The sequence below is a fragment of the Paenibacillus sp. MER TA 81-3 genome (genome assembly GCF_023713585.1).
GTDB lineage: Bacteria > Bacillota > Bacilli > Paenibacillales > Paenibacillaceae > Paenibacillus_B > Paenibacillus_B profundus.
Map to the genome: position 1 here is coordinate 230,686 of NZ_JAMAWB010000008.1, position 57,671 is coordinate 288,356.

The window sequence follows — 57,671 nt, forward strand, 5'->3', positions numbered from 1 at the left end:
GGCTGTTTTTTTCATTGTGCTCGGTCTGGGCGGATTGGTGGAGCAGAAGCTGGAATCCTCCCCGCTGTCGTCCATGAAGGGTGTCGCGGCACAGCTTTCCACTCGTTTTTTTGTAGATATGATGGCAATGGAAATGCCTAAGCTGCCCAAAGGCGAAGGGGAAGCATCGCTTTCTCGCAATCAGGTTGCTCAATTTCTGGTCCAACTGGCGACGAATGTCAATCCGTTCGACCCGAAAAGTTTACTGGCGGGCGAGGTTCCCGGGCTCGACCGGGATGCGGCGATTCCACTTCGGCTTGGTGTAGGCAATCAAGCGGTGAAGGGACCGGAAGATTATCCGTTGCCCGCTAACCTGGGGGATAAGCATCCAGATGAACACGGAGGGGAGCCGACGAACGGACCGGACCAAGGCGATCAAGTACCGGGAGGCAAGGGAAATGGACAAGGTGCAGAAACGGTGCGGCCGCCGACGAAGCCGGAGCCAAATAAAGGTCAGGACAATTCAGGGAAATCCAAGACCAATTTAAACAATTATGTATTCATCTATCATTCCCACAATCGGGAATCGTGGAATCCTGAGCTAGAAAAACAAAGCAGCAACCCGAACGATGCGAAGACAAACATTACGCTAGTGGGCAAGCGGCTGCAGGAGCAACTGGAGAAGCAGGGCATCGGAGCTGTCCATTCCAACGAAGATTACTCTTCATCGATAAAAGGGTATAACTGGAATATGTCTTACAAATACTCTAAACAAACAGTAAAAGAAGCGATGGCTCAAAATAAAGAGCTGCAATTTTTCTTTGATATTCATCGCGATGCGCTGCGCCGGAAAGATTCGACGGTTGAAATCAAAGGAAAATCATACGCCCAGGTGTACTTTATTATCGGTCACCGCAATCCGAATTGGAAAGAGAACGAAAGCTTCGCAAGTGAAATCCATGAGAAGCTGGAAGATCGATATCCCGGAATTTCCCGCGGAATATGGGGCAAGTCAGCGGCTCAGGGCAATGGGGAATACAATCAATCATTGTCGCCTAATAGCGTAGTTATTGAAGTCGGCGGCATCGATAATACGTTGGAAGAGTCTTATCGCACAGCGGATGTGCTCGCCGTTTTAATCGCGGAAATCGTTCGGGAGCTCACAGAAGCGAAGCCAGTGAACAAGCCAGTGCCGAAGCCGGCAGAGAACAAAGCTGTCGACCGCAAGACCGTCCTCAAGAAACAGCAGCAAACGTCCGCTGGGGCGAATGGATAACGGGGAGGCCGCTGCCAATGTCGCGTTACATGAAACAGCTTATCGGCATGATCGTGCTGCTAGCGCTTGGAGTCTTCATTGGGATGGAAGTCGCTTCGGTGGGGATGGATCGGGTGTATGGACCGATGGATGCGGGACGTGAGGCGGTGAATGCGTCTACGTCCTGGCGTGTGGACGAGAGCGGCTACGAAGGCGTAAGTCCGTGGTCTGAGCCGAAATCGCAGCGCAACCAGGTGGAACAGCCAATCAGCGGCGAGCGCACGAAGCAACACGATAGGACTGGCACGAACCGGGACGCGGTGACACATGATGGTTATGATATGTCTGACTCTTCATGGCTTCCCCCGGTGGAGGATGCACCGGTCAACAAGCTGGCGGACGAAACGGCAGGGCTGCTGCAGCATTTGTCTCAGGCAGGCATTCGCGCGGTTGTGGGGCTGTTTAGCGGACTATTTTGAAAAATAATCGAGCTTTTTGTTACGTTATTTTGTGGCGGAAGTTGAGGATCATGTCGTTCCCATTGCTGAGGCCTCTTCATTTCGGTATAATATATAAATTGAAACTTGGCTCAGTGGTGGGGGTATGGAAATCGAATGACGGAACTGCTGTCACGACAAAAGAAAATTCGCAATTTTTGCATTATTGCGCACATTGATCACGGGAAGTCTACACTTGCCGATCGAATTTTGGAATACACCGGGGCGTTGACGTCCCGTGAAATGCAAGCCCAAGTGCTCGACAAAATGGACTTGGAGCGCGAACGGGGCATTACGATTAAGTTGCAGGCGGTCCGCTTGAACTATAAGGCGGACGACGGTGAGGAATATATTTTGAACTTGATCGACACGCCGGGACACGTCGACTTCACGTATGAAGTATCCCGTAGCTTGGCCGCGTGCGAAGGCGCTTTGCTTGTCGTTGACGCTGCACAGGGCATCGAAGCGCAGACATTGGCTAACGTCTATCTTGCGCTCGACAACGATCTCGAAATAATACCGGTCATCAATAAGATTGACCTGCCAAGTGCAGAGCCGGATCGCGTCAAGCAGGAGATCGAAGAAGTGATCGGTCTCGATTGCTCGGAAGCGGTGCATGCTTCTGCCAAAGCGGGCATCGGCATTAAGGAAATATTGGAACAGGTCGTCCAGAAGGTGCCATCGCCGACGGGTAATCCAGAAGAGCCGCTGAAGGCGCTCATATTCGACTCGCACTACGATCCGTACAAAGGCGTTATTGTCTACGTGCGCGTCGTGGATGGAGCCATCCGCTCCGGCAGCAAGATCAAGATGATGGCGACGGGCAAGACGTTCGAGGTGATTGAGGTCGGCGCCTTTAAGCCGAGCATGACGATCGTGGACGAACTGAACGTCGGGGATGTCGGCTTTATCGTGGCAGGCATCAAGAACGTCGGCGACACTCGTGTCGGGGACACGGTGACGGACGCGAAGAAGGCGACACTGGAACCGCTGCCTGGCTATCGCCGTATTAACCCGATGGTATTCTGCGGTCTGTATCCGATTGAGACATCGGATTACAATGACTTGCGGGAAGCGCTCGAGAAGCTGCAATTGAACGACGCTTCGCTCACGTTCGAGCCGGAAACGTCTTCCGCGCTCGGCTTTGGTTTCCGCTGTGGATTTCTAGGCTTGCTGCATATGGAAATTATCCAAGAGCGCATCGAGCGTGAATTCAACATTCCGCTTATTACGACGGCACCAAGCGTAATTTACCGCGTTACACTGACGAATGGCACTACGTTCGACATCGATAATCCGTCTAATTATCCGGAACAGGGCAAGCTTGAGTACGTCGAAGAGCCATATGTCAAAGCTGCCATTATCGTGCCGAACGATTTTGTCGGAGCTGTTATGGAGCTGTGCCAAGGAAAACGCGGCGAGTTTGTGGATATGCAATATTTGGATACGACGCGTGTCACGATCACATATCAGATTCCGTTGGCAGAAATCGTCTATGATTTCTTTGACCAGTTGAAATCAAACACGAAAGGCTATGCATCCTTCGATTATGAGCTGTCAGGATACCGCCAGTCGAACTTGGTTAAGATGGATATTTTGTTGAATGGAGAGCAGGTTGACGCTTTGTCCGTCATCGTGCATCGTGACCGTTCACATCATCGCGGCAAGTTGATTTGCGAGAAGCTGCGTGAACTGATTCCGCGCCAAATGTTCGAGGTGCCAATACAAGCAGCTGTCGGAACGAAGATCATGGCTCGGGAAACGGTTAAAGCAATGCGCAAGAACGTGCTTGCGAAATGTTACGGTGGTGATATTTCGCGTAAGCGCAAGCTGCTGGAGAAGCAGAAAGAAGGGAAGAAGCGCATGAAGCAGGTCGGCAGCGTTGAGGTGCCGCAGGAAGCGTTCATGGCTGTATTGAAAATTGATGACAAATAAGTAAAGGGGAGGAGGCGGTCGCCTCCTCTTTTTAATAGATGCGGATCTAAAAGTGTTTTTAGATCGTGCATGATATAGCGATGCGAAAGGAGGGTTCTCGCCATGTCGGCGATTCAACCTTCATTACAACAACAACCTTATCCGGCTCATGCTCCACGTGCGCTGTATATTCATATTCCATTTTGCACGAACAAATGCTTTTACTGTGATTTCAACTCCTATGTGCTGAAAGGTCAGCCAGTGATGGACTACTTGCGGGCGATGGAGCAGGAAATGAAGCATACGGTAGAGCAATGTCCTCCAGATGAGATCGACACGATCTTCGTCGGTGGCGGAACGCCTACCGTTTTGAAGCCAGATCAAATGGCCTATTTTCTCGATTCAGTGCGGAACGCGTTCCCGAATTGGAGTAAACAGATTGAATTCAGCATGGAGGCCAATCCCGGCACGACGGATATCGAGAAGCTGCGCGTCATGCATGCAGGCGGTGTGAATCGGATAAGCTTCGGCGTGCAGTCATTCAACAATAATCTGCTGCATGAAATTGGAAGGATTCATAACACGGACGATGTGTACCGCAGTATTGAGAATGCGCAGAAAGCGGGCTTTGACAACATGTCCATTGATCTGATGTTCGGGCTGCCGAATCAGACGGTGGAGATGCTGGAGCATAGCGTTGAGAAAGCGTTGGAGCTCGATTTGCCGCATTTGTCCATTTACAGCTTGAAGGTGGAAGAAAATACGCTGTTCCATGCGATGTACCACCGCAATGAGCTGCCGCTTCCTAGCGAAGAAGATGAGCTTGACATGTACATGGTCATTATGGAACGCATGAAAGCGGCTGGGTACGACCAGTACGAAATCAGCAACTTTGCGAAGCCCGGATATGAGAGCCGACATAACACGACTTATTGGCGCAATGAAGATTATTATGGTATCGGGGCGGGTGCGCACGGTTATACGAAGAGAGAGCGGCATCTGAACATTAAAGGGGTTACGCCTTATGTGGAGGCATGCCACAACGGGTTGCCGCGCCTTGATACTTTTTGCATAGATGAGGCCGAGGCGATGGAGGATTTCATGATGGTCGGCTTGCGCTTGCTGGAAGGGGTAAGCAGTGACCGCTTTGCGGAGCAGTTCGGAGGCGCGCTGCTTGACAAGGTGTTTGCTGCTCCGCTCAAACGGCTGCTGAAGCAAGGATTAATTGAAGTGACATCGGAAGGGTATCGTTTGACAGAGCAAGGGCTGCTGTTCGGCAACGATGTATTCGGCTCCTTTGTGGGGTTGTTGAGCGGCGAGAAGTGAGCGGTTGAGAGCAACTGTTAGTATCATAGCTTAATACGGAGGTGGTCGGTTGTACCTGCGTTCGGAATAACGTCAACAACAAAAATGTCGCTGTTACGATATAGAAGTGCTGCTTCAAGAGCAGACAATATCGTGCAGCGGCATTTTTTATTTACTATGTTGCTGCTTATGAAAATAAGCAGTTAAGCGATTAATTATTTATTTTGGTGAAATAGTAGTGGTTTGTGGGGAGAGAGCACGAAAGATGAGTTATTGATTGATTTAGCGCTTTAATACCATCCGCAGCAATAGCGAGATCATAAAAGCCATACAGAACGACCCGAATAAGAGGCCGATGAAGGTGACGATAACCATACTTGCAGTAGGATGATATAACTGTGGAATGACCATCATCGTGCTAATCACTGTAAAAAAAAGAGTTAATAGCGATATCCGTTTTTTCATAAGTGAAATCACCTGACCTTATTAATGTAAATCGCTACGCTTAGTATATCCAGATTGAAGATAGACATGTATCGGAACGAACGGAGCGGGGGAGTGCCTCCCAGGTAAAATAATCCTTGATAAACTATGCATCATGATGTATATTCATTCATGAATATTATGTGAGTTACATCACACGCGGAGGGAAAGTACGATGACAGCCATGGTGAGAAAGGCGACACCAGACGATATTGATACGTTGTTTGAACTTATACAGCATTATGCAGAGCAAGGAATTATGCTTCCACGTTCCCGAGACATACTTAAGAAGCAGCTGGAGCATTTCGTCGTCGCTGAGCTGGGCGGACAAATGGTAGGCTGCGGCTCACTGTGCCAACTGGGCAGCGACCTTGTCGAAATTCGCTCGCTTGGCATTACACCGGGGCATAAAGGAAAGGGAATCGGTTCATTGCTTGTTGACGAGCTTGTCGCCGAAGCTAAAGAACGAGCGATACCCAAGGTAATGGCTTTAACGTACGAGGCAAATTTTTTTCAGAAGAATGGTTTCGACATTGTGCAAAAAGAAATATTCCCGGAGAAAGTATGGACCGATTGCGTTCATTGCAAAAAACGGGATTGCTGCGATGAAATAGCTGTCCTCAAAGTACTGAACTGACTTGACAATCGTCTTGTCCGTTTGGTATTTTTGTTATATCGGTTAGCACTCGACTGTGATGAGTGCTAACGACCGGAGACAACAAGAGACTGAGGAGGGATGCGCATGTTGACGGAACGCCAACGCATGATATTGAACGCTATCGTAGATGATTATATTCGTTCCGCGGAACCTGTCGGTTCACGCAGCATTTCGAAACGGGGCGATGTTGGGTATAGCCCAGCTACAATTCGAAATGAAATGGCCGATTTGGAAGAACTCGGGTTTCTTGAGCAGCCGCATACGTCTGCAGGGCGCATTCCATCCCATAAAGGCTATCGCTATTATGTCGACCACCTTGTCCGTCTGGATAATTTATCGGTCGATGAGGTTGGGCGGTTGAAGTCGGTCTTCGCGGAAAAAATAACAGCTATGGAAGAAATCGTGCAGCATACGGCTTCCATTCTGTCACAGCTTACGAATTACACGTCAATCGCGTTAGGGCCCGAGGTGTTCAACGCATCGCTTCGCCATTTTCAATTATTGCCGCTCAATGAAGAGACGGCGGTGGCCATCGTCGTAACGAACACCGGTCACGTAGAGAACAAGACAGTGCCTATTCCGCCGGGCATTTCCGCATCCGAGCTGGAGAAGGTCGTCAACGTGCTGAATACGAAGCTTGTCGGAGTGCCGCTCTTTAAGCTGCGCGCTCAGCTCTATAATGAAATCGGGCAAGAATTGAGCAAGTATGTGTCTCACGTACAAGAAATGATGACGATGGTCGAGAGCATTCTTGCTGACGACAGCTCGCATCGGGAAGTATACTTGAGCGGGACGACCAATATACTTGCTCAGCCAGAGTTCCAAGACGTTGACAAGATTAAGACAATATGGGAGCTGCTTGAAGAGACACCAGCTTTGATCAAGGTCGTCGGCTCGGCCCCAACTGGGATTCAAGTTCGCATTGGGCAAGAGAATTTGCATGAAGCGATATCGAATTGCAGCATGATTACGGCAACGTACACGATTGACGGGCAGACGCTCGGAACGATTGGAGTATTGGGGCCGACGCGGATGGAGTACGGGAAAGTCATTAATATGATGAATCATTTGTCTGGACAATTAGCGCTGTTCATGCGGCGTTGGTATAAATAACGTGGATGCATGATGGTGAGGAAGGGGCGTCGATCATGACTCAAGGAAACGGGCAAGTGCAAGAGACCGATGAGCGCTACGCGACGCTCCTGAACAATGCCGGTGCCGTGCGGGCGCTGTGCGCGGCTGTAGAAGGCACATTAGGTCCGAAAGGCTTGGATGTGATGCTTGTCGGCGGGGATGGGGACGTCATTATTACGAATGATGGGGTAACCATCTTGGACAAGATGGACGTGTCCCACCCAGCCGCGAAGCTGCTCATTCAAGTCGCGCGCGCGCAACAGAACGAAGTCGGTGACGGCACGACGACGGCGACGGTGTTGGCCGGCGCACTCGTGCAGGAGGGCGTAGCCCAAGTGACGAAGGGCGTTCCGGCCGCAAAAGTGGTCACAGGCTTAATGCAGGGCATTGGCGCTGCCACTGAAGCGCTTCGGCAGCGTGCGGTCCGTCTGGAAGGCTGGGATGACGTGCGGCTGCGCCGTGCCGTACATATTGCAGGACGAGAGCAGGAGGACGTTGTCCGTCTGGTGCTTGAGGCTGGACAGGCGGTAGGCTGGGAACAGCTGCAGGATCCGTATTACCGTTTCGCCGAGACGATCGTAGCGCACGAGAAGGCGAAGAACGAATGGTTCCACGGCGTCATGCTGAAGCAGAAGCCGCTGCAGCGAGATTGGCTCCCCGTGCGTAATTGCTGCCGTGTGCTAGTGCTGCAGGACAGCTTGGAGCCAGATGCGCTCGATGAGCAACTGCTGACGACAGAGGCTGGCTTCCAGCAGTATATGACGCATCGCGGTGTATTTATGCAGCGTCTTGCGCAGCTTCACGAGCTGGGCGTCGGCTTCATCGTACTGGAGCGCGGTATCCATCCGGAAGCGGAACAATTCTGCTTGGACCACGATATGATGGTCGTGCAGCGTGTTAGCCGCGAAGATATTGCGCGCGTCTGCCGCCTGACGGGCGGCAAGCCGCTTAAGCGCGCGGCGCTCGCGAAGGATGCCGCTGTGCTTGAGCCGTTGCTCGGCCGCACCGCCTGCGTGCGCTACGATGAGCGCCTGGAGCGCGTGCGCCTGTATGCCCCGGACTCGCCGGGACATACAGGCGATGCCGGTGGAGTCGTCTCCGGCATGGACCCGACTCCGCCGCGACGCGCGCAGGTGACGCTCATCGTGGGCGCCAGCACGCGCGAGGTCGTGGGCGAGCGGGCTCGCATCGCCCAGGACGCGGCCGCGGCGCTGCAGGCAGCCGTGCAAGGCGGCGTGCTGCCAGGCGGCGGCACGACGGAGCTGGCGCTCTCGTACCGGCTCGAGCGCTACCGCGAAACGGTGCGCGGCATGGAAGCCTTCGGCATTGCCGCAGTCGCGCAAGCGCTGCGCAAGCCAATGGCGCAAATTGTGCTGAACGCTGGCTTCAATCCGCTGGAGAAGCTGGAAGAAGCCCGTGCTGCGCAGACGACGGAAGGCAACGAGGCCATCGGCATCGATTGCGACAGCGGAGCGCTGCTGGACTACGCCCGAGCAGGGATATTCGACCCGGCGACGGTGAAGCTGCACGCCTTGCATGCGGCAGGAGAAGTGGCGGCAGCCGTTCTCCGCATTCATACTGTGATTAAGATGAAGCCCGATGCATCGACATCGGCTTGACATGTTGAAATGAAGATGGTTAGAATTCAATCGGATTTAATTATAAAGGGGAGGTGAAGGGGTTGAACCCAGAACAAGAAGAGATGAAAGTTACCGAAGAAGACATGCAGGCCACAGCTGCCCATGATGAACATAGCAATGAAGCAGATACTGACGCCTCAGCTTCTGACGCTTGCTCCGGCACACAAGCAGCAGATGAGAGCAATCCGCTCCACACGGAGCTGGAACAAGCAAAAGAACAGGCGGATGAGCATTACCAGCGCTATCTGCGTACTCAGGCGGACTTTGATAACTTCCGCCGCCGCACGATGAAGGAGAAAGAAGACCTTGCGAAGTACGCTTCCGCGAAGGTCATCACCGAGCTGCTGCCAGTACTTGACAACTTCGAGCGCGCACTCTCCACAGGTCAAGAGGCTAGCGAGACGGAATCGTTCGTCAAAGGCGTAGACATGATCTTCCGCCAAATCCAGCAAGTGATGGAGCAGGAAGGCGTCCAGCCGATGAATGCGGTAGGAGAGCCATTCAATCCGGAATACCATCAAGCGATTATGCAGGTGGAATCGGATGAGTATGAAGAAGGCTTCGTAGTGGAAGAAGTACAGAAGGGCTATATGCTGAAAGATAAAGTACTGCGCCCGGCAATGGTAAAAGTTAGCGGCTAGCTGCATAGATGAAGCTTGGCTTCGATAATGCCGTAACCGTTAAGTTTAATATATTTTTTGATAAGTGAGCTAGCTAGTTGAGGAGGTTATTTATTTTATGAGCAAAGTAATTGGTATTGACTTAGGAACAACTAACTCTTGCGTGGCAGTAATGGAGGGCGGCGAAGCCGTCGTCATCCCGAATCCAGAAGGCGCGCGTACAACTCCATCCGTCGTGGGCTTCAAGAAAGACGGCGAGCGCGTCGTCGGTGAAACGGCGAAGCGCCAAGCGATTACGAACCCAGATCGCACCGTAATGTCGATTAAGCGTCACATGGGTACGAGTCATAAGACGACGATTGATGACAAGGACTATACGCCGCAAGAGATTTCCGCAATGATTTTGCAGAAGCTGAAATCAGACGCAGAAGCTTACTTAGGCCAAACAGTAACGCAAGCGGTTATTACCGTTCCTGCTTACTTCAATGACTCTCAGCGCCAAGCAACGAAAGATGCGGGTAAAGTTGCAGGCTTGGACGTGCTTCGTATCGTGAACGAGCCGACAGCTGCGGCTCTGGCATATGGTGCAGACAAAGAAGGCGACCATACGATTCTCGTCTATGACTTGGGCGGCGGTACGTTTGACGTATCGATCCTCGAGCTTGGCGACGGCTTCTTCGAAGTAAAAGCGACAAGCGGCGACAACAAATTGGGCGGTGACGACTTCGACCAAGTCATCATCGATTATCTCGCAGCTGAGTTCAACAAAGAACATGGCATCGACTTGAGAAAAGACAAAGCAGCGGTTCAACGTCTGAAAGATGCTGCGGAAAAAGCGAAAAAAGAATTGTCCGGCGTATTGACGACGACGATCAGCTTGCCGTTTATCACTGTCGTTGATGGCGTGCCTCAGCACTTGGAAGTGAACATGACACGTGCCAAATTCGAAGAATTGTCTGCGCAGCTGGTAGAGCGTACGCTCGGACCGACTCGCCAAGCGATGCAGGATGCGGGCATGACACCTGCGGACATCGATAAGATCGTTCTCGTTGGTGGTTCCACACGTATTCCTGCCGTTCAAGAAGCGATTAAGAAGCTGACGGGCAAAGATCCTCATAAAGGCGTCAACCCGGATGAAGTTGTAGCTTTGGGTGCAGCTGTACAAGCGGGCGTATTGACCGGGGACGTGAAGGATGTCGTATTGCTCGACGTCACTCCGCTCTCCCTCGGCATCGAAACAGCTGGCGGCGTATTTACGAAGATGATCGAACGCAACACGACGATCCCGACAAGCAAGTCGCAAATCTTCTCGACGTATGCTGACAGCCAAACGAGCGTAGAAATTCACGTACTGCAAGGCGAGCGCTCTATGGCGGCGGACAATAAGACGCTGGGACGCTTTATGTTGGCGGACATTCCTCCGGCACCACGCGGCGTACCGCAAATCGAAGTTACGTTCGATATCGATGCGAACGGTATCGTAAAAGTGTCTGCGCTTGATAAAGGCACAGGCAAGAGTCAAAATATTACAATCACGTCTTCTAGCGGCTTGAACGACGAGGAAATCGATCGTATGATGAAAGAAGCAGAATTGCATGCTGAAGAAGACAAAAAACGCAAAGAAATGGTCGAAGTGAAGAACACGGCAGACCAATTGGTATATACGACCGAGAAGACGCTGAAAGATTTGGGCGACAAAGTGGAACAAGCTGAAATCGATAAAGCGAACGAAGCGAAAGAAAAAGTGAAAACAGCACTCGAAAGCAACGATGTAGACCAAATCAAGGCGGCTACAGAAGAGCTGACGGAAATTGTACAGCAATTGTCTGTTAAGCTGTATGAGCAAGCAGCTCAGGCGCAGCAGGCAGAGCAAGGCGCACAAGACGGCGCAGCGAAGAAAGACAACGTCGTTGATGCAGATTACGAAGTCGTGGACGAAGACAAGAAATAAGCATTCGACGGTCAGGTCAAAGCCGGGGTGACTCGGCTTTGACTTTCCTTTTGTAATTCGTGCTACAAGTGTATGGGGGTGGAATAGTGGCGAAACGAGATTATTATGAGGTGCTCGGCGTAGGCAAAGGGGCGAGCGACGACGAAGTGAAGAAGGCGTATCGCAAGCTTGCGCGTCAATATCACCCGGACGTTAACAAGGAAGCGGACGCGGAGGATAAGTTCAAAGAAGTAAAAGAAGCGTACGATGTGCTAAGTGACGACCAAAAGCGGGCGGTGTATGATCAATACGGGCACGTCGATCCGAACCAAGGTATGGGCGGCGGCGGATTTTCCGGCGACTTCGGCGGGTTCGGTGATATCTTTGATATGTTCTTTGGCGGCGGCGGCCGCAAAGATCCGAATGCGCCGCAGCGTGGCAGCGACCTGCAGTACACGATGCAAATCGAGTTCAAGGAAGCGGTGTTCGGCAAAGAAACGGACATTACGATTCCGCGCACAGAGCAATGCGATACCTGCTTCGGTACAGGAGCAAAGCCCGGCACGAAGCCGGATAATTGTACTGCCTGCCACGGTACGGGGCAGCAAGAAGTGGTGCAGAACACACCGTTCGGCCGCATGGTGAATCGTCGTGCATGTTCGGTCTGCCAAGGTAAAGGGAAAATTATCCGCGAAAAATGCGGAAAGTGTCACGGTGCGGGTTCGTTGAAAAATCAGCGCAAAATTCACGTGCGCATCCCCGGTGGTGTGGATGATGGAGCGCAGCTTCGCATGAGCGGTGAAGGGGAAAGCGGACTGCGCGGCGGTCCGAATGGCGACTTATATATTGTCATTCGTGTCAAATCTCATGAGTTCTTCGAACGCGACGGTGATGACATTTACTGCGAAGTACCGCTCACCTTTGCTCAAGCGGCATTGGGCGATGAAATTGAAATTCCGACGTTAACGGAAAAAGTAAAGCTGAAAATTCCTGCCGGCACGCAAACGGGCACATTCTTCCGCCTGCGCGGCAAGGGTGTTCCGCGTCTCCGCGGTCACGGACAAGGGGATCAGCATGTCAAAGTCATCATCGTGACGCCAACGAAAATGTCTGACGAGCAGAAGGATATGTTGCGTCAGTTCGCCGAAATTGGCGGCGAGCAGCCGAATGGCGGCCATGAAGAATCGTTTTTTGATCGCATGAAGAGGGCTTTCCGCGGCGATTAGTCTAGTAGTAGACTCTAACCACGTGACTCTATCGTAAAAGATAGAGACGTGGTTTTTTTAATATGCAAACCCAGAGGCACGCATCCGCTAACCGGTGCAAGTCCGGTCACGGGGCCCGTCCCGTGTTTATCGCTCAAAATGCTCCCCTTGGTTCAGCCTGGCAACCAGCTACTCTTTAAAATGAATACAGGTTGTCGGGCATGCATGTATATCACGGCTCTTAGCTCCATTCTCCCAATCAGTCAGGATGGTTCACATCGAGGAACGAACAGGTACACAGATGCCGTTTCATTTAGATATCATGCCATGAAGGGGGTGATCATGACTACAGGTTCCCCGTAATCATTCTAGGACGAGCCGCCTTCTGTATGGCAATGAACCAGAGTCATGGATGTGCATGCTGCCTTCTGATAGAAGGGGAGAACGAAGCAAAGGGGCGGATAAAGCAATGACCGTCTGAACGCGGCACTGCACGAAAACGGCACATTTCGTTCATGGAGAAGAGCCCATACCATACGATTCGACAGGTGGCACGTCTTGAGGCGATTTTTTGATGCCATCTTCAATCGGTAATTCCGTATAATCACCTATTGATATCATTGTCAATATCATTTATCATACAAGTATAAGTTCATTAATTTGGTCGGAGATATGGACAGGACCACAACCACGCATTGAGTGCCAATGCGATCGTTGTGGTCCTTTTCTTTTTTCTCCGTACAGGAAAGGACATTCGCCATGACTCAATCATCATTTTCCAGCTTGAACAGACGTCAGATTCGTGAACAGCTTCAATCCGATGGCTATGACCTGCTTATCATCGGAGGGGGCATTACAGGAGCCGGCATCGCGCTGGATGCAGCGGTCAGAGGCTTGAATACAGCAATTATCGAGATGCAGGATTATGCCGCTGGCACGAGCAGCCGTTCCACGAAGCTTGTGCATGGGGGCTTGCGCTATTTGAAGCAAGGGGAAATCAATCTTGTGCGCGAAGTTGGACGCGAGCGGGCGATCGTATACGACAATGCTCCTCATGTCGTCGTCCCTGAACGGATGTTGATGCCGATAATTCAGGGAGGCACTTACGGGAGATGGGCTACTTCGATTGGCTTATATGTGTACGATTGGCTTGCAGGGGTAAAGCGAGCAGAACGCAGAACAATGCTGAGCAAGGAGCAAACGCTTGAGAAGGAACCGCTCCTGCGCAGCGATAAGCTGAGAGCCGGCGGCTACTATTTCGAGTACCGGACTGATGATGCGCGCTTGACGATAGAAATTATGAAGAGCGCGGCAGCGCAGGGGGTTACGGCGCTTAACTATATTAAGGCCGAGTCGTTCGTCTACGATGACAACGGACGTGTAATCGGCGTAACGGCCCGGGATATGAATGACAACACGACCATTACGATTTCCGCCGCCAAAGTAGTGAATGCGGCTGGCCCTTGGGTAGACACGCTGCGCGAGCTTGATCGCTCCAAGACGGGCAAACGCCTTCACTTGACGAAAGGCGTTCATATCGTTATCGATCAGTCCCGCTTCCCGCTGCGGCAGGCAATCTACTTCGATACACCAGACGGCCGCATGGTATTTGCCATTCCGCGAGACGGCAAGACGTATATCGGCACGACGGACACGAATTACGAGGGCGATCTGGATCATCCCCGCATGACACGTGACGATTTGCTCTATTTGCTTCAGGCGGCCAATTACATGTTCCCGGCGATATCCCTAACTGAGGCCGATGTTGAATCTTCGTGGGCAGGGCTTCGTCCGCTTATACACGAGGATGGGAAATCACCTTCCGAGCTGTCGCGCAAGGATGAAATCTTCCTCTCTCCGTCCGGGTTGATTACGATTGCCGGCGGCAAGCTCACAGGATACCGCAAGATGGCGGAGCGCGTCGTTGATCTTGTAACGAATCAACTGGGAACTAGCGAAGGGAAAAACTATCCGAGCTGCACGACAGACCGCGTTGTATTGTCGGGAGGTGATGTGACGGGGCCGTTTGCCGCCTTTTGTGCGGAATGGACGCGCCGCGGCGTAGCGATCGGCTTGAATGAAGCGCGCGCTAAGGAGTTGGTCACGTTATACGGAACGAACGTTCAGCATGTGCTTTCTCGTATGGAGCATTATCAACAAGCAGGCAATCCGTACGGATTACCAGCGGACGTCATGGCTGCGCTCGTCTATGGACTGGAGGCGGAAATGGTAACGCGACCGGTTGACTTTATCGCTCGACGAACAGGTGCTGTGAACTTTCGGATCTCGATAGCGAAGGAGTGGCTGAAGCCGGTTACCCGCTGCATGGCGGAATTATTAGGATGGGATGCCTCGACGGAGGAACGCTATGTGCGGCAAGCTGAGAATGAAATTCATTATGCGACGACACCCGTGCAATGAAGCGGCAGGCTTGACTCGGATCGCTCCGACACGCTGCACATGACAAAGCCGAAGCTTGCGCAGTGCAGGCTTCGGCTGGTCTGCGGGAGAGCCGTTGCTGCTCTTGCAGCCCGCCTCAAATACCCACTTTAACGTAATTCGGCACGTTCGAGAAGATGCCGTCGATGCCTGCGGAGCGCAGAGCTACGGCCCATTCTGGCCTATCAACCGTATAGGCATATACTTTGCTGCCGATGTCATGGCACGCTGAAATGAATGCTTCGTTCGCGAAGGAGAAGTGCGGATGCACGCTATATACTGGGAATGGCAGCGAGCGAATGTAGTTTGCGGGCTCAAACAGCCGATCGCCGAACAGCACGCCAAGCTTAATTCTAGGCTCCAGCTCGGCGATGGTGGCCAACGCATAATGATCAAAGGAAGAGACGATGACGCGATCTAGCATGCCGCGTGAGGATAACGCTTGAATGAGCTTTTGCTCGATTCCTTTGTAGAAAAAAGGCACATTTTTGATTTCGATGTTCGTCATCAACCCGGTATCGGCTATGGCGTCCAAATAGTCATCCAGCAAAGGCAGCCGTTCCTTCGCGAAGTCGGAATGGAACCAACTGCCCGCATCCAGCTTGCACAGCTCTTCATATGTACAATCTGCGACATATCCGCTGCCGTTCGTAGTTCGCTTCACGTTCTCATCGTGAATAATGACGAGTCGCCCGTCTTTCGTTTGCTGAATGTCCAGCTCGATGCCATCACAACCCATGTCGACCGCCTTGCGAAATGCGGCCATCGTATTCTCGGGCGCATACCCCGATGCGCCACGGTGTGCAAATACGAACATCATCATCATCGACCTTTCATGATTTATTTTAAAGGGGGGGCATGACAGGCGGAGAGCCGCTCCCGCTCAAGGGTGCCCGCCCTGCCTTGCCCGCATTGTGCACTGCTCTATTTTGGAGCGTTAATTTTGTTGTCCTCTTCGATTAGCTTGTTGACCTTAGCCGTTAATTCATCGACGACCTTCTTCGGTTCGTCGCCTTGGTACAGCTTCTCGATGGAAGTCGCTACTTCATTGCGCGTTTCCGGGAAGACGGAGATGAGGGCGCCGCGCGTGGCCGTACCGGGCTTCGTAAGCTGCAATTGTTTTACCGTTGTCAAAAATGGAGGGGCTTCAGCATATTTGTCTCTGAGCAGCTTTTCTTCATGTGCTGCTTTCGTAATGGGGAAATATCCGGTTCCAGCAGCCCATTCCGCCTGCACGGCAGGTTCGGTGACGTATTTCGTGAAATCCCAAGCACCTTCCTTCTCTTCCTCTGCCACGCTGTTCATGAGCCATAGCGATGCCCCGCCGACAATGACTCCGTTCGGCTCCTTGCCGTCAGGCGTCGGGAGGAAGCCTGTGCCGACCTCGAATGGGGAAGCTTTCATGACCCCTGCGATACCTGCGGTTGAATCCAAGTACATGGCAACTTTACCCGCACTGAACGCTGCGCGGATGTCATCCCATTTACGGCCGTAATTGCCAAGAGTCCCTTCTTTATTCATATCATTCAGCCACTCAAAAATGCCAAGGCTTTCGGGAGAATCGAGCAGAGATTTCGTCGCAAGCCCGTCACGTCCGTTGCCGTTGTCGACGAAGTCGGCGCCTTGGTTAGCAATCAACTGCTCGATGAACCAGCCGTACACAAGCAGGGCAAAGCCTTTTTCATTGTTGGCGTCGTTCGTTAACTTGTTCGCTGCCGCGCGAATTTCGCCAAACGTGTTGGGAGGGTTCTCTGGGTCGAGTCCGGCTTCCTTGAACTTATCTTTATTGTAAATCAAAATCGCATTAGAAGTGTTAAATGGAAAGGAGTACAGCTTGCCGTCGATTTGATAATAGCTTAAGATATTCTCCTCCCATTGAGAGAGATCGAATTTGTCTTTATCGATGAAATCCTGCACAGGTTGAACATAGCCGCTGTTCACCATATATTTCGTGCCGATCTCCTGCACCTGCATCAATGTCGGCGCTTCTGACGTGCCGCCTACGGTCTTCAGCTTTGTTAACGATTCTTCATAGGAGCCTTGGAAGATCGCATCTACCTCATATTTGTCCTGCTTCTTATTGTAATCGTCTGCCATCTTGCTGATGAGCTCTCCACTCGCGCCGCTCATGGCGTGCCAGAATGTCACTTTGATGCGCCCGTCGTCTGATTTCCTCGCTTCCGAATTTGACGAATTGCTGCAGCCTACCGCAGTCATTACGAGTGCCGCAGACAACAGCAGCACCAACCTTATTTTTTTCATTGCAATGAATCCCCCTCATAATCATTTATCCTTTCAATGCTCCTGACATCAAGCCGCGTCTAAGCTGCTTAAGGCTAAGGAACAAGAATAGCAGTGTTGGGACAAGCACGATAACGACTCCGGCCATAACGACCGGCCAATTCGTATTCGTTTCTTGCGCCTGCATCATTTTGAGTCCGATCTGTATGGTGCGGACATTGTTGTTCGTCGTCGTCAGCAGCGGCCATAAATACATGTTCCAGGTCGTCAAAAATCCATATACGCCCAGTGCGCTCAGCATTGGCATGGAGAGCGGGATGACGAACGACACGAGATACCGCAAACGACCGCATCCCTCGAGCTGAGCGGATTCATGCAGTTCGTGCGGCAAGGTCAGGAAATGCTGACGCAGCAGAAAGACACCGAACGCAAGGGCGAAGAAAGGCAAGGACAGCCCTTGGTATGTATTCACCCAATTCAGTCCGACAATCGTCAAGTAGTTCGGAATCATCGTTGCTTCCCATGGAATCATCATCGTAGAGATGAGCAGGAAAAAGATGAAGTTGCGCCCTTTGAAAGGGATGAATACGATCGCATAGGCGGCCAGACAGCAGACGATGATCTGCCCCAGCATAACGGTAAGCGAAATGATTAGGCTGTTCAGCATAAACTTCATCAGCGGAACGCTCTTTAACGCAAGCGTGAAATTGTCGAACATGAAGCTGGCGGGAAACAGCTTCCCCGTCATAATTTCCTCTGGCGTCATCAAGCTTGCAAGCACGGCATACACAATCGGAAAGAACATGAGGACAGATGCCGCGATAAGCAGAAAGTAGAATAAACCTTTCTGATAAAGGGATATTCTCATTGATAGTGCACCTTCTTTTCCCCGACTTTAAATTGAATGATAGTAGCAATCAGCACGATAAGGAACAGGATGATGGCCTGAGCGCTCGCAATGCCGAATTTGTAGTGGATGAATGCATTCTGATAGATGGAATAGACGATGAGATTCGTTGATTCTGCGGGTCCGCCCTTGGTGAGAATATCGATCTGGCCGAATGATTGGAACGAATGTATGACGGTGACGATGATGACGAAGAAGAGGGTCGGTGATACCATTGGCAGCGTGATGCGGAACAAGCGGACCCAATAGCCGGCACCGTCGATTTTGGCGCTTTCATACATGTCTTCCGGTATTCCTTGAATTCCGCCGAGCAGTATGATGTAGTTAAAGCCTATACCCATCCAGACACTTGTAGCGGCAACGGAAATGAGTGCCCATTTCGGATTGGTGAGCCAGTGAATCGGGGCGAGACCGATCCAATCGAGCACATGATTCAGAAATCCGATGCTCGGATGGAACAGGAACAAGAAGATCATTGACCCCGCGGCAACCGACACTCCGATGGTAGATGAGAAAATAACGCGAAAGAACTGGATGCCGCGCAGCCGCTCGCTCGATATGATGGCAAGAAAGAAGGCGATGGCCACGCCGAGAGGCACAGTGTACAGCACATAGAGAAAGGTGCCGCGCAAGCTAGTGAGAAAGCTGTCGGATTGAAACAATTGAATGTAATTGTCCAGACCGACAAACAGTACCGGTATGCCGTGCGCATTCGTCGTGTAGAAGCTATAATAAAGCGTTTTCAACATGGGGTAGAACGTGAATACAAGCATAATGATAAGCATGGGACTGAGATACAGCAGACCGACTGTCAGCAGTCGCAGTCCCGAGTCTTTGTTTCTAGGAAGGTCCTTGCCGATAGGACTCATATGTGGTTGTATCCCCCTTAGGATAAGTTATAGTAACGTCTAGTTCAGAAAAAAAGAAGACCATAAGACTGCCAAATAGCTGTCAACGCTATCTGAATCACTAATGGTCTTCTCCGCTTCACGAAACCGGATATTAACTTGCACCAAGTATAATTCACAAAATATTAAAAATCAACACCATTTTAACATTGAAAACGAAAGAATAACGATTGACAAAATAGAAATTGACTCATTCAATGGCTGGAAGTACGATATTCGTAGATTTACATATAGAAAATGTGCAATGTTAGTCTAAGCATTATAAATAGTGCGTGTTCAAAAGAGGGCTTATTGAACAACCTCTAATACGGGAGGGCCAAACGATGTATTTTGCCAATCAGCAAATCCTGCCAGCCGTCCGGCAGATGAAGGATTTTGAGAAACTACTCACTAGTCCGTTTGAATACTTGGTCTTGCTTGATGTTCATATTGCGCAATTAAAGCCTATATTTCAGATGTCCCATCCGTACCAAAAAAAATTGCTGCTGCACGTCGATCTGATACAAGGACTGCAAAGCGATAGCTACGCGGCAGAATTTCTATGTCAGGAATTCAATCCTTATGGTCTGCTGTCCACGAAAGCGAACGTCATTATACGGGCCAAGCAGAAAGGCGTTATTGCGATACAACGCATTTTCCTCATCGACAACAGCTCCTTCGAGAAGAGCTGTTCGTTGCTGGAAAAGACTAATCCCGATTTTATCGAAGTGCTGCCGAGCCCGATGCTGCATGTCATGAACAAGAGCAAGCAGGGGCCTGACATCCCGCTTCTTGCCGGCGGATTCATCAGGACGACCGCGGATGTGGATGAAGCGCTTGGCGCAGGGGCCGTAGCGGTGACCACCTCCAGCAAAGAGCTGTGGAAGCATTATGCGGACCATGGCGCTGACCGTGTCAAGAAGAGGAATTAGCAGATTGATGTCGAAAATGATGTCGAAACAACTGTTCATATAGCGGATACGAATCTATCAAACATCATTGAAGTGAAAGCGGAAGGTGACTGTGAATGAATGCGCTAGAACTACGAAAGCACACGCTGCTGCACACGACTGCTGACAGCTATGCGCCATCTGATTTCACCGACTTCTGGCAGGAAACGCTGCATCAAGCCGAACAGAGACCTATGCGGAGCGTACGGAAGCTCGTAAATACACCCTATCCATATATGAAAGTATATGATGTCACTTATGAAGGCTTCGACGAGACGCCGATACACGGCTGGTTCATCGTCCCTGCTGTAGAGCGATACGATGGGAAGCCAGTGCCATGTGTATTGCAGGTGCACGGGTATACAGGCAGCAGAGGAATGCCGGAAGATTACGCCATGTTCGTGCTGATGGGCTACGCCGTGTTCGCGATTGATATCCGTGGGCAAGGCGGGGATACAGGCAACGAATTGCCGCTCACATCCGGTATGGTGCGCGGATGGATAACCCAGGGGATTACGGATCCGAAGCAGTGCTATTACCGCGCAGTTGCTGTCGATGCGTGGCGAGCGTTCAAATGGCTGTGCGAGCAGCCGGAAGTCGATGCGGCACGCATCGCTGCGGCCGGTTCCAGTCAAGGCGGCGGGCTGGCGCTGCTGCTTGCCTCACTGGAGAAGAACATCGCGGCCGTCGTCGCTGGCGTTCCGAACCTGTGCCATATGGATTATGCCCTTATGCACTCCGCAGGCTCTATATCGGAAGCTTCCGATTATGTGGCGCGTCATCCCGAGCGGCTCGAGCAGGTGATCCGCACGTTGAGTTATTTTGACTTGCTGCATCACGCTCATCTGATCACGCAGCCTGTGCTCATGTCAGTTAGCTGGAAGGATCCGATTTGCTTGCCGGAGACAATATACGCCGTATATAATCGTATGACTTCGCCCAAGCGAATCCTTGATTATCCGTTCTCAGGCCATGAGAATGGCGGCGGGTATGTAAGGAACGTGGCGGTGTTTCTTAAGGAGCATCTCGGAACAGCGAATGGTTTTGCTTGAATTGTGAAATGCTACTCCTGTTATGCCAAGCTTGACTTGACAGCATAAGGAGGATGTAATGATGAGCACGTACCGGGATAATCACAGACGCAATGCGAGCAATTACACAGAACAGGCCGACGCGGTCGTCAGCCGATCCAACGCCTCCCTTGGCAAAAATGAGGATGTCGAGTTCTCGATGGATCAAGCCGATGCGGAAGACATGAAGGCATTGGAGCGCGCGAATCAGGCAGATGAACGGGCTGAGCAGTCGTGACATATGTCGAGGCACGGTTTGCCGCCGGAGCGGCAGCCGATATGTGTGAACGAAAGCTGAGCGTATTGCGGGCCCATGACATTCGAGTTACCCAAGCCAATGAAGGGTATATCGTAAGCGCTGACGTTACCGAATCAACATTGGACCAAGTATATGCCGTCCTGCGCGAACATGACGGCACTCCGCTGAACGAATAGAATGTGCGGTCGTGTCGATAACTACCGGAATGAAACTCCTGCATTCGAATGACTCATGATGAGCGCTCGTTGTATGGAGTTTTATTTTTGTGTACAATAAATAGAATGTGTAGACATCATAAAAATAGAATGAGGCATAGGGGGATGTGCGATCGTGCATTGGCATGAATTAACGATACATACGACAGAAGAAGCCATTGAAATGATATCGAATTTCCTGCATGAAGCGGGAGCAGGCGGTGTGACGATTGAAGAATCGGGTACGCTGAACAAGGAACGGGATACTTCGTTCGGTCAATTGTATGATCTGCCGCTGAACGATATTCCGGAAGGACAAGCTATCGTGCAAGGTTATTTTGCCGATGGCTCCAATCTGCGCGCCATTGAAGCCGAGGTGAAAGCACGTATCGAAGAGCTTCGCACGTACGACATCGATCCAGGAGAGGCAGTCATGTCGTGGCGCACTGTTCATGAAGACGACTGGGCTAATGCGTGGAAGAAATATTTCAAGCCGATCCGAGTAACGGAACGGTTGACGATCAAGCCGACTTGGGAACCATATAGTCCGGGTGAAGGGGAACAGATTATTGAGCTTGACCCCGGAATGGCCTTTGGCACAGGTACGCATCCGACCACTTCCTTGTGTCTCCGCACGCTGGAGAGTGTCATTCAAGGTGGAGAAGACGTAATCGACGTCGGAACAGGCTCCGGCATTCTGGCGATCGGCGCATGTAAATTAGGAGCCAAGCACGTGCTCGCAATTGATTTGGATCCTGTAGCCGTATTAAGCGCAAACGAAAACAGCTGCCTTAATGGCTTGGAGTCCGATATTACGGTTCGCGAGGGCGATTTGCTGCACATCATCAAGACGAGCGGGCAGGAGGAAGGAACCGATCTCGGCGTTACGCTTCCGGTCCAAGTCGTGGTGGCGAATATATTGGCTGAAATTATTCTGCTCTTTATCGAGGATGTGCTTGCGGCGCTTCAGCCTGGAGGTATCTATATCACTTCCGGTATTTACAAAAATAAGGAAGAGGTAGTGGAAGAGGCGCTGAAAGCTAACGGATTTATAATCGAAGCGAAGCATCGGGAAGCGGATTGGGTCGCGATCGTTGCGCGCAAACCTTCCTAGAAGGGCGGAAAAAACGATATGGATTTTTTTAATAAAATATTTTTTGTCGAGCTTGAGCTGCTCCCTTTTCTCGTGCTCGTCCTCTTGGTTGCCTTTACCGTGCACGAATTCGCCCATGCCTTCTTCGCGTGGAAGTTCGGGGATCCGACAGCGAAGATGCTCGGAAGGGTCAGCCTGAACCCGACGAAGCACATTGATTTTCTTGGCCTGCTGTTCTTTGTAATCGCAGGCTTCGGATGGGCGAAGCCGGTACCGGTCAACCGGGATAATTTCAAGCATCCGCGTCTCATGGGCATTGTCGTCTCCGCGGCGGGGCCGGTAAGCAATTTGCTGTTAGCGTTTCTCGGTACGCTTCTATTTCATCTGGGCTTGAAATACGGCTTCGTGAATTTGGAATCATCTGAGCGCTGGCATGCTGCAATCTATTATTTCTTGAATTATTTCATTACTTTCAATGTGCTGCTGTTCTTGTTCAATCTCATTCCGCTGCCGCCGCTTGATGGTTATCGCATTATTGAGGATTTGGCGCCGCGTCAAGTACGGATTCGTCTGCAGCAGTTTGAGCAATGGTCTATATTTATTTTCTTGCTTATCGTGTTTATTCCGGGCCTGCGCAAAGTAACGATCCAGCCGTTGTTTAGTCTTATTGAGCCGATTGTATTCGAGTTCTCGAAAGCTGCGCTGTTCATCGTCGGCAGATAATGCGGAGGATAGCTTACGGGATTGGTTGCGTTTGAAAAATGTTGTCAACGGTAGCGCATCAAGCGCAAAACATGTATGATGGGGAATGTTGATTACGATGCAAAAATACTTTATTGCCCCGGAACAGTTCGGGGAACAACACATACAAATTACAGGCAGTGACGCGCACCATATTGTGAATGTAATGCGAGCGAAGCCCGGCGCCACTGTCATCGTGAGCGACGGTGCCAGCCGTGAAGCGAAGGCGATGATCGAACGCTGCGAGAACGGCGCCGTGGAAGCGCGTATCGTGGAGCTGTTGGCGGCGGACCGGGAGCCGGCCGTGCTTGTTTCTGTTGCTCAGAGCTTGCCGAAAGGCGACAAGATGGAGCTTATCATTCAGAAGTGCACCGAGATCGGCGCGGCGCGCTTCATCCCTTTCGTATCGGAGCGAACTATCGTTCAATACGATCAGAAGAAGGAAGCAAAGCGTCTAGAACGGTGGGGCAAGATTGCGAAAGAAGCAGCAGAGCAGTCACACCGCAATCGCGTGCCCGCGATCGATTCGACTGTGTCCTGGAAGGCGCTAACGGAGCACTACAGTGAATACGATCTCGTGCTGCTATGCTATGAGGATGAAGTCGGAACGCTGCTGCGTGATGTGCTCGAACCGTTTCATAAGACGTTCCACAGTAAGGCACAGCAGTCGCAACAGGAAGCTCGCATTCTGGTCATTATCGGTCCGGAAGGCGGGTTTTCATTGCGTGAGGTCGAAGCTGCGGTGGAGGCTGGTGCTCGCTGCGTCAGCTTGGGGCGGCGCATACTGCGAGCGGAAACAGCAGGGATGGCGGCATGCACCTGCATCATGTATCAATTCGGAGAGCTGGGAGGAGTGTGAACGATGCCATCAGTTGCATTTTATACACTGGGCTGTAAAGTGAACTTCTATGATACGGAAGCGATCTGGCAGCTGTTTAAAAATGAAGGCTATGAACAAGTTGATTTTGAACAAACGGCAGACGTTTACTTGATCAATACGTGTACGGTTACGAATACGGGAGATAAGAAGAGCCGCCAAATTATTCGGCGAGCCGTGCGCCGCAATCCCGACGCCATCATTGCCGTAACAGGCTGCTACGCGCAGACTTCGCCGGCGGAAATACTCGACATACCTGGCGTCGATCTCGTTATCGGTACCCAGGATCGCGATAAATTGATGGATTATGTTCGTGAGCTGCATGCGGAACGCAAGCCGATTAATGCGGTCCGCAACATTATGAAGACCCGTGCGTTCGAGGAACTGGACGTGCCGGACTTCGCAGAGCGGACGCGCGCCTTCTTGAAGATTCAGGAAGGCTGCAACAATTTCTGTACCTTCTGCATTATTCCGTGGTCACGCGGTCTGTCACGCAGCCGTGAATCAGACAGCGTTCTGAAGCAGGCACGCCAGCTTGTCGCAGCGGGCTACAAGGAGATTGTACTCACCGGTATCCATACGGGCGGTTATGGCGATGATATGGACAATTATGACCTGACCAATCTGTTATGGGATTTGGACAAAATCGACGGGTTGGAGCGGGTGCGCATCAGTTCTATTGAGGCAAGTCAAATCGACGATCGCATGATAGAGGTGCTCAACAAATCGGAAAAAATGTGCCGCCATCTTCATATTCCGCTGCAAGCAGGCAATGATGAAGTGCTTAAGCGCATGCGCCGCAAATATACGGTAGAAGAATTCTCCACTAAAATTGCGCGTATTCGAGAAGCGATGCCGAATGTGGCCATTACGACGGATGTCATCGTTGGTTTTCCCGGAGAGACGGATGAGCATTTCCGCCAAGGCTATGAATTTATGAAGCAAGTAGGCTTCTCTGAAATGCATGTATTCCCATACTCGAAGCGTACTGGTACACCGGCTGCGCGCATGGAAGACCAAGTGGATGAAGAAGTGAAGCATGCCCGGGTGCATGAACTGATCGATCTGTCCGAGCAGATGCAGCTTGCATATGCGGAGCAGTTCGTTGGTGATGTCGTGGACATTATTCCGGAACGCTATACTAATGGTGCTCCGGGCGCAGGCAACCTGATGGGGTATTCGGATAATTACATTCAAGTGATCTTTGAAGGCGATGAATCCCTCATCGGACAAATATGCCGCGTCAAGATTACGGAAGCGGGTGTCAACGAATGCCAAGGCGTGTTGACCCGCGTCATGGGACAAGGTGCAAACATCACTTCGCAAGCGGCTAACATGTAATATGAACAAGGAGGATTTCAGCTTCCGCTTTATGAGGGAGAAGGTGAAATCCTCCTTCTTTTCAGTTAGGATATACATAATAGAGGTTGCTAAGAGTGGCCGCTTTTGAACACACACTAATATTTAAGTTTTCATGTTGGAGGAATGCCTTATGAAAGAGATATCAGCCGGCGGTGTAGTGTATCGCAGACGTGGAGAAAAGCTGGAATTCCAATTGATTCAAGATCGTTACGGCAAAATTTCGTTAGCCAAAGGGAAAATGGAGCCGGGGGAAACGATCGAGGAAACGGCGTTGCGCGAAATTTGGGAAGAGACTGGGATTCGGGGCCGCATCGTTTCCAAGCTCGACACGATCTATTATCAATATGCTCTCCCGCAAGTGGGTACCGTCGATAAGGAAGTGCACTATTACCTCGTAGAGGCGGAAACAGGTGATTTACAGGCTCAAATTGAGGAAATTCGCAGTGTGGACTGGTTTGCTCCGCAGGAAGCGTGGGTGAAACAAAAGGGGTCCGGCTATGATAATAATGATCACATCCTTCTTAAAGCGTGTGAGGAGCTGGAAATTCAGTTAATTCAGTAATAGCCGCTGCAACGAAGCGAGTGAGCAATCTGAATCGATTCCAATTCATAAGCAAATCCGATAATTAGGGGGACTGCAACATGATGGAGCCTACGCAATTGGCGGGTCTGATCGACCATACGCTGCTTAAGCCGGAGGCAAGCCGCGGCGATATCGAGAAGCTGTGTACAGAAGCGAAGCAGCACCGGTTTTTCAGTGTGTGTGTGAACGGAATCTGGGTGCCTGCATGCCGGGAACTGCTATCGGGATCCGATGTGCGGATTGCGGCTGTATGCGGGTTCCCGCTTGGAGCGAACGCTTCGCAGGCGAAGGCGTTCGAAGCGGCGCGCGCGGTGGAGGACGGAGCAGCGGAAATCGATATGGTGCTGCAAATCGGGCATCTGCTTGCGGGAGACTATAAGACGGTTGAGCAGGATATCGCGCAAGTAGTCCGCATGGTGGATGGCAAAGCGATCGTCAAGGTCATCTTCGAGACAGGCATGTTGAATAAGGAGCAGAAGATTGCCGCTTGCAGGGCATCGGAAGCGGCGGGCGCCCATTTTGTCAAAACGTCAACCGGATTCGGTAAAGGCGGCGCTACAGCGGAGGACATTCGCCTTATGCGCGCGAATGTATCCCCGCATATCGGCGTGAAGGCGTCCGGGGCGGTGCGAGATACAGCGACCGCGCTTGCCATGATTCAAGCCGGGGCGAACCGCATCGGCACGAGCTCCGGCATTGCGATTATTACCGGAGCCGGTTCCACAGCGGCAAATAACAGAGCGGCAGCGCCAGGAGAGAGCTCCCAATATTAAAGATCGTCTGCGCGCGGGCGATCTGTCCCGCCGCATCGCCGGTAAGCCATGTGGACAGTACGTGCAGCTGACCGATGAACGGATAGAAGAGCAGTGCGCCGCCGACGTTCAGGGCAACGTGGCTCCAGGCGACGAATTGTCCGCTGCGGCTGCCGCCGAGGGAGGCGATGAGCGCTGTAAAGCAAGTGCCGACGTTCGAGCCAATCACGATGGCGATGCCGACCTCGACCGGCAGTGCGCCTGTGGCGGATAAGCCCATCGCCATGGCGATGATGGCCGCACTGCTGTGCACGAGCGCGGTGATAACTATGCCGGCGGCTACTGCCCAGAGCAGGCTGTCGCCGGAGCGTTCGAGAAACCACGCGAACAAGCCCCGCTGCTGCAGCGGCTCGCCGATCTGCTTCATCCATTCGATGCCGAGCAGGATGAGCGCGAAGCCTGCAGCCGCAATCGAGCCGTACTGCAGCGGCCTGCACCAAGCTTGCAGGCTGCTGAGCAAGGCTGGGCGGTATTCGTCGCCCAGAACGGCGGCTATCCAGCAGCCAGCGGCTGCGAGCAGCAGCGGGAACGCATATCGGTTGATGTTGAGCCCAATGAGCTCGGTCGTCAAGCAGGTACCGATGTTCGTTCCCAATATAATGCCGAGCGTCCGCGAGAAACTTACCAGTCCCGCGTTGACGAGCCCGATCGCAATGACAGTAATGGCGGTGCTGCTCTGCAGCAGTGCGGTCATTCCGGTGCTGAACAGCATGCCTCTCAAAGGTGTACGGGTCGATGTATGAAGAAACTGATTCAAATAAGGTCCCGCCCACGCGTGCAGGGCCAGCTCCATTGTCTTCATGCCGAACAGAAATACGGCAAGGCCTCCGAAGAGCGGGTACCAAATTTCTTTAAACATAGAATGCTCCTTTGTCATTTAGAGGTTGTTTGACAAGTCGGGTTCTTGCAACCTTCTCGGTACTGAAAAGGGTCCTTTTTAAACCAGCCGATTATGTTGTCCTTGGTTCAACTTATGCCGCCGATGGGACAACGATGACAAGCTATGAGCCGAAAGGGGAAAAGCAATTGTTAAGACCAAGCATCATATTAAACCGTTCTCGAAAAAAACGGATTGAACGTTCCCACCCATGGGTGTTCCAGTCAGAAGTGGAGCGAGTGGAAGGAATGCCCGTGTCAGGGGCACTCGTTGATGTGCTGAATGCGCAAGGGAAATATATGGCGACAGGCTATTATAATCCAGCTTCTCAAATCGTCGTCCGTGTCGTTGCTTATGAGCCCATTGAAAAGATGGACCGTGAATGGTTTCGTTCGCGCATAGAGCAGTGTCTGTCACACCGTGACCGTTTCCTGCCGAACGCATCCGCTTATCGTCTCGTATATGGGGAAGCGGATTTCCTTCCGGGACTTGTCGTAGACCGATTTGATGACGTACTGGTCGTTCAGATTTTGACGCTCGGCATGGATGTGCATCGGCAAGACATCGTAGGTGCTTTGGTTGACGTGATGCAGCCGCGCGGCATTTACGAACGAAGCGATGTGCCAATTAGAGAACGGGAAGGATTGGAACAGACGACAGGCGTGCTGTATGGCGAATGTCCGCGCCATGTCACCGTCAAGGAGAATGAGCTTATCATTGAAGTCGACATTGCGGAAGGGCAGAAGACCGGGTATTTCTTCGATCAGCGGGAGAACCGCGCATCCATTGCGCCGCTCATGACCGGTTGGGGCCGACGCAGCGGCATCGTAAGACGAAAAATGGAAAGTGAGAACGGGATCGAGCTTCTTCCGGTCAACGCCAACGGCAAAGTGGTAACATACCCTTGGTGGGATGGAGCGACAGTTCTGGAGTGCTTTGCCCACACGGGAAGCTTTACGCTGAATGCTTGTAAATATGGTGCCAAGAAGGTGACTTGTCTCGATATTTCTGAGCATGCGATGGAAAGCGCGCGACGGAATGTCGAATTGAACGGGTTCATGGACCGGGTGGAATTCGTCGTGGCCGATGCGTTTGATTACTTGCGTGAACAGGTGCGCGGTGTCGAAGAGCGAGTGGAACGAGCGGATGGTGAGAAGAAGGCGGATACGTCGAAGCCGATGACGGCAGGAGGCGGCCGGACATGGGATGTCGTTATCCTCGACCCGCCGGCCTTCGCCAAGACGCGCGGGGCCGTCGAAGGGGCTTACCGCGGATACAAAGACATCAATCTCCACGGGATGAAGCTGATCAACGAAGGTGGTTATCTCGTGACAGCCAGTTGCTCCTACCATATGCGTCCCGATAAGTTCATGCAGGCCATTCTCGATGCGGCGCAGGATGCGGGCAAAGTGCTGCGGCTTATCGAGTGGCGGCCAGCAGGTAAAGATCACCCGCAAATCGCAGGAGTAGACGAAGGACACTATTTAAAATTCGCTATATTTGAAGTGCGTTCCAAGTAATAATTATTAATCGAGCACCTTGCCTGCACCGTTATGATAGCAGTGTGGACAGGGTGCTCTTTGTTGTTATTGTTATGCTTATTCAAGCGGCTTCGTAATGAAAGCACCGCCGAGCCAGCGGCCGTATCCGCCTGCAAGAGCCCAGTTCACTTCTCCTGCCAACGTCTGCCGTCCCCACGAAGTGAGCTCAAGCCGGCCAGCATCGGCAAGTGGCGGCTGCAGCGGTTCGGGAAGAGGAGCGGAATCAGGGGCGAGGCAGAGCAGCGGATGTGTTCCGTCCGTCATTCGCCTCAAGTAGCCCCAATATTGCAAATCTCCCAATCCGTATTCAGGCAAGCGATCCCCAACATAGCGATAGCATTCAATAAATGAGGATTGTCCTTGAGATACCGCTTCCAAGGTAAGGCGTTCAGCGACACCGAGCCCATCGAGCGTGCTTGGGTATCGCGATAGGTGAAAGCGGAGTCCCTCCGTGATCGCGCAATACGGAGCGGGAATGTCTTGCGACTCGTACACCCATTGCACCAGCTTAAGCGGATTCGGGCTTGTATAGGCGAGCCAAGCGCCTTGCAGCCAGTCCTTCACTTCTGCTGTCAACAGTATGGCCTGATCGCGATAGGGAAGCAGTTGCTCCGCATGCAACACACCGAACCCTTGATACCGATCGTGTTCCGGAGCTGAGGCAATATCGATCCAGTACAGCTCGGCGTTCGGGTTCTCTCTGGTCAGCCGATCGACCAGACGAAGCAGCATCGTGATGTCAAATAAATCATGCTCGAACCACAGAGCAATATGGGTGGCGGATTGTATGTCCGACTTCCATGTCCGTTCTTGTTCGTTGCTCTTCTGCAAGTAGATGGCTGCCGGCAGTGCGCACATTCGTTCCAATTGCAGTGCGCGGTATGCTAAATAACGTTCGAATTTAGAATATACCGGTCCTTCGGTCAGCAATTCCGAGTACACCCATACGTCTTCGTTCCAATGCTTTTTGGCGAGCGGACGGAGACGATCTGCCGTACAATCTCCGTTTACGATGTGGATCATGAGTATGTGCCTCCTTTACCTAAGCTCTAAAATGGAAACTAAACTAATCCCCCAGCCTATAAGCAAATAACTGGAATCGCTTCCAAACATGCGTTCTATTGCGAGATTACAATATGCTATAATGGATCTAATTGAGAGTTAAAGTGCGTGATCAAAAAGAAGCTTTTTAAACAACCTTTTAAAGGGCGCAGCTGCCGAAGAGAGGCTGTTAATGAAGTAACAATTTATCGTTAGCGACAGTGTAACACAGACTTTACCTGATCAACAGATACGTTTGGTCGTTACGATTCGAAACGGGGGATAAACATTGCCGTTACATTTTGTCATTGGACGCTCTGGCAGCGGGAAGACGACGTACGTATTGAACCGTATCCGGCATGAGTTGAGCAAGAGGCCGTACGGTCCGCCCGTCATATTGCTTGTGCCAGAGCAGGGGACGTTTCAAGCGGAGCATGCGTTAATCTCGGCTGGGGACATCCCGGGCATGCTGCGCGCGCAGGTGCTAAGCTTCCGCCGACTCGCCTACCGCGTCATGCAGGAAACCGGCGGAACGGCTTTGACGCCGATAAGCGAAGAGGGGAAGAAGATGCTGCTGTACAAAATATTGCAGCGGCACAAAGCTGATTTGCCATTGTTTGCAGGTGCGGCGGAGCAATTCGGATTCATCGAGAAGCTTAATGAGCTGTTCGATGAAATGAAGCGGTATCGCATTCAGGCTGCAGAGGTAGATGAGCACCTGACATTCGTAGAGAACCATGTGAACGGTCAGCCGCTATTGTCCGCGAAGCTGCGTGATATTGCAGGCGTGATGCATGAGTTCGAAGCGGAGCTCGCCGAGCATTATTTGGATGGAGAGGATGTGCTTGCCCGGCTGTCTGAGGGGATACCTCATTCCAGCTATGTGCGCGAGGCATCAATATGGATAGATGGTTTTAACGGATTTACACCGCAAGAATATGCCGTTCTGGCATCCTTGATGCTGCATGCGCCGAACGTGACCTTAACGCTATGCTTGGATCGGGTCTACGATCTGGGGGATACGCCGCATGAATTGAACTTGTTCCACCCGACGGCCACGACGTTTCTGAAAATGAGAGACATCGCGGATACGATCGGGGTGGAGATCGGCAGCATAACGAAGCTCGACGAAATGGAAGGGACACGGCTGCCGCGCTTTGCAGCCTCGGGGATGCTTTCCCATTTGGAACGGCACTTTGAACGGAGAGTGCCGTATAAGGAAGCGGCGAGCGCCGCGAACCAAGGGAGGAAAGCACCGTCTTCAAATAGCTCTGTGACTGTACATGCAGCCGTGAACCGCCGCGTGGAAGTCGAAGCGGTCGCCCGCGATATGTTGCGCCGCGCTCAGTTCGAAGGCGTTCGTTGGCGCGAAATGTCCGTCACGGTGCGCAACATAGCAGATTACGGGGAACTGATTGATACCATTTTCGCTGATGCGAACATCCCGTTTTTTACGGATCAGAAGCGGGCGGTGCTGCATCACCCGTTCGTGGAGATGACTCGTGCGGCACTCGATATTTTGATTGGGCATTGGCGCTATGATGCCGTGTTCCGGTTTGTGAAGACGGATTTTTTGCTGCCTGAAGACGGGAGCATGACACGGGAGCATTTCGATAGACTGGAAAATTACGTGCTCGCATGCGGCATTGCAGGATCCAGATGGACGAACGGTCGACCGTGGCCCGCTGAACCTAGCCTGTCGTTGGACCCCGATGCGCCGGATGTTCCGGTTGAAGCGGATGAGGAACGTCAGCAGCGGCCGAGTGGCGAAGCGCCTGAATGGGTTGAACGGTGCCGCCAGGCTATCGTGGAGCCTGTGTCGGCCTTTGCCCGCGCTCTGACCCGCAGCAAAAACGTTCGCGGCATGTGTGAAGCAATGTACGTCTTTTGGATGAATTTGAACGTGCCGCAGAAGCTGGAGCGCATGAGCCAAGAGGCTTTGCTTGACGGTGAAGTGCAGCGTGCGCGTGAACATCGCCAACTATGGGGGGCGATGCTGAACATATTGGATCAGATGGTGGAGATGGTTGGGGAAGAAGCGATGTCTGTCGAGCTGTTCGCCGGAATGCTTGAGACCGGATTTGAAAGCGTGAAGATGGCCTTGGTCCCCCCGGCGCTGGATCAGGTGCTCATCGGCTCGATGGATCGGACGCGCTCAGGCCAGATTCGGCATGTATATGTGCTAGGCGTGAACGACGGCATCATTCCTGCCCGCCCGATCGAAGACGGGGTATTGACAGAGCACGAACGCGACGTGCTGTTGCAAATCGGGATGGAGCTCGCTCCCGGCATTCGCCGCAAGCTGTTGGATGAGCGCTTTACCATCTATCGAGCGCTAACTTCGCCTAGCGAGAGCTTATGGATGAGCTATGCGCTTGCTGATGAAGAGGGCAAATCGCTGCTGCCGTCCGAAATTGTACGCCATGTCCGCAGCTTGTTCCCACAAGTGCAGGAGCAGCTCATCCTCGCGGAGCCGAACGAGTTCATGAACGAAGAAGAACAAGCCTTTTTCGTGTCGTATCCGGAAGCAGCCTTGAAGCATCTGGTCGCCCAATTGAGAGAATGGCGGCAAGGCCGGCCTATCGCTGCAATGTGGTGGGAGGTGTACCGCTGGTTTGCCTTACAGCCGGCATGGCATGACCGGCTGAGCTCCTTGATGAGCTCGCTCGTCTACCGCAATCAAGTCGAAGCGCTTGCTTCCAACACTAGCCGGAAGCTGTATGGGAGGGAGCTGCGCACGAGTGTATCCCGGATGGAGCGCTTCGTTGCCTGCCCGTTTTCTCATTTCGCATCACATGGCTTGAAATTGAAAGAACGCCGCTTGTATCGCTTAGATGCGCCTGATATCGGTCAGCTGTTCCATGCTGCGTTAAGCCGCTTTGCTATGGATTTGCAGGCTGACAACCGGACGTGGGCCGCCTTGACCCCCGAGGAGTGCCGTGCTGAGGCCGATCGTATCGTGGATCTGCTGGCTCCCCGTTTGCAAGGGGAAATTCTATTGAGCTCGAAACGCTATGAGCATATATCCGGCAAGCTCAAGCATATCGTCAGCCGTGCCGCTTCCGTTCTGGGAGAACATGCGAAGCGTGGTCATTTCGAGCCGGTTGCGCTCGAGATGGACTTCGGGCCGGACAAGCTGCTGCCACCGCTCCGCTTTACGCTCGAGAATGGATGCACGATGGAAATTATCGGCCGGATCGACCGTGTCGACAAAGCGGTTCATGACCAAGGCGTCCTGCTGCGGGTTATTGACTATAAATCAAGCGCAACGGATTTGAAGCTGCATGAAGTTTTTTATGGACTGTCCTTGCAAATGCTGACGTACTTGGACGTGCTGATTACGTATGCGGAGCAATGGCTCGGGACGGCGGCACTGCCAGCCGGAACCTTGTATTTCCACGTTCATAATCCGCTGCTGCAAGCGTCGAACGGCTTAACGATGGAGCAAGCATACGATCAGCTGCTGAAGAAATTTAAATTGCGCGGCCTCGTCACAGCCGACCGCGATGTCGTGGCATTGATGGATGAGCCGTTGGAGAAGGGCTACTCCGACATTCTCCCGGTTGCTGTCAAAGCTGATGGAACGTTCTACAGCAACGCCTCCGTCGCGACGACAGAGCAGTGGGATGTGCTGCGCCGCACCGTACGGTCGGTTATCCAACATATCGGAACGCGCATTACGGATGGAGACGTTCAGATCGAGCCATACCGGTTAGGGACGAAGAAGGCTTGCGATTTTTGTGTGTTTAAACCGGTTTGTCAATTTGATGAGCTGGTGGATGGCAATCAATATCATCTGCTCCCGCGGCTGACGAAAGAGGAAGCGTGGATGAAGCTGGAAGGAGGGGAGCCGGGAAATGGCACAGTCGAGCAATAAAAAAAATGATGTGGAAGTTGACAGCCGCACGCAATCTGAACAGAATGCGAACGCGGGCAGCGAGCAGCTTGATCTCTTTCTATCCTATCCCGAGACCGCGGTCGTGGAGGAAGGTCAGGGCAACGACGAACTCGCTGTCCAGGAACTGCCGTCGAAGCCTGCGGATAGCACGTGGACAGATGAGCAGTGGCGGGCCATCGTCGACGGTGGACAAAATGTCCTCGTTGCAGCAGCTGCTGGCTCGGGTAAGACAGCGGTGCTTGTCGAGCGCATCATCCGCAAAATTAGTGACGAGCTCGCTCCGGTTCATGTCGATCAGTTGCTTGTAGCGACCTTTACGAAAGCGGCTGCTTCAGAAATGAGAGAGCGTATCCGGCTCGCGCTTGAACGCGAGCTTGAGGAGAATCCTGAGTCGGAGCATCTTCGCCGCCAGCTGGCTCTCTTGAACCGCGCATCGATCACGACGCTGCATTCCTTCTGCCTAGAGGTCATTCAGCGGCACTTTCAGACAGTGTCGCTTGACCCGGCTTTCCGCATAGCCAATGAGACGGAGACGGAGCTGCTGCGCCAAGATGTGCTGGAAGAGCTGTTCGAAGAGCGTTATGCCGCTGATGGACCGGAATTTAGACGAATGGTCGATTGGTTCAGCGGAGAACGCAGCGATGAAGCCGCGTTTCGCTTAGTGCAGCGGCTATATGATTTCTCGCGCAGCCATCCGTGGCCTGACGCGTGGTTGAACAAAATGGCGGCTGCGTTCGAAGTAAGAAGCATCGCCCAGCTCGGGCAGTCGTCCTGGGCAGAAAGCGTCATGGCTGATGCACGGCTCACACTGAACGGCATCGCCCAACTGTTGCGCCAAGCGAACCGGCTGCTGGACGCTCCAGGAGGACCTGAGCCTTACCGTCAGACGCTGGAACAAGAGCTTGCAGGAGCGCTAGCTCTGGCAGAGGCTGCTCACCGTGAACCATGGGAACAATTGCATGCCTCCTTTGACCTGTTGGCTTTTGGCCGCTTAGCCGCTTGCCGCGGAGACCAATATGATAAATCTTTGCAGGAGCAGGTGAAGCGGCTGCGCGATCAAGCGAAAGCACGGCTGCAGCAGCTGCGGGATGAATTGTTCCGGCGTACGCCCGAGGAGTTTCTGACGGAATTGAATGATCTCGTTCCGATTATGCAAGCGATGGCGGATGTCGTGCGCGATTTCGGCGAACGGTTTGAAGGAGCTAAGCGGAAGAAGGGCTGGCTCGATTTCTCAGACTTGGAGCATTACTGTTTGCGCATCTTGCGCCACAGAGATTCGACGCCTGAGCAGGATACCCCTTCTGAAGCAGCTCTGGAATACCAGCAGCAATTCGCTGAAATTTTACTGGACGAATATCAGGATACGAATATGGTCCAGGAGGCTATCGTGAACCTGATTACGCGTCCTGGTAAAGGCAACCGCTTCATGGTCGGCGATGTGAAGCAGAGCATTTATCGTTTCCGGTTAGCGGAACCGGGGCTGTTCTTGCATAAATACCAATCCTATGCCGCTGACGGGAGCGGACAGGGCATACGTATCGATTTGGCCCGCAACTTCCGCAGCCGTCAGGGAGTCGTTGATGCAGTCAATATGCTATTCCGCCAAATTATGAGCCCTAATGTGGCTGAATTGTCGTATGACGAAGCTGCTGAGCTTGTGTGCGGGGCTTCTTATCCGACGGTAGAGCAGATGGCGGAAGAATCGAGCGTCAGCGCCGCAGAGCTAGAGAAGCGGCAACATTACGCGACAGAGCTGATGATTATCGAGAAAGGGGGACAAGCCGGGACTGATGCTTCGGGAGCGGTGGATGATGAGGAAGCGGAAGATTCCGCAGACGAAGAGAGCGGAGTGGAATCTCAAGCTGGGCTGGACCCTTCCGAGATAGAGACCGCGCGATTGGAGGCGCGGGCCATAGCTTCTCGGATTCGTCGTCTGTTGGGTGATGAGGGAGAGCCGCCGTTTCTTGTCTTTGATAAGACGCAGAAGCGTATGCGGACAGTTACGTATCGGGATATCGTCATCCTGCTCAGAGCTACGCAAGCTTGGGCGCCCCTGATGGTGGAGGAGCTGCGGCTGGAAGGAATTCCGGCTTATGCGGAGTTCAGCACGGGGTATTTCCGAGCGACTGAGGTTGAAGTCGTACTATCACTGCTGCGAGTCATTGATAATCCGCAGCAGGACATCCCGTTAGCGGCCGTGCTTCGTTCACCTATCGTCGGACTGACAGCGGAGGAGCTGGCGCACATCCGGTTAATGGGAAAAGGTTCTTTCTATGATGCAGTCTGTCTTGCGCTGCAAGCGGAACCGGGGTCCACTCAAGCCGGTGATACGCTTCCTGAGGATTTGGATCTGTCCGAAGAGCCGATTCCGAGTTCAACTGAGGCTGGCCGCGACTGGACAAGCAAGCTCCGCCGCTTCATGAACCGGCTGGAGCAGTGGCGCAACGCCGCGCGGCAAGGCAGCTTGTCCGAATTAATATGGCAGGTGTATCGGGAGACTGGTTATTACGAATGGGTAGGCGGGCTAGCTGGCGGAATGCAGCGTCAGGCGAACCTGCGGGCATTGTATGACCGTGCCCGTCAATATGAATCATCGTCCATTCGCGGCTTGTTCCGTTTTCTGCGCTTCATCGATCGGATGCGGGATACGGGGGGGGACTTAGGAACGGCCCGCGCGCTTGGTGAGCAGGAAGATGTCGTACGCATCATGACGATACACAAGAGCAAAGGGCTTGAGTTCCCGATCGTCATCCTCGCAGGCTTGTCCAAACGATTCAACCAGCAGGACCTGACTGCGCCGTTTTTGATGCACAAGCAGCTCGGCTTCGGCCCGAGATATGTGGATGAGGCATTGCGGGTAACGTATCCGACCCTGCCGAACCTGGCGATTAAGCGCCAGATGCGCATGGAATTGTTAGCCGAAGAGATGCGGGTCTTGTATGTGGCGTTGACGCGCCCGAAGGAAAAGATGATTCTCATCGGAACGGTGAATGACGCTGAGAAGGTAATCCAGCAATGGGGCGAAGCGTTGGATGTTGACCCGCTGCTGCTGCCGGATTATATGGTGGCGCGTGCCCGGTCATATCTCGATTGGATCGGACCGGCTATCATGCGTCACCCGGCTGCGGCGGAATGGCGGCGATATGCAGGTCTGCCGAATCGGAACGGTGCTTGCTTGATAGATGAACGAGCGGATTGGCAGTTGTCCTTCATGCCGGCATCTGTGCTGGCAGCAGGACTACCGCTTGAGGTCCCCAGCGTTGACGAGGAAAGATCGGCGATGCTAGAAGCTATCAGCAAGCTGGAATTGCTTCAGGATAAGCCGCAATCACCATGGCAAGCGTGGATTGAGGAACGGCTCGCTTGGCGTGACCCGCATCGGATTGCGTCTATGCTGCCGGCCAAGACATCCGTTACAGAAATGAAGCGGCTCGCTGCTGCGGAGGAATGGCCGTCGGTCGAGTGGGTCGAGCAGCCTGCATCAGGCGAAGAGGGCGCCGCGGAGGCTGCAGCGCTTGAAGAAGCGGAGACGGAGGCTGGCTATCGGTCTGAAGCGGCTGCGGCGGCCCAGCCCGGCAGGAGCGGCGATTCGGCTCGGCTTGGGTATGGGGACGGGTTCACGCTGCATTTGCAGCGTCCGCGCTTCATGGAAGAACAGCATGTAACTCCGGCAGAACGGGGAACGGTTTATCATACTTTGATGCAGCATTTGCCGCTGCAGGATCAGATGACGGCCGGGATCATTCAACAGACGTTGGCTTATATGGTCGGGCAGCAGCTCATGACAGAGAAGCAGGCGGACGTGGTGCAGACGGATGCGGTGCTTGCCTTCTTTGATAGTGAAGTCGGAACTCAGTTGCTGAAGGCTGCCTGGGTGCAGCGGGAGCTGCCGTTCAGCTATGGCTTGACAGCCGCTGAAGCGTATACGGTGGAAATGAAAAGGCAGTGGCAAGAGAAGCTTACGGCAGAGGAAGCGGTTCATGGTGCATTGGACACAGCGGAATCAGCTTCCCGGGAACGATTCGTTGCCACCTCTACGTTTGCTGCACGTGACGATTCCGGCCTGCTGGATCATGAGACGGTGCTCGTTCAGGGGGTTATCGACTGTCTGTTCGAATGGAACGGACAGCTTGTGCTGCTTGATTTCAAGACAGATAAAGTTCTGCCCCACCGGGGCGGCCTGCCAGCGTTAAGAGAGCACTACCGATTCCAACTGAATGTGTATGCGCGAGCAATTGAACATATTTGGAAGCGCCCTGTTGACCGCAAGGTGTTGTATTTCTTTGACTCGTGCGAAGCTTGCGAGCTGTAGCGGAACATTCGAATGCTAACCTAAGGCCTTTAGGTTAGTGAAGAGGGCTTGTATATATAAGGTGCCGCAACAAATAGGTGGAATTTACAAAATGATGGGAGAAGGGAGTTGATATTTCATGCGTATTCTGCATACGGCGGATTGGCATTTCGGGCGCGCGTTGGAGGGCAGGAGCCGCTTGGAGGAACAGGCGGCCTTCGTTGACGAACTGGTCCGCTTGACCGATGAGGAGCAAGCGGATCTTGTGCTGATTGCGGGCGATGTGTATGATTCTGTCAATCCGCCGGCTGCGGCTGAACTGCTATTTTACGAGGCGGTGGCAAGACTATCGCAGGGAGGGCAACGACCGGTGGTCATCATCTCCGGGAATCATGATCACCCGGAGCGTGTATCAGCTTCGGCTCCGCTCGTAAGCAGTCATGGAATTACACTTGTCGGGCAGCCGAGCATTGCTCCTGTCATTGTTCCGTGTCAACGAACCGGAGAAGAAGCCGTTATCGCGGCGCTGCCGTATCCTTCTGAGTCCCGCCTGGGAGAATTGCTATCCGCCTGCAACGAGGAACAGGTGCTGAGAAGCGCGTACAGCGCCAGAGTCGGCCAACTGCTGTCTTTGCAAGCGCAGCGTTTTCGTCCATCTGCAATTAACCTCATTATGAGTCATTTATATGTGCTTGGCGGAGTGGAGACCGATTCAGAACGTCCGATACAGGTCGGAGGCGCCTATACGGTTGATCCAAGCGTATTTGCATGTCAGGATGCACCGGGCAACGTCCAATACGTCGCGCTTGGCCATCTGCACCGTCCCCAAGCCGTCAAGGGACCGGGGACGATTCGCTACAGCGGTTCCCCGTTAGCATACAGCTTCTCTGAAGCGGGGCAGACCAAATCGGTCACCCTGCTCGATATTGCTCCAGGACAGGGGGCTGTACCTGAAGAGCGTTATCTTGCATCCGGGAAGCCCCTGGTGGAGTGGAATGCGCGCGGCGGCTACGAGGAAGTGCTGCGATGGATTGAGGAAGGACGCGATGCGAAAGCATGGCTTGACGTAAGCATTTCTCTAACGGACGCGTTAACGATGGAGCAGATACAGAAGCTTCGCCGTGCCCACGAAGGCATTGTCCATATTCGGCCGATATACCCGGAAATGGAGCGGATGGAGGAAGAGGAAGGCCGGCGCAGCGAGATGCCGGTGCATGAGCTGTTCCGCCGCTTCTATGAACGTCAGACGGGCGGGGCTCAGCCTGACGATGCCTTGGTGGAATGCTTCTTGGAATTAATCGGTGACCGGGAAGAGGAGGACGAAAGCGCATGAAGCCTATCGAGTTGAAGCTGTCTGGACTGCAAAGCTACCGTGAAGAACAGCGCATAGAATTCCGAGCACTTTGCGAAACAGGGTTATTCGGTATTTTCGGTCCGACAGGAAGCGGGAAATCCTCAATTCTGGATGCGATGACGCTAGCGCTATACGGGAAGGTGGAGCGGGCGACGAACGGTACGCAGGGAATTATGAATCAGGCGGAGGACACTTTATCGGTTTCTTTTAGCTTCTCGCTGAACGGAGCGGGGGACAGCCAGACATTCCGGGTCGAACGTCGATTTAAACGTACAGGTGATGTGACGATTGGCAACACTGTCAGCCGCTTTATTGAGGTGCGTCCGGAAGGAGAGGTCGTCATTGCGGACAAGCTTGCCGAAGTGACCCGCTGCGTTGAACATCATATCGGCTTGAAGATGGATGATTTCACGCGAGCTGTCGTGCTGCCTCAGGGCAAATTCGCCGAATTTCTGTCCTTGAAAGGCAGCGACCGGCGCCAAATGCTGCAGCGTCTGTTCTCGTTGGAGAAGTACGGGGATGAGCTTGCCATCAAGTTATCGCGCAAGGTGAAGGAGACAGAAGGGGAAGTACGAGCCTGCAGCGCAGAACAACAGGGACTTGGCGATGCTTCAGAGGAAGCGGTGAAGCAGGCGGAAGAAGCGCTGCGAGAAGCGACTGTGCTCGCGGAACGAGCCCGTGAGGAGAAAATCGCGGCAGAGTGTGAATACCGGGATATAGCTGAGAAGCGGGGCTGGATGGAAGAAAAGAGCCGCCTAAGCAGCCGCATGGCTCAGTTGGAATTGGTGGCGCCGGAGCGTGCGCTGGAGCAAGAACAGCTGATGAAAGCGAAGGAAGCCGAAATGATCGCTCCGTTCCTGCTCGAAGTCCGGGAGCTTGAAGCGAAGCGCCAGACTGCGGAAGCAGAGCATCATACGGCCGATGAAGCGGCACGCCATGCGATGAGCGAAGCGGAGCGTACCCAGCTTGCGGCAGATGCAGCAATCCGCCGCAAGGAAGCAGAGGAGCCGGAATTAGTGCTGCGCTCTGAGCAGCTGCAGGAAGCGGCTCGTCTTCACGGGGAGAGCGAACGTCTTCGCAAGGAGGCGGAGGAATGGAATGAGCGGTTCGAAGAAGCGGGTACGCGCTATACCCGTGCTTCAGCTGAAGCAGAACGGGCGGAGCAACAGCTCAAGAAAGCGTTAGAACGCCAAGCGGAGCTGCGCGACCTGCTCTCCTCGCATGAGAAGCCGAGCGAGGAACGGGAACAATTCCAGCAAGCGGTAACGGACTGGCAAAGACTGAGCATGCTGGAGGCACGCTGCAAGGAACTGGAAGAAAACAAGAAGAAGCAGTCGGAGCTTGCGGCTCAAGGGGCGGCAGCATGGAACGAAACGCTTGGCCACATCGTCATGCACGCGCGCGAGGTACGCAATCAAGTCGATTCTGGAACCGAATTGTCCAGAGCTTGGCAAAGTCTGCGGACCGAATTGCAAGACGAACTGGGACAGGTGGAGCAACTGATGGAGCAGGCTCGACAAGCACAGCGGGAGCAGGCGGAGCAAGAGATTGCCGCGCGGCTTGCCGTTCAGCTGCAACCGCACACTCCGTGTCCAGTCTGCGGCTCTACAAACCATCCGGTGCTTGCTCATGTTCCGAATGATGAACAGGCAGGTTCAGAGCAGGGCTGGGATGAACGCTGGTTGCGTTGGGAGCAAGTGAAGGACAGGCTAAAGGCGATGCTGCTTACAACCGAGCATGAATGGGAACGAAGCAGAACAGATTTGAAGCAGTGGATTGCGCGGTTGCAAGAGCTGTCTGGACGCGTGCGGAGCATGGTACAGGAGCGATCCGTCACACCTCGATTGGATGAAGGATTCGTAGTCGGGGATGAGCTCGCAGCTGCTCTCGACTTTACAGTGAATCAAGAGCATCCAGCAGCAGATGAAAGTGTGGAAAGCAGAACGCCAAGCATCGGAGAAGACTCAAATGATGGGCGAGCCGCCGTTTCCGCCTTCGGCCTGCCTCCGAAGGCAAAGCAAAAGCGCGGCGAGATGGAAGATATCCTGCATGATGCAGGGCTCGACCCGTTCGATGACAGGCTGCAATCGTTGTCGCAGGGCACCCGATCCATGGGGAAACAGATGGAGCGCATCATGCAGCAAGCAACGGACAAGCAATGGGAGCTGCAGCAAGCTTTGGCATCATATAAGACTTCAGCCAGTGCTTTGCGTGAAGCGGAATCGCTCTGGAATGAAGCTGAACAGTCGCTGCGGGAGGAGCATGCGAACTGGGGCGAGCAATATGAACGATTCGGATGGCATCTTGTGGAGATGGAACGTGTCAGGGAACAGTGGCGCGAGCGGGAAGCGATTGTGGCCGACTGCCGCGTCCGATTGGAGAAGAGCGTTGCTTACATTGAAGAGACGCAAAGCCATATTCGCCGCCATGAGCAGTTGAAGCAGGCTGCAGATATGGAGCGGGTGCAAGCGAAGGCGGAGTGGAACGGCATCGTTCGGTTGATCGCCGATTATGAGAAAAGGCTTCGTCCTTGGTTAGATGGACCGCCGATCGAGCAACTTGCGGTCGAGACGTCTGCCCGTCTGACTGATATCCGTGAACGAGCGGAACGGACGAGGCAGGAAGCGAATGCCGCTCGCAATGTGAACGAAGCTGCACAGCAGCGTGCGGCTTTGGCGGCACAAGCTTGGAACGGCCTAGGGGAGCGAGCTGTCACTGCCGGGGAACGATTGCAGGCTCTATTGCGGCAATCTTCCTTTGCCCATCTCGATGACGTGCTGGCAGCCAGACGCTCGTCTGAAGAGTGCAAGCGCTTGGAGGCGGAGCTGGAGCGTCATCACGAAGAACTGCGTGACTTGGGCACGCAATTGAAGCGGTTGGAGGAACGTATCGGCGGTACGTCTGTCACAGAGGAAGAGTGGCAGAATTGCGTTGCAAGGTGGCAGCAATCTGTAGAGAGTGATGAAGCGGCTTTGGCAGCCCGTGCAAGAGCCGAACGAGATGCAGAGGAACTGCGCAGCAAGCACGAACGCTGGGCCGCGCTTGAAGCTGAACGCGTGCGGGGCGAAACGTATCTGGGCCGTCTGCACCAGCTGCAAAGCGTATTCCGAGGCAATGCATTTGTGGAGTTCGTAGCTGAGGAGCAGCTCATGCAAGTAAGCCGAGCCGCTTCAGAGCGATTGAAAAGCTTGACCAAACAGCGTTACGCCCTGGAAGTCGACTCAGGCGGAGGTTTCGTTATTCGTGATGATGGTAACGGCGGTATTCGCCGGCCGGTATCTACCTTGTCAGGCGGGGAAACATTTTTGACTTCGCTTGCACTCGCGCTGGCCTTATCTTCGCAAATTCAACTGCGAGGGATATACCCGCTGGAGTTCTTCTTTCTGGATGAAGGCTTCGGGACTCTGGATCCGGAACTTCTGGATACAGTCGTAACCTCCTTGGAGAAGCTTCATACGGACCGGTTGTCGGTAGGTGTCATCAGTCACGTTCCGGAGCTTCGTGCACGATTGCCGCGCAAATTAGAGGTTCTGTCTGCCGAGCAAGCCGGAAGAGGCTCCCGGATCGTATTTGAAGTGAATTAATTTCATGTGAAATACGTCACAGTAACAGTTTCAGAGTGCTGTTATAATACAGATAGCCGACATCAATCTTTTGTAAGCACCTCGGTGACCGTATTGCTTCTGCAAGCATCTGCAGGCATGTGCCTGGCAGTTGACCTGCTTGCAGGCGCAGTACGTTCACAGCGTATAATGCGCTGCCCGCTTGTTAGCGGGGGACGAGGTGTTCTTTTTTTGCCCATTTTTCCCCATGCACACTTTCGCCCATAGGCGAATATCATGACTATATCTCAAGCGATTGCAGAAAGTGAGAGACGTCTATGGAGAAGAAAAAAACCGACGTAAAGCCGGCACCAACGACAGCGACGCCCATACCTGTCGGAATTTCATCCCCGCCTACGGCTGGCGCGACTGTACAAAAAGAATCGATGCACGAACTATGTCACAAGCATATGCATCGTTATGTGAAAGTCCAGACGATGGACGGGTGCGTGTACCAAGGAGTTATCGAATGCGTGGATCACGAACATCTGTATTTGGCCGTTCCGATGGCCGGTTACTCGGCACCTTACATGACCCGTTCAGCTGTGCCTTATGGATATTATCCTTATGCAGGCACTCCTTACGCGCTGGCGCCGTATGTCGATACAGCATATCCAGGATATTATCCGGGCTACTATTATCCATATGGCTATGGCCGCCGCTTCAATCGATTGGTGCTGCCATTGGCGGTGCTAACTGCCTTAGCATTAATTCCTTATTATTGAGGTGCCTATAGCTCTGCACTTCAGTCTAATCCGGAGTGCGGAGCTGTCAGATCATTGTGATGGCAACGAAGTGAGCCACGACACGATTACGTCCACCGTTTCACGAATTTGTTGATCGTCGGAAATGCTGGCCGCATAGTCTTTTTTTTGATTGCCGTAATCTCCGAACTGGGCATGGTTGGCTCCTTGAATGACGTGTTCAGTTAGAATTTCCGGGAGATATTTTTTATTTTTCATATATCGCTCCAAGTTTAATACGCCATCCTTCGAACCATAAATGGACAATACCGGAATATTGGAATTAGATATATCGCTATTTGCATAGGACGCCAACAAGATTAAACCTTGCACGGCATCCGGGTGTTTTTTCGCGAATTCTACCCCCACTGTGCCTCCCAAGGAATGACCTCCAACGATCGTTCTCACTTGCCGAGCATACTTATCTAATTTCGGGAGGAGACGTTCTGCCCCGTCGCTATCCAGGACGGCCAGATTGAGCGGCATCTTCAAAATATATGTATTGATCTTGCGCTCGGCCATCCCGCGAGCCAATACGGCATAGCTTTCCGGCTCGACTAGTCCGCCAGGGTATAGTATGAGGTTAGCTATTGGTGTATGAACAGTCTCGAACGCGAACAAGCCATCCTCCGCATATACTTTGACATTTTCGGTTGAGATTGACGCCTGCTCCGCTTTGGAACCAGCTGGATAGGGACGTAGAAATCCGTATATGCCTGCAGCAACTGCAATAACGAGCGCAATGAAGGTCCATAATATCCATTTTCGTTTTTTCTTGCGTGGCGTTCGCAAGTTTTTCTCTGATGACATTCTATTCACTCCTTCATATTGGACGAGCTCCTTCTTTTTGATATGATAGCGATATACGATCACGAATGCATATTTAGAGGCTGTTCAAAAAGCCCCCTTTTGATTACGAAGCATCCTAAGTTGTGATTCGACATCGAATCTTGCATTCGCTCTCGAAGAGCCTATGCATCCGATGCAGTTTTCTTGCGAAAACATGTACTTCTTGGTGCTGAAAAGGGGCCTTTTTGAACATATAAATCAATTGAAGGAGGAAAGTCCAATGGACTGTATTTTTTGTAAAATTATTGAAGGAACCATTCCTTCCAAAAAGGTGTACGAGAATGAAACCGTAGTCGCATTTCATGATATCACTCCACAAGCCCCTGTACATATTCTTATCATTCCTAAGAAGCATATTGCAACTATGAATGATGCAGAGGGAGAAGACTTCTCGCTAATCGGCGAGGTTCACCGCGCAGCCCAACATGTGGCGCGTGAGATGGGCATTGCGGATACGGGATATCGTCTTATCAATAATTGTGGAAAAGATAGCGGTCAGGTTGTGTTTCACATTCATTACCATCTGCTTGGCGGTGAATCGTTAGGAGCTTTGGTAGGGCAGTAAGCATAGCGATTATGGCGCTTTAGCGGAAGGAACTATTTTGGAGAGTGCTTTGAATGCGTAAATGTTGACAGAATGCTTCCTCAAGGTTGACACTGACTTTTGCAATCACATATAATGTAGTTTGATAAACCGTGTTTGTTGTTCTTGGACGGTCTGGTCGGAGGGAGGGAAAACTGGTGTCTGAAACGAAAGTTCGCAAAAACGAGACAATCGATGCTGCACTTCGTCGCTTTAAGCGCTCCATCGCGAAAGATGGCGTATTGGCTGAAGTTAAAAAGCGTAAGCACTATGAAAAGCCAAGCGTCAAGCGCAAGAAGAAGTCCGAGGCTGCCCGCAAGAGAAAGTTTTAGGAGGATTACGCACCAATGGATCTTAGCCAAAGATTGAACGAAGATATGAAGCAAGCGATGAAGAGTCAAGACAAGTTCAAACTCTCCACCATCCGAATGGTACGTTCGGCGATCAAGAATGTTGAGATAGATGAAAAGAGAACTTTGAATGACGATGAAGTGCTTGAGATTCTAGGTCGTGAGATCAAACAGCGGAAAGATGCCCTCCAAGAGTTCGAGAAAGCAGGTCGAGGCGATTTAGCGGATAAACTAAGAACGGAAATTGACATTTTGACGCATTACCTTCCTGCTCAGCTTTCCGAAGAAGAGATAAAAGTGATCGTTCAAGAGACCATCCAAGAGACCGGTGCTTCTTCGAAAGCCGACATGGGGAAATTGATGGGTGCCCTCATGCCAAAGGTGAAGGGGCGCGCCGACGGCAAACTAGTCAATACGATAGTTCAACAGTATCTGCAATAAGGATCTCTTGACAACCTATCGACAAAAACGTGAAAGCACTCCTTGTTTACAAGGAGTGCTTTTTCTATGATGATGAGGTTGTGAAACGTAAACGAGTAAAATCACGTATAATAGCATATACCAACAAGTGAATAGGAAGGGGGGGCGTAAAATCTTATGCGAAAGAAACAGATGAATGAAAGAGGCTTGAAATGCATCGCATGGATGTTGGCACTAGGTCTTTTATTCAGCTTGATGTTTGCTTTCGTTCCGATATCCCATGCGAAGACAAGCGATTCGGCTAATCCTTCACACAATGTTGTCGTTATTCCGCTAATCGGAAATGTAGATTCGGTAATGAAGTCATTTATGCTTCGTGCTCTCGAAGAAGCGGAAGCGTTAAATCCCGCTGCGATTATCATCGAGATGGACACTCCAGGCGGAAGAGTCGATATTGCACAGGATCTGAGTCAACGCATCATCGGAAGTCCGGCACACACGGTTGTGCTAGTGCGAGGGAAAGCGGCATCAGCAGGGAGCTTCCTGGCGATGAGCGCCAATGAGATTGCAATGACGCCGGGAAGTGCCATCGGCTCGGCGGCGCTAGTAGACGGTGCCCATAACTATGTCGACGATCCGAAGTTAGTGGCATTATGGATAAGCGAGATGGAATCAGTAGCAGGCAAAAATGGGCGCAACCAAAATATTGCAAGAGCGATGGCGGACTTACAAGCTAAGATTGAACTTCCCGAGCTCGGCCGGACGAAAAATCCGGGAGAGATTTTGTCGCTCAGCGTGGCTGAGGCAAAGAAAGCAGGATATGCGGAATATGAAGCAGGTTCTGTTCAGGATCTGATCTCTCAGATGAAACTGGCCGATTCTCATATCGAGCGGATCGATCAGACAACAGCCGAACGGATTGCGGCGTATCTCGTTCATCCGGTGGTGGCGACACTACTCTTGTTCCTCGGCATTGCCGGGGTGGCGATTGAGTTGTTTGTGCCCGGCTTTGGTATTCCAGGTATATTGGGGATATTAGGTTTCGGATTATACTTCTTTGGCCACTATATTTCAGGCCTGGCGGGGGTGGAAACCATCGTATTATTTATTGTAGGTCTAGTGTTGCTCGCTTTGGAACTGTTCATTCCAAGCTTCGGCATATTGGGAATATTAGGTTCAATCAGTATGATTTCCGGTGTCGTCCGTGCGGCATACGATACGTCGAATGCGCTATTGTCGCTTGGCATCGCTTTCGTGGCGGCACTTATTGTCATCATTATCATGGTAAGAGTGTTTAAGCATCGTGGAATATGGAATCGATTCATCCTGAAAGATGCGTTGACTACAGAAGAAGGTTACGTATCCAATTCCAATCAGACGGAGATACTCGGCAAAATAGGACGTGCGCTGACTCCGCTTCGGCCTGCAGGTACGGTGCTCATCGACGATCATAAATTCGATGTCGTTACTGACGGCTCCTTCGTCGGCAGCGATGAGCTGGTCGAAGTTATTCAAGTAGAGGGTTCACGAATTGTCGTGCGGCCACACAATGGGAATTGACCTGTTCCTTGTTTCATATTATCGTTTTACTAGTGCGTGTTCAAAAAGGGGACATTTAGAACATCCTCTAACTAGTGGTAATACTGTAATTCACATAGATTAATAAATGGAGGTTGTGCCACGTATGGATGCAGGATTAATATCTACGCTGCTTATCGGGGCGGTCATCTTGATTGCTCTAAGTGTGTTCTTCAGCTTTTTCCCAGTCATGCTCTGGATTTCAGCAATTGCTTCCGGAGTTCGCATCAGTATCATCACCCTCGTTGCGATGCGTCTGCGTCGAGTGACGCCAAGCCGTATCGTCAACCCGATGATTAAAGCGACGAAGGCAGGATTAGGGCTATCAATTAACCAATTGGAGAGTCACTTCTTGGCAGGGGGTAATGTCGACCGTGTCGTCAATGCTCTCATTGCAGCTCAGCGTGCAAACATTCACTTGGAGTTCGAACGTGCGGCAGCGATTGACCTTGCTGGTCGTGACGTGCTGCAAGCCGTTCAGATGAGCGTTAATCCACGTGTCATCGAAACGCCGATTGTTGCGGCAGTGGCGAAGGATGGCATCGAAGTGAAGGTACGCGCACGCGTTACCGTTCGCGCGAACATCGAGCGCTTGGTCGGGGGTGCAGGTGAAGAAACGATTATCGCCCGTGTCGGGGAAGGGATCGTTACGACGGTCGGTTCCAGCAACTCTCACAAGGATGTTTTGGAGAACCCGGATCGCATTTCCCGTACCGTATTGGGCAAGGGGCTTGACGCAGGAACCGCATTTGAAATTCTGTCCATTGATATCGCTGATGTGGATGTAGGCAAGAACATCGGGGCGCACCTGCAGACCGAACAAGCGGAAGCCGACAAGCGTATTGCGCAGGCGAAAGCAGAGGAACGCCGTGCAATGGCCGTTGCTGAAGAACAAGAGATGAAAGCTCGCGTCATTGAGATGAGAGCACGCGTCGTGGAATCCGAGTCTCAAGTTCCGCTTGCCATGGCGGAAGCGCTGCGCACTGGCAAGATTGGCGTTATGGATTACATGAATCTGAAGAACATCGAAGCGGATACGCATATGCGTGGGTCGCTCGGCAAAATGTCCGACAACGGACGCGATAACAACAACCCGGAAAGCTAGGCGATAAGCCATGAATATCATTGAGAAAATCATTGGTTTTGTCATGAGCAATCCGTTGATTGCCATTGTGATCATCGGAGCGCTGTTCTCAGCTATGGGGAAAGGCCAGAAGAAAGGTGCGAACACCCGGATGCCGGATTTCGGCGGCAGCGGTCAGGCAGGGCCCGCACCAACGGTCGAGCCTGCGAAGCAAGCGGAGTCCCGCCGCTACGATGATGAGGACGACGAGATGGTAACTCCGATATATACGGACAACAAAGGAAGTATGGAGCAATCTCGCCCAAGCATGTCTGAAAGCTATGCTGAAAAACGGGCAAAAGATGCGAATGATCGGATGTCAGAGATGGAACAGCGGCTTGCCGGCATTGAGCGCACAGCTCAGAGCATGTCAGGTCTGCCATCGTCTTCGCTGGACGGGAGAAATAGTTCCCGAACGATGACCGCTTCGTCGAGTACACGTGAAGAGGCAGATAGCTCGTCCGACTTCGTGATTGACCCAAAAGATGCGCTGAGGGGCGTGGCGTGGGCAGAAATTCTCGGCCCTCCACGTGCAAAGCGTCCGTATGGGAGACGTCCATAAAGCACTATAATTTATCTTGCATAGAGCCTCGGCTCTTGTGATAGAACACTGTTTACAGTGCATCTATTGCGAGCCGAGGCTCTTTATTTGTTTGCGTCATTCTGCTCTTCCCGCTTCATAATCGCGAGTCTGGGAGCATAAATTGTAAAGTAGAGGTTGCTTAAAAGCCCCTTTTAATCACAAAGTATGCCTTGAAGTCCAGTGCTCATGCAGTCTCGTCTACGCTGCGCTCCTCCTTCGAGGGATGCTTCCGAAGTCGTTTTCTTGCGAAAACTTGTACTTCTAGGTGCTGAAAAGTGGCCTTTTTGAACGCGCAATAGTAGTGGAAGGGGGCCTATCGCAAAATGAGTCGCATTGCCCGCAAACTGCGCCAATGGTCGGCGAATTGGTTTGATTTGCCGCAAGATATTGTAATGGATACGCCCCGGTTATCGATGATCGGCAATCGGCATATTGTGGTGGAAAATCATCGCGGTATTCTTCATTTTTCCAATGATCATATTCGTCTTGCCTTAGTAACTGGAGAATTGGAAATATACGGAAGTGAGCTTGTCATTCGAACCATTTGGACGGAGGAAATCCGCATCGAAGGGTTCGTTCGCGATATAAAGTATCATGGAACGGGGGAATTGACGTGAAAACACCACCTTTAGCGCGAGTACGCGGGTATGTCCGAGTTCGTGTGCGCGGCGAAAAAATTGAAACCTTCATAAATGCTGCTGCGTCTAAACAATTACGGGTGTGGGATGTAAAAGTAACTGCGCCTAGAGTCATGGAGTTTCACGTGCTTGTCTCTGATTACTTCCGCCTGCGGCCGCTTTTAAAGCAGACAGGCTGTCGCGTTCATGTAGAGGAACGCTTCGGGGTGCCGTTTGCGATGAAACAGGTAAGGCGTCGCAAGTTTTTCGTGCTGGGCGCGCTTCTTTTTCTGTTCGGATTGTACATGCTCTCTTCCCTTGTGTGGACGATTGATGTAAAAGGCAACGTGCGCATTCCGACCGAGGCTGTGCTCTCCGCTGCCAGACAGCAAGGAATTTATCCGTTCCAATGGACGTTCCGCCTTCGTGATCCCGATATTATGTCGAAAGGGATGACTACCCAGTTGAAGGGAGCCTCTTGGATTGGAATTCACCGAGAAGGGACGAAGGTGTCCATCGAGGTGGTGGAATCGATTACTCCGGATGCTAAGCAGCTCGTTAATCCAAGGCATCTTGTAGCGAAGACAGATGCCGTTGTCACGCATATTATTGCAGATCAAGGTCGGCCTGTCGTGAAAAAAAATATGCGGGTGAAGAAAGGAAACGTGCTCATTTCAGGCAGTCTCGGAACCCCTGATGCGCCATTGACGGTAGCGGCCAAAGGGGACGTGCGCGGTCTCGTATGGCATGAATACCACATCGTATCACCACTAGTTAGCAAACAGAAAGTATTTACCGGAGAGCAGAAAGAAATTACATACTTTGTGGCCGGAGATCGCAGACTCAAAGTTTCGGGTTACGGTGATATTCCTTTTGCGCAGTACGAAACCCTTCAGGATGAGAGTAGAATCAAGTGGAGAGAGTTATCATTTCCGATTGGCTGGTTAAAAGAGATTGTGATGGAAGTTCACTATGTGTCGGAAGAACGCAGCGCTGAGGAAGCATATAAAGCCGGACTGACGCAGGCGCGTGCTGATGTAATCGCAAAAAATGGACCGGAAGCGCGTATCCAAACGGAAAAAATTTTGCATCAGAAGGCGGACAATGGTAAAGTGAACTTGAAGGTGCTTTTTGAAGTGGAACAATCTATAGCGGAAGAACTTCCGCTTGTTCGCCAGTTTGAATCCCGTTCTGAATCGAACTCAGAATGAATGTTGAACCAAAATCACAAGGACACTGAATGCTAAGGAGACTGAGGTTTTTGTCGCAACAACAGACTGTAAAAATATCACTGCAAAACGCCGCTGAAGGACTTGCTCTATTTGGACCTCAGGATAAGCATTTGAGGCTCATCCTAGGCCGTACAGACGCGCATGTCATGTCTCGGGAAGCGGAGATCGTCATTACAGGCGAATCGATCGAGGTAGAGAGACTTCAACAGCTCTTTAATGTGCTGCTGCAATTGATTCGCGGCAACATCATTTTGTCAGAGCGCGATATTTTGTATGCGCTCGACTTGGCTCAAGAGTGGAAGGTTGAAGAACTGCTCGATTTATTTAAAGGTGAAATCGCCGTCACGTATCGGGGCAAGCCGATCCGTGTAAAGACCATTGGACAACGTCATTATGTATCGACCATTAAGAAAAGAGATATTGTGTTCGGTGTGGGGCCCGCTGGCACAGGGAAGACGTACCTAGCTGTCGTATTGGCCGTTTCCGCACTGAAAGAGGGTTCCGTTAAGCGGATCGTGTTAACACGACCTGCAGTGGAAGCGGGCGAGAATCTGGGGTTCCTTCCAGGAGATCTGCAAGAAAAGGTTGACCCTTATTTACGACCGTTATACGATGCGCTCTATGACGTCATGGGTCTTGAACAAGTAGGGAAAGCGCTCGAACGCGGCCTCATTGAGATTGCGCCGCTCGCTTATATGCGCGGACGCACACTTGATGATGCGTTCATTATTTTGGATGAAGCGCAAAATACGACGCCTGAGCAGATGAAGATGTTCTTAACGCGACTTGGATTCGGATCGAAGATGGTCATTACGGGAGACATCACACAGATTGATTTGCCGCGGGGCAAACGCTCAGGATTAGTGGAAGCCGGCCAAATTTTGAGTGATATTAAGGAAATCGGATTCGTGCATTTTGCCGAGCAGGATGTTGTTCGTCATTCCTTAGTGCAGAAAATTATTACGGCTTACCAGAAGGAAAGCGAAAACCAAGGATAGAGAGGGTTGTTCTCTATGCTAAAGACAAATCGTTCCGGCAACGGAAGCAAATCACGCCAAGTGAATATGGCAGGTTGGAAGTACAGCGTCGGCGTGCGCTTTCTTCTATTTTTGTTTTTAACGTTATTGTTTTATTTTAGTTTGGCGCCAAGTATTTTGCCTGAGAAATTCGATATTGAAGTCAATGTGAAGAGCGAAAAGGATATTATCGCTCCCATTCAGATTCCGGACAAGAAAGCGACACTGAAGGCGCAGGAACAAGCTGCCGAACGTGTCCAGCCCATCTATCAGATCATTTCTCTAAAGAATGAACGGCTTATGGATAATATATTTGACCGTATTCAGCAACTGAACTCAGATGATCAGATATCATATTCGCAGAAGGTTGAACTGTATCGCAGCGTCGTTCCCGACATGGTCAACGAGCACATTCGCCAGTTCATGACAACGAGCCGCAATGCCAGCACGTATACGAATGTAATGCTCGATGAGATGAACAATCGCATTGAGGAACAGAAGTATCGCATTCCGGAAGAAACCTTCATCAAGATGGCTCGGCTGTCGAAGGATGATATTACGGAAATGAAGCCGGTAGCCCGAGAATTGGTATCGAAGCTGATGATTGATCCAGTGCCGGAGGCGGCCATTGCGAGAGCGAAGGTTCCGGAGTACGTCAACGCCAGTTCATTGAACAAGCGTTCGGCGCGTGAAGTGGTGCAGGAGCTCGTCCGTCTGTCCCTTACGCCGAACAAGTTCTATGATGACGACGCGACGAAGGATGCAAAAGTTCAGGCACGGGAAAATACGACTCCAGTGTTTATTAAGCAAGGGGATATTTTCGTCAAGAAAGGTCAAGTCATTACCCAAGAAATGTATGACCTGTTAAAAGAGAATGAATTGTTGAAGACGGAGGTCAATTATTGGCCGCAGTTCGGACTGCTCATGCTGTCGGCAATGTTCTCGCTCGTGCTATTCATGTTCATGCGCCAAGGAAGCCATACGCATTTCAAATTCAACAACGTTCAACTGTTGATGCTGGTGCTTATCTTTACGATTAGCGTCATTGCAATACACATTATCGGGTATGCTCAGACGGAGGATGCCGCTTATATCGGCTTTGTCGCTCCGGTTGCAATGGGCGTTATGCTTATCACATTACTGATTGATTTGCCGCTAGCCTATATGTGTGCCGTCGTATTAAGCATATTAGCGAGCATTATTTTAAATACGCAGCAAGGCACAATTTTTGACTTCCACTTTGGATTTTTTGCCTTGGTGACATCGTATGCGGCCATTTTTGCGATTCATCGTGCCAGCCAACGTTCAACGATCTTGAAGGCGGGTATTATGGTGTGTATTTTCGGCAGCTTGACGGTGCTCATGCTGGGGATGTTGAGTGGAGATCCATTCAATAACCGCGACCTGATGCTTGCGGCGGCATTCGCCTTTGCAAGCGGTCTGCTAACAGCGGTCCTGGTGTTGGGCTTAATGCCATTCTTTGAAGTAACGTTTGGCATCTTGTCTGCGCTTAAGCTCGTGGAACTGTCGAATCCGAACCATCCGCTCCTGCGCAAGCTGTTGACGGAGACGCCGGGAACGTATCATCATAGTGTAATGGTCGGGAACTTGGCGGAGCAGGCAGCAGAATCGATAGGAGCTAACGGTTTGCTCTGCCGCGTCGGTGCTTTCTACCATGACATCGGGAAGACAAAACGGCCAAGCTATTTTATTGAAAATCAGACTAATATGGACAATCCGCACGATTATATCGATCCGAAGCTGAGCACCTCCATTATCGTAGCGCATGCGCGAGACGGTGCGGAAATGCTGAAGGATTATAAACTGCCGAAGCCGATCCGTGATATTGCCGAACAGCATCACGGAACGACGTTCCTTAAGTTTTTCTATTACAAAGCGTTAAAGCTTGCGGAAGAACAAGGGGCGGAGCCTGATTTCACGGAAGATGATTTCCGTTATCCAGGTCCTAAAGCGCAATCCAAAGAAGCCGCCGTCGTCGGTATCGCCGACTGTGTCGAAGCAGCGGTGCGATCGCTGCGGCATCCGACGGTTGAACAGATTGAGTCGATGATACAGAAGATTATTAAAGATCGGCTTGATGATAACCAATTCAATGAATGCGATTTGACGCTGCGAGAACTGGATATTGTTGCGCAGTCACTTAAAGAAACGGTGATGGGAATCTTCCATTCACGGATTGAGTATCCGGATGATGCGAAGCTGAAGCAGAAGACGAAGGAAGAGCACGCCGCGGAAGCCAAAGGTGATGTTACGGAAGCAAGCAGTAGTGGAACAACTTCCGCTGCAACTGATTCTGCAACAAAATCTGAGTCTTAATAAGGAGCGACCTTGAGCAATGAGTATGAAGCTTGAATGGAATGATGAACAGGAAGTTTATCCGATAACGGCCTCTCTGATTGAACTGCTTGAACGTATTTTGCAAGAGGCCGCGCAGATGGAGGATGTTACGGAAGGGGAAGTGGCATTAACATTTGTTGACGATGAACAAATTCACGAGTTGAATCGTGAATATCGCAGCATAGACCGTCCTACAGATGTTTTGTCCTTTGCGCTCCATGAATCGACGGATGAAGAACTGGATATTCTATACGAAGTGGAAGATGAAGACGAACTAGAATCCATGAGCGATTTGCTTGGGGATATAATTATCTCCACGGAACGCGCGCGTGCGCAAGCGGACGATTATGGTCATTCGCTTGAGCGTGAGATCGGATTTCTGTTCGTGCATGGTTTTTTGCATCTGCTCGGTTACGATCATCAAGATGAAGCAAGCGAGCGCGTCATGATGGACAAGCAGGAAGCCGTATTGGCTCGAATCGGGCTGAGTCGTTAATGAAGCGCCCATGGAGCGATACGTTCCGTGTGGCGATCTCTGGCATACTTCACGCTTTCCACACGGAGCGTAATATGCGTGTGCACGGTGTGATAACAATTCTAGTAATCGCCATGGGGATAGGATTCGGTATTTCGGTTTCCGAATGGCTGTGGATCGGGTTGGCCGTTACACTAGTCTTTACAGCCGAGTTGCTGAATACGGCTGTGGAAGCAGCGGTTGACTTAAGCATGCCAAGTATGCATCCTATCGCCAAAATTGCGAAAGATACCGCCGCAGGAGCAGTGTTCGTGACGGCGGTGTTTGCCGTTATCGTCGGTGCCGTAATCTTTTTTTATCCTGTCGTCAATTTTCTTTTTTGAGATACAGGAGGGTTTAGTCGATGAATGGAGAACAATTGCTGCAGGAAGCGAAGCAGGCCCGTGACCGGGCGTATACGCCTTATTCCCATTTTAAAGTGGGAGCCGCATTGTTAGATGAACATGACCGTATCCATTATGGCTGCAACGTAGAGAATGCAGCTTACGGCCCGACGAACTGTGCGGAACGGACTGCTTTATTCCGTGCCATTGCGGATGGCTGTGCTCCACGCTCATTCAAGGCAATTGCTGTAATCGGAGATACAGAACAGCCAATCACCCCCTGCGGCGTATGCCGACAGGTGTTGATTGAATTATGCGCGCCGTCGATGCCTGTATATATGGGGGCGATGAATGGTTCGTGGTCGGAGACGACAGTGGGAGCTTTGCTTCCGGGTGCCTTTGACGTAGACAGCTTGAACAGTTCGCCGTCAAGAGACGCATATAGAAACGAGTAAACAGCAAGCGGCGTACATGGTCGTTCTCGATAATCTCGAAACGCCAGGACGCCGCTTATGCGCATATAGTGCGTGTTCAATAAAGGTGGGACTTTTTGAAAAACCTTATATAGCAATATGTAGGAGGAGAAATAAAGTTGATGTTTCATGACCAATCCAAATCCAAATCCAAATCCAATACTTTTCATTCTGGATTCGTGGCGATTGTAGGCCGGCCGAACGTTGGCAAATCAACGCTCATGAATCATGTCATAGGACAGAAAATTGCCATTATGTCTGACAAGCCGCAGACGACACGCAATAAAATTCATGGTGTGTATACAAAAGAAAACACGCAAATCGTGTTTCTGGATACGCCGGGAATTCATAAACGCAAATCGAAGCTAGGCGATTATATGAATCAAGTCGCCTTGAATACGTTAAATGAAGTGGAGGCCGTTCTGTTCCTTGTTGATGTATCAACCGGGCTTGGCAGCGGTGATAAATATGTAATTGAGCAATTGAAAAAAGTCAAAACTCCTGTCATACTCGTGATGAACAAAATTGATCAAGTTCATCCGGAGTCACTGCCACCCGTTATTTTGCAGTATAATGAGCTGCATGAATTTGCAGAGATTGTGCCGATTTCCGCGTTGTCCGGAAATAATGTCAATCGACTGCTTGATGTGCTAGAGCATTATATACCGGAAGGGCCTCAATACTATCCGGATGATCAAATTACGGATCATCCTGAGCAATTTGTGGTCGCTGAATTAATTCGCGAGAAGATTCTTAATTTGACAAGAGAAGAGATTCCGCATTCTATTGCGGTTACGATCGAAGATATGCGTGTGCAGGAGAACGGTGTTGTCTATATTTCCGCTGTTATCTTTGTAGAACGGGATTCCCAGAAAGGAATCGTTATCGGGAAGCAAGGAGCGCTGTTGAAAGAAATCGGGAAGCTGGCAAGAAAAGATATCGAAAATTTGCTTGGTTCAAAGACGTATATGGAACTATGGGTTAAGGTGAAAAAGGATTGGCGCAATCAAGATCGGATTTTACGCGATCTCGGGTTCCGCCATGATTCGTAATGGCTAATGGCGGGAATTAATTCGTAATAGTTACGTAAGTTCGCGCTCCAAATTTTGCAACGGATATTCCCTTGCCAACAGCACAACCTAATGATGACGCATAGTCATTTCCGACGAAAGGGGATTTACGGATGCGTGATTTTTCGTGGAACGTATTTGCCATGACTGGGGATGTTGATGCTTATTTGCTGTATAAG

At 51.7% G+C, this 57,671-nt stretch carries 50 protein-coding genes (2 of these 50 only partly in view); 42 read left to right on the forward strand and 8 right to left on the reverse strand.

The window, feature by feature from the left end; genetic code table 11:
- From M3650_RS13790 to hemW, 4 genes are all read left to right on the forward strand, one after another.
- A protein-coding gene (locus tag M3650_RS13790; protein ID WP_251575541.1) for a stage II sporulation protein P crosses the window boundary here: on the forward strand, positions 1–1,255 show its 3' portion. 92 nt of this gene lie to the left of the window's left edge; 1,255 of the gene's 1,347 nt are visible here — the last part of the coding sequence; its start codon lies beyond the left edge, outside the window; it ends in the stop codon at positions 1,253–1,255.
- A 17-nt stretch (positions 1,256–1,272) separates the two neighbouring features.
- Complete coding sequence (locus M3650_RS13795; protein WP_251575543.1) at positions 1,273–1,713, forward strand: DUF3679 domain-containing protein; 441 nt, start codon at positions 1,273–1,275, stop codon at positions 1,711–1,713.
- A gap of 135 nt (positions 1,714–1,848) precedes the next feature.
- Positions 1,849–3,666 (forward strand): translation elongation factor 4, encoded by a 1,818-nt coding sequence (gene lepA / locus M3650_RS13800; protein ID WP_251575640.1) that lies wholly within the window; start codon positions 1,849–1,851, stop codon positions 3,664–3,666.
- 102 nt (positions 3,667–3,768) lie between these two features.
- Positions 3,769–4,971, forward strand: a complete 1,203-nt coding sequence (gene hemW, locus M3650_RS13805; RefSeq protein WP_251575545.1) for a radical SAM family heme chaperone HemW — start codon at positions 3,769–3,771, stop codon at positions 4,969–4,971.
- 261 nt (positions 4,972–5,232) lie between these two features.
- Here hemW and M3650_RS13810 read toward each other — a convergent pair whose 3' ends face one another.
- Positions 5,233–5,415, reverse strand: a complete 183-nt coding sequence (locus M3650_RS13810) for a hypothetical protein (RefSeq protein ID WP_019422534.1) — start codon at positions 5,413–5,415, stop codon at positions 5,233–5,235.
- Between the two features lie 193 nt (positions 5,416–5,608).
- Here M3650_RS13810 and M3650_RS13815 point away from each other — a divergent pair, with 193 nt between their 5' ends.
- The 7 genes from M3650_RS13815 (at position 5,609) to M3650_RS13845 (ending at position 15,041) form a co-directional block, all read left to right on the forward strand.
- Positions 5,609–6,070 carry an N-acetyltransferase gene (locus M3650_RS13815; RefSeq protein WP_251575547.1) on the forward strand — a complete coding sequence of 154 codons (462 nt, stop codon included), beginning with the start codon at positions 5,609–5,611 and terminating at the stop codon, positions 6,068–6,070.
- 105 nt (positions 6,071–6,175) lie between these two features.
- Positions 6,176–7,204, forward strand: coding sequence for a heat-inducible transcriptional repressor HrcA (gene hrcA / locus M3650_RS13820; protein ID WP_251575549.1), 1,029 nt, complete (start codon positions 6,176–6,178; stop codon positions 7,202–7,204).
- Positions 7,205–7,239: 35 nt separating this feature from the next.
- Entirely contained in the window at positions 7,240–8,844 is a 1,605-nt protein-coding gene (locus M3650_RS13825) for a TCP-1/cpn60 chaperonin family protein (protein WP_251575551.1), read from the forward strand.
- A gap of 62 nt (positions 8,845–8,906) precedes the next feature.
- Entirely contained in the window at positions 8,907–9,506 is a 600-nt protein-coding gene (gene grpE, locus M3650_RS13830) for a nucleotide exchange factor GrpE (RefSeq protein ID WP_251575553.1), read from the forward strand.
- A 97-nt stretch (positions 9,507–9,603) separates the two neighbouring features.
- Positions 9,604–11,436 carry a molecular chaperone DnaK gene (gene dnaK, locus M3650_RS13835; RefSeq protein ID WP_019422529.1) on the forward strand — a complete coding sequence of 611 codons (1,833 nt, stop codon included), beginning with the start codon at positions 9,604–9,606 and terminating at the stop codon, positions 11,434–11,436.
- 83 nt (positions 11,437–11,519) lie between these two features.
- Complete coding sequence (gene dnaJ / locus M3650_RS13840; protein ID WP_019422528.1) at positions 11,520–12,641, forward strand: molecular chaperone DnaJ; 1,122 nt, start codon at positions 11,520–11,522, stop codon at positions 12,639–12,641.
- 738 nt (positions 12,642–13,379) lie between these two features.
- Positions 13,380–15,041, forward strand: coding sequence for a glycerol-3-phosphate dehydrogenase/oxidase (locus tag M3650_RS13845; protein ID WP_251575555.1), 1,662 nt, complete (start codon positions 13,380–13,382; stop codon positions 15,039–15,041).
- 115 nt (positions 15,042–15,156) lie between these two features.
- Here M3650_RS13845 and M3650_RS13850 read toward each other — a convergent pair whose 3' ends face one another.
- The 4 genes from M3650_RS13850 to M3650_RS13865 all read right to left on the reverse strand — a co-directional run bounded on the left by M3650_RS13850 (position 15,157) and on the right by M3650_RS13865 (position 19,076).
- Complete coding sequence (locus M3650_RS13850) at positions 15,157–15,876, reverse strand: glycerophosphodiester phosphodiesterase (RefSeq protein ID WP_251575557.1); 720 nt, start codon at positions 15,874–15,876, stop codon at positions 15,157–15,159.
- Positions 15,877–15,983: 107 nt separating this feature from the next.
- On the reverse strand, positions 15,984–17,321 hold the full coding sequence (locus tag M3650_RS13855) for an ABC transporter substrate-binding protein (protein WP_251575559.1): 1,338 nt from the start codon (positions 17,319–17,321) through the stop codon (positions 15,984–15,986).
- Positions 17,322–17,346: 25 nt separating this feature from the next.
- Positions 17,347–18,168 carry a carbohydrate ABC transporter permease gene (locus M3650_RS13860; protein ID WP_251575561.1) on the reverse strand — a complete coding sequence of 274 codons (822 nt, stop codon included), beginning with the start codon at positions 18,166–18,168 and terminating at the stop codon, positions 17,347–17,349.
- On the reverse strand, positions 18,165–19,076 hold the full coding sequence (locus M3650_RS13865) for a carbohydrate ABC transporter permease (RefSeq protein ID WP_019422523.1): 912 nt from the start codon (positions 19,074–19,076) through the stop codon (positions 18,165–18,167). The genes M3650_RS13860 and M3650_RS13865 overlap by 4 nt, the downstream gene beginning before the upstream one ends.
- A gap of 362 nt (positions 19,077–19,438) precedes the next feature.
- Here M3650_RS13865 and M3650_RS13870 point away from each other — a divergent pair, with 362 nt between their 5' ends.
- The 10 genes from M3650_RS13870 to deoC all read left to right on the forward strand — a co-directional run bounded on the left by M3650_RS13870 (position 19,439) and on the right by deoC (position 26,996).
- Positions 19,439–20,026: a glycerol-3-phosphate responsive antiterminator gene (locus M3650_RS13870; RefSeq protein ID WP_019422522.1), complete on the forward strand. Its 588-nt coding sequence runs from the start codon at positions 19,439–19,441 to the stop codon at positions 20,024–20,026.
- 95 nt (positions 20,027–20,121) lie between these two features.
- Positions 20,122–21,096 (forward strand): acetylxylan esterase, encoded by a 975-nt coding sequence (locus M3650_RS13875; protein ID WP_251575563.1) that lies wholly within the window; start codon positions 20,122–20,124, stop codon positions 21,094–21,096.
- A gap of 61 nt (positions 21,097–21,157) precedes the next feature.
- Positions 21,158–21,352, forward strand: a complete 195-nt coding sequence (locus M3650_RS13880) for a YfhD family protein (RefSeq protein ID WP_251575565.1) — start codon at positions 21,158–21,160, stop codon at positions 21,350–21,352.
- Positions 21,349–21,549 (forward strand): hypothetical protein, encoded by a 201-nt coding sequence (locus M3650_RS13885; RefSeq protein ID WP_019422518.1) that lies wholly within the window; start codon positions 21,349–21,351, stop codon positions 21,547–21,549. Before M3650_RS13880 ends, M3650_RS13885 begins: the two co-directional genes overlap by 4 nt.
- Before the next feature lie 154 nt (positions 21,550–21,703).
- Complete coding sequence (gene prmA / locus M3650_RS13890; RefSeq protein ID WP_251575567.1) at positions 21,704–22,681, forward strand: 50S ribosomal protein L11 methyltransferase; 978 nt, start codon at positions 21,704–21,706, stop codon at positions 22,679–22,681.
- An 18-nt stretch (positions 22,682–22,699) separates the two neighbouring features.
- The gene (locus M3650_RS13895; protein WP_251575569.1) at positions 22,700–23,383 is read left to right on the forward strand and encodes a site-2 protease family protein; all 684 of its coding nucleotides are present in this window, start codon (positions 22,700–22,702) and stop codon (positions 23,381–23,383) included.
- Positions 23,384–23,480: 97 nt separating this feature from the next.
- Complete coding sequence (locus M3650_RS13900; protein ID WP_251575642.1) at positions 23,481–24,260, forward strand: 16S rRNA (uracil(1498)-N(3))-methyltransferase; 780 nt, start codon at positions 23,481–23,483, stop codon at positions 24,258–24,260.
- Between the two features lie 3 nt (positions 24,261–24,263).
- Positions 24,264–25,619 carry a tRNA (N(6)-L-threonylcarbamoyladenosine(37)-C(2))-methylthiotransferase MtaB gene (mtaB, locus tag M3650_RS13905; protein WP_251575571.1) on the forward strand — a complete coding sequence of 452 codons (1,356 nt, stop codon included), beginning with the start codon at positions 24,264–24,266 and terminating at the stop codon, positions 25,617–25,619.
- A gap of 151 nt (positions 25,620–25,770) precedes the next feature.
- The gene (locus tag M3650_RS13910) at positions 25,771–26,202 is read left to right on the forward strand and encodes an NUDIX hydrolase (RefSeq protein WP_233695300.1); all 432 of its coding nucleotides are present in this window, start codon (positions 25,771–25,773) and stop codon (positions 26,200–26,202) included.
- Between the two features lie 80 nt (positions 26,203–26,282).
- Positions 26,283–26,996, forward strand: coding sequence for a deoxyribose-phosphate aldolase (gene deoC, locus M3650_RS13915; protein ID WP_233695301.1), 714 nt, complete (start codon positions 26,283–26,285; stop codon positions 26,994–26,996).
- On the opposite strand, the gene M3650_RS13920 is transcribed toward deoC, so the two are convergent.
- Positions 26,929–27,894: a Na/Pi cotransporter family protein gene (locus M3650_RS13920; protein ID WP_251575574.1), complete on the reverse strand. Its 966-nt coding sequence runs from the start codon at positions 27,892–27,894 to the stop codon at positions 26,929–26,931. The two genes, deoC and M3650_RS13920, sit on opposite strands and share 68 nt — an antisense overlap.
- 134 nt (positions 27,895–28,028) lie before the next feature.
- Here M3650_RS13920 and M3650_RS13925 point away from each other — a divergent pair, with 134 nt between their 5' ends.
- On the forward strand, positions 28,029–29,432 hold the full coding sequence (locus M3650_RS13925) for a class I SAM-dependent rRNA methyltransferase (protein ID WP_251575575.1): 1,404 nt from the start codon (positions 28,029–28,031) through the stop codon (positions 29,430–29,432).
- 78 nt (positions 29,433–29,510) lie between these two features.
- Here the strand turns inward: M3650_RS13925 and M3650_RS13930 are convergent, their stop codons facing one another.
- Positions 29,511–30,476 (reverse strand): DUF1835 domain-containing protein, encoded by a 966-nt coding sequence (locus tag M3650_RS13930; RefSeq protein ID WP_251575577.1) that lies wholly within the window; start codon positions 30,474–30,476, stop codon positions 29,511–29,513.
- 307 nt (positions 30,477–30,783) lie between these two features.
- On the opposite strand from M3650_RS13930, the gene addB reads away from it, so the two are divergent.
- From addB to M3650_RS13955, 5 genes are all read left to right on the forward strand, one after another.
- Positions 30,784–34,371 carry a helicase-exonuclease AddAB subunit AddB gene (gene addB, locus M3650_RS13935; protein ID WP_251575579.1) on the forward strand — a complete coding sequence of 1,196 codons (3,588 nt, stop codon included), beginning with the start codon at positions 30,784–30,786 and terminating at the stop codon, positions 34,369–34,371.
- Entirely contained in the window at positions 34,352–38,704 is a 4,353-nt protein-coding gene (locus tag M3650_RS13940; protein WP_251575581.1) for a UvrD-helicase domain-containing protein, read from the forward strand. The genes addB and M3650_RS13940 overlap by 20 nt, the downstream gene beginning before the upstream one ends.
- A 118-nt stretch (positions 38,705–38,822) precedes the next feature.
- Entirely contained in the window at positions 38,823–40,016 is a 1,194-nt protein-coding gene (locus tag M3650_RS13945; RefSeq protein ID WP_019422506.1) for an exonuclease SbcCD subunit D, read from the forward strand.
- Positions 40,013–43,621: an AAA family ATPase gene (locus M3650_RS13950; RefSeq protein ID WP_251575583.1), complete on the forward strand. Its 3,609-nt coding sequence runs from the start codon at positions 40,013–40,015 to the stop codon at positions 43,619–43,621. The genes M3650_RS13945 and M3650_RS13950 overlap by 4 nt, the downstream gene beginning before the upstream one ends.
- 296 nt (positions 43,622–43,917) lie before the next feature.
- A complete protein-coding gene (locus tag M3650_RS13955) occupies positions 43,918–44,364 on the forward strand; it encodes a hypothetical protein (protein ID WP_251575584.1) in 447 nt (148 codons plus the stop codon).
- A gap of 51 nt (positions 44,365–44,415) precedes the next feature.
- Here M3650_RS13955 and M3650_RS13960 read toward each other — a convergent pair whose 3' ends face one another.
- Positions 44,416–45,192 carry an alpha/beta hydrolase gene (locus M3650_RS13960; RefSeq protein ID WP_251575586.1) on the reverse strand — a complete coding sequence of 259 codons (777 nt, stop codon included), beginning with the start codon at positions 45,190–45,192 and terminating at the stop codon, positions 44,416–44,418.
- A gap of 259 nt (positions 45,193–45,451) precedes the next feature.
- On the opposite strand from M3650_RS13960, the gene M3650_RS13965 reads away from it, so the two are divergent.
- The 15 genes from M3650_RS13965 to M3650_RS14035 all read left to right on the forward strand — a co-directional run.
- On the forward strand, positions 45,452–45,796 hold the full coding sequence (locus M3650_RS13965; RefSeq protein WP_019422502.1) for a histidine triad nucleotide-binding protein: 345 nt from the start codon (positions 45,452–45,454) through the stop codon (positions 45,794–45,796).
- A gap of 176 nt (positions 45,797–45,972) precedes the next feature.
- Positions 45,973–46,146, forward strand: coding sequence for a 30S ribosomal protein S21 (rpsU, locus tag M3650_RS13970; protein ID WP_005547957.1), 174 nt, complete (start codon positions 45,973–45,975; stop codon positions 46,144–46,146).
- Positions 46,147–46,161: 15 nt separating this feature from the next.
- Positions 46,162–46,605 (forward strand): GatB/YqeY domain-containing protein, encoded by a 444-nt coding sequence (locus tag M3650_RS13975; protein WP_019422501.1) that lies wholly within the window; start codon positions 46,162–46,164, stop codon positions 46,603–46,605.
- A gap of 156 nt (positions 46,606–46,761) precedes the next feature.
- On the forward strand, positions 46,762–48,144 hold the full coding sequence (locus tag M3650_RS13980; RefSeq protein WP_251575588.1) for an NfeD family protein: 1,383 nt from the start codon (positions 46,762–46,764) through the stop codon (positions 48,142–48,144).
- Positions 48,145–48,268: 124 nt separating this feature from the next.
- On the forward strand, positions 48,269–49,267 hold the full coding sequence (gene floA / locus M3650_RS13985) for a flotillin-like protein FloA (protein ID WP_251575590.1): 999 nt from the start codon (positions 48,269–48,271) through the stop codon (positions 49,265–49,267).
- 10 nt (positions 49,268–49,277) lie between these two features.
- Complete coding sequence (locus tag M3650_RS13990) at positions 49,278–49,847, forward strand: hypothetical protein (RefSeq protein WP_251575592.1); 570 nt, start codon at positions 49,278–49,280, stop codon at positions 49,845–49,847.
- A gap of 344 nt (positions 49,848–50,191) precedes the next feature.
- The gene (gene yqfC, locus M3650_RS13995) at positions 50,192–50,485 is read left to right on the forward strand and encodes a sporulation protein YqfC (protein WP_019422497.1); all 294 of its coding nucleotides are present in this window, start codon (positions 50,192–50,194) and stop codon (positions 50,483–50,485) included.
- Positions 50,482–51,696: a sporulation protein YqfD gene (gene yqfD, locus M3650_RS14000; protein ID WP_251575594.1), complete on the forward strand. Its 1,215-nt coding sequence runs from the start codon at positions 50,482–50,484 to the stop codon at positions 51,694–51,696. The genes yqfC and yqfD overlap by 4 nt, the downstream gene beginning before the upstream one ends.
- Positions 51,697–51,725: 29 nt before the next feature.
- Positions 51,726–52,715, forward strand: coding sequence for a PhoH family protein (locus M3650_RS14005; RefSeq protein ID WP_407672856.1), 990 nt, complete (start codon positions 51,726–51,728; stop codon positions 52,713–52,715).
- A gap of 15 nt (positions 52,716–52,730) precedes the next feature.
- Positions 52,731–55,070: an HD family phosphohydrolase gene (locus M3650_RS14010; RefSeq protein WP_251575596.1), complete on the forward strand. Its 2,340-nt coding sequence runs from the start codon at positions 52,731–52,733 to the stop codon at positions 55,068–55,070.
- A gap of 19 nt (positions 55,071–55,089) precedes the next feature.
- Entirely contained in the window at positions 55,090–55,587 is a 498-nt protein-coding gene (gene ybeY / locus M3650_RS14015; RefSeq protein ID WP_019422493.1) for an rRNA maturation RNase YbeY, read from the forward strand.
- Positions 55,587–55,949, forward strand: a complete 363-nt coding sequence (locus M3650_RS14020; RefSeq protein WP_019422492.1) for a diacylglycerol kinase family protein — start codon at positions 55,587–55,589, stop codon at positions 55,947–55,949. Before ybeY ends, M3650_RS14020 begins: the two co-directional genes overlap by 1 nt.
- Positions 55,950–55,969: 20 nt before the next feature.
- On the forward strand, positions 55,970–56,404 hold the full coding sequence (gene cdd / locus M3650_RS14025; RefSeq protein WP_019422491.1) for a cytidine deaminase: 435 nt from the start codon (positions 55,970–55,972) through the stop codon (positions 56,402–56,404).
- 140 nt (positions 56,405–56,544) lie between these two features.
- Positions 56,545–57,474 (forward strand): GTPase Era, encoded by a 930-nt coding sequence (era, locus tag M3650_RS14030; RefSeq protein WP_251575644.1) that lies wholly within the window; start codon positions 56,545–56,547, stop codon positions 57,472–57,474.
- Positions 57,475–57,605: 131 nt separating this feature from the next.
- A protein-coding gene (locus M3650_RS14035; RefSeq protein ID WP_251575598.1) for a YqzL family protein crosses the window boundary here: on the forward strand, positions 57,606–57,671 show its 5' end (the start). Its footprint extends 84 nt past the window's final position; the window shows 66 of its 150 coding nt (coding positions 1–66); its start codon is at positions 57,606–57,608; its stop codon lies off the right edge, out of view.

Coding starts and splice junctions, on each gene's coding strand:
- M3650_RS13795 (WP_251575543.1), top strand. CDS start 1,273: ATGTCGCGTTACATGAAACAGCTTATCGGCATGATCGTGCTGCTAGCG.
- lepA (WP_251575640.1), top strand. CDS start 1,849: ATGACGGAACTGCTGTCACGACAAAAGAAAATTCGCAATTTTTGCATT.
- hemW (WP_251575545.1), top strand. CDS start 3,769: ATGTCGGCGATTCAACCTTCATTACAACAACAACCTTATCCGGCTCAT.
- M3650_RS13810 (WP_019422534.1), bottom strand. CDS start 5,415: ATGAAAAAACGGATATCGCTATTAACTCTTTTTTTTACAGTGATTAGC.
- M3650_RS13815 (WP_251575547.1), top strand. CDS start 5,609: ATGACAGCCATGGTGAGAAAGGCGACACCAGACGATATTGATACGTTG.
- hrcA (WP_251575549.1), top strand. CDS start 6,176: ATGTTGACGGAACGCCAACGCATGATATTGAACGCTATCGTAGATGAT.
- M3650_RS13825 (WP_251575551.1), top strand. CDS start 7,240: ATGACTCAAGGAAACGGGCAAGTGCAAGAGACCGATGAGCGCTACGCG.
- dnaK (WP_019422529.1), top strand. CDS start 9,604: ATGAGCAAAGTAATTGGTATTGACTTAGGAACAACTAACTCTTGCGTG.
- M3650_RS13845 (WP_251575555.1), top strand. CDS start 13,380: ATGACTCAATCATCATTTTCCAGCTTGAACAGACGTCAGATTCGTGAA.
- M3650_RS13850 (WP_251575557.1), bottom strand. CDS start 15,876: ATGTTCGTATTTGCACACCGTGGCGCATCGGGGTATGCGCCCGAGAAT.
- M3650_RS13855 (WP_251575559.1), bottom strand. CDS start 17,321: ATGAAAAAAATAAGGTTGGTGCTGCTGTTGTCTGCGGCACTCGTAATG.
- M3650_RS13860 (WP_251575561.1), bottom strand. CDS start 18,168: ATGAGAATATCCCTTTATCAGAAAGGTTTATTCTACTTTCTGCTTATC.
- M3650_RS13865 (WP_019422523.1), bottom strand. CDS start 19,076: ATGAGTCCTATCGGCAAGGACCTTCCTAGAAACAAAGACTCGGGACTG.
- M3650_RS13870 (WP_019422522.1), top strand. CDS start 19,439: ATGTATTTTGCCAATCAGCAAATCCTGCCAGCCGTCCGGCAGATGAAG.
- M3650_RS13875 (WP_251575563.1), top strand. CDS start 20,122: ATGAATGCGCTAGAACTACGAAAGCACACGCTGCTGCACACGACTGCT.
- M3650_RS13880 (WP_251575565.1), top strand. CDS start 21,158: ATGAGCACGTACCGGGATAATCACAGACGCAATGCGAGCAATTACACA.
- M3650_RS13895 (WP_251575569.1), top strand. CDS start 22,700: ATGGATTTTTTTAATAAAATATTTTTTGTCGAGCTTGAGCTGCTCCCT.
- M3650_RS13900 (WP_251575642.1), top strand. CDS start 23,481: ATGCAAAAATACTTTATTGCCCCGGAACAGTTCGGGGAACAACACATA.
- mtaB (WP_251575571.1), top strand. CDS start 24,264: ATGCCATCAGTTGCATTTTATACACTGGGCTGTAAAGTGAACTTCTAT.
- M3650_RS13910 (WP_233695300.1), top strand. CDS start 25,771: ATGAAAGAGATATCAGCCGGCGGTGTAGTGTATCGCAGACGTGGAGAA.
- deoC (WP_233695301.1), top strand. CDS start 26,283: ATGATGGAGCCTACGCAATTGGCGGGTCTGATCGACCATACGCTGCTT.
- M3650_RS13920 (WP_251575574.1), bottom strand. CDS start 27,894: ATGTTTAAAGAAATTTGGTACCCGCTCTTCGGAGGCCTTGCCGTATTT.
- M3650_RS13925 (WP_251575575.1), top strand. CDS start 28,029: ATGACAAGCTATGAGCCGAAAGGGGAAAAGCAATTGTTAAGACCAAGC.
- M3650_RS13930 (WP_251575577.1), bottom strand. CDS start 30,476: ATGATCCACATCGTAAACGGAGATTGTACGGCAGATCGTCTCCGTCCG.
- M3650_RS13940 (WP_251575581.1), top strand. CDS start 34,352: ATGGCACAGTCGAGCAATAAAAAAAATGATGTGGAAGTTGACAGCCGC.
- M3650_RS13945 (WP_019422506.1), top strand. CDS start 38,823: ATGCGTATTCTGCATACGGCGGATTGGCATTTCGGGCGCGCGTTGGAG.
- M3650_RS13950 (WP_251575583.1), top strand. CDS start 40,013: ATGAAGCCTATCGAGTTGAAGCTGTCTGGACTGCAAAGCTACCGTGAA.
- M3650_RS13955 (WP_251575584.1), top strand. CDS start 43,918: ATGGAGAAGAAAAAAACCGACGTAAAGCCGGCACCAACGACAGCGACG.
- M3650_RS13960 (WP_251575586.1), bottom strand. CDS start 45,192: ATGTCATCAGAGAAAAACTTGCGAACGCCACGCAAGAAAAAACGAAAA.
- M3650_RS13965 (WP_019422502.1), top strand. CDS start 45,452: ATGGACTGTATTTTTTGTAAAATTATTGAAGGAACCATTCCTTCCAAA.
- M3650_RS13975 (WP_019422501.1), top strand. CDS start 46,162: ATGGATCTTAGCCAAAGATTGAACGAAGATATGAAGCAAGCGATGAAG.
- M3650_RS13980 (WP_251575588.1), top strand. CDS start 46,762: ATGCGAAAGAAACAGATGAATGAAAGAGGCTTGAAATGCATCGCATGG.
- floA (WP_251575590.1), top strand. CDS start 48,269: ATGGATGCAGGATTAATATCTACGCTGCTTATCGGGGCGGTCATCTTG.
- M3650_RS13990 (WP_251575592.1), top strand. CDS start 49,278: ATGAATATCATTGAGAAAATCATTGGTTTTGTCATGAGCAATCCGTTG.
- yqfC (WP_019422497.1), top strand. CDS start 50,192: ATGAGTCGCATTGCCCGCAAACTGCGCCAATGGTCGGCGAATTGGTTT.
- M3650_RS14005 (WP_407672856.1), top strand. CDS start 51,726: ATGCTAAGGAGACTGAGGTTTTTGTCGCAACAACAGACTGTAAAAATA.
- M3650_RS14010 (WP_251575596.1), top strand. CDS start 52,731: ATGCTAAAGACAAATCGTTCCGGCAACGGAAGCAAATCACGCCAAGTG.
- ybeY (WP_019422493.1), top strand. CDS start 55,090: ATGAGTATGAAGCTTGAATGGAATGATGAACAGGAAGTTTATCCGATA.
- M3650_RS14020 (WP_019422492.1), top strand. CDS start 55,587: ATGAAGCGCCCATGGAGCGATACGTTCCGTGTGGCGATCTCTGGCATA.
- cdd (WP_019422491.1), top strand. CDS start 55,970: ATGAATGGAGAACAATTGCTGCAGGAAGCGAAGCAGGCCCGTGACCGG.
- era (WP_251575644.1), top strand. CDS start 56,545: ATGTTTCATGACCAATCCAAATCCAAATCCAAATCCAATACTTTTCAT.